The 48,764-nt window shown below is 37.3% G+C and carries 42 protein-coding genes; 39 read left to right on the forward strand and 3 right to left on the reverse strand.

The genetic code is table 11. The features are described 5' to 3' along the window. Positions 1-39 precede the first annotated feature (39 nt). Together MWJ95_RS13475 and MWJ95_RS13480 are read left to right on the forward strand one after the other, a co-directional pair. Positions 40-1,218 (forward strand): amidohydrolase, encoded by a 1,179-nt coding sequence (locus MWJ95_RS13475; protein ID WP_249072595.1) that lies wholly within the window; start codon positions 40-42, stop codon positions 1,216-1,218. 11 nt (positions 1,219-1,229) lie between these two features. After that, positions 1,230-2,399: a hypothetical protein gene (locus tag MWJ95_RS13480; protein WP_249072594.1), complete on the forward strand. Its 1,170-nt coding sequence runs from the start codon at positions 1,230-1,232 to the stop codon at positions 2,397-2,399. A 156-nt stretch (positions 2,400-2,555) separates the two neighbouring features. Here MWJ95_RS13480 and MWJ95_RS13485 read toward each other — a convergent pair whose 3' ends face one another. Next, positions 2,556-4,238: a sigma-54 interaction domain-containing protein gene (locus MWJ95_RS13485; protein ID WP_249106014.1), complete on the reverse strand. Its 1,683-nt coding sequence runs from the start codon at positions 4,236-4,238 to the stop codon at positions 2,556-2,558. A gap of 279 nt (positions 4,239-4,517) precedes the next feature. On the opposite strand from MWJ95_RS13485, the gene hutU reads away from it, so the two are divergent. From hutU to MWJ95_RS13620, 27 genes are all read left to right on the forward strand, one after another. Then, the gene (gene hutU / locus MWJ95_RS13490; RefSeq protein ID WP_249106017.1) at positions 4,518-6,233 is read left to right on the forward strand and encodes a urocanate hydratase; all 1,716 of its coding nucleotides are present in this window, start codon (positions 4,518-4,520) and stop codon (positions 6,231-6,233) included. Positions 6,234-6,312: 79 nt separating this feature from the next. Then, a complete protein-coding gene (locus tag MWJ95_RS13495; RefSeq protein WP_481817352.1) occupies positions 6,313-7,665 on the forward strand; it encodes a YjiH family protein in 1,353 nt (450 codons plus the stop codon). Between the two features lie 12 nt (positions 7,666-7,677). After that, positions 7,678-8,943, forward strand: coding sequence for an imidazolonepropionase (gene hutI, locus MWJ95_RS13500; RefSeq protein WP_249106021.1), 1,266 nt, complete (start codon positions 7,678-7,680; stop codon positions 8,941-8,943). A 15-nt stretch (positions 8,944-8,958) separates the two neighbouring features. Continuing rightward, the gene (locus MWJ95_RS13505; RefSeq protein WP_249072590.1) at positions 8,959-10,122 is read left to right on the forward strand and encodes a M20/M25/M40 family metallo-hydrolase; all 1,164 of its coding nucleotides are present in this window, start codon (positions 8,959-8,961) and stop codon (positions 10,120-10,122) included. A gap of 101 nt (positions 10,123-10,223) precedes the next feature. Further along, positions 10,224-11,543 (forward strand): Na+/H+ antiporter family protein, encoded by a 1,320-nt coding sequence (locus MWJ95_RS13510; protein ID WP_249106071.1) that lies wholly within the window; start codon positions 10,224-10,226, stop codon positions 11,541-11,543. A 565-nt stretch (positions 11,544-12,108) separates the two neighbouring features. Continuing rightward, complete coding sequence (gene hemW / locus MWJ95_RS13515) at positions 12,109-13,254, forward strand: radical SAM family heme chaperone HemW (protein WP_249106024.1); 1,146 nt, start codon at positions 12,109-12,111, stop codon at positions 13,252-13,254. 89 nt (positions 13,255-13,343) lie between these two features. Further along, positions 13,344-14,372, forward strand: a complete 1,029-nt coding sequence (gene hrcA / locus MWJ95_RS13520) for a heat-inducible transcriptional repressor HrcA (protein WP_249072588.1) — start codon at positions 13,344-13,346, stop codon at positions 14,370-14,372. Positions 14,373-14,389: 17 nt separating this feature from the next. Next, positions 14,390-14,959 carry a nucleotide exchange factor GrpE gene (gene grpE, locus MWJ95_RS13525; protein WP_249072587.1) on the forward strand — a complete coding sequence of 190 codons (570 nt, stop codon included), beginning with the start codon at positions 14,390-14,392 and terminating at the stop codon, positions 14,957-14,959. A gap of 72 nt (positions 14,960-15,031) precedes the next feature. Next, a complete protein-coding gene (dnaK, locus tag MWJ95_RS13530) occupies positions 15,032-16,870 on the forward strand; it encodes a molecular chaperone DnaK (protein WP_249072586.1) in 1,839 nt (612 codons plus the stop codon). Positions 16,871-17,231: 361 nt separating this feature from the next. Continuing rightward, positions 17,232-18,350 carry a molecular chaperone DnaJ gene (dnaJ, locus tag MWJ95_RS13535; protein ID WP_249072585.1) on the forward strand — a complete coding sequence of 373 codons (1,119 nt, stop codon included), beginning with the start codon at positions 17,232-17,234 and terminating at the stop codon, positions 18,348-18,350. Between the two features lie 21 nt (positions 18,351-18,371). After that, positions 18,372-19,313, forward strand: coding sequence for a 50S ribosomal protein L11 methyltransferase (gene prmA, locus MWJ95_RS13540; RefSeq protein WP_249072584.1), 942 nt, complete (start codon positions 18,372-18,374; stop codon positions 19,311-19,313). Positions 19,314-19,395: 82 nt separating this feature from the next. After that, entirely contained in the window at positions 19,396-20,133 is a 738-nt protein-coding gene (locus MWJ95_RS13545) for a 16S rRNA (uracil(1498)-N(3))-methyltransferase (protein WP_249072583.1), read from the forward strand. Between the two features lie 680 nt (positions 20,134-20,813). Then, entirely contained in the window at positions 20,814-21,578 is a 765-nt protein-coding gene (locus tag MWJ95_RS13550) for a CsxC family protein (protein ID WP_249072582.1), read from the forward strand. A 273-nt stretch (positions 21,579-21,851) separates the two neighbouring features. Beyond that, positions 21,852-22,655, forward strand: coding sequence for a CsxC family protein (locus MWJ95_RS13555; RefSeq protein WP_249072581.1), 804 nt, complete (start codon positions 21,852-21,854; stop codon positions 22,653-22,655). A gap of 953 nt (positions 22,656-23,608) precedes the next feature. Beyond that, on the forward strand, positions 23,609-24,979 hold the full coding sequence (locus tag MWJ95_RS13560; protein WP_249072580.1) for a BC_2427 family protein: 1,371 nt from the start codon (positions 23,609-23,611) through the stop codon (positions 24,977-24,979). 419 nt (positions 24,980-25,398) lie between these two features. After that, on the forward strand, positions 25,399-26,187 hold the full coding sequence (locus MWJ95_RS13565; protein ID WP_249072579.1) for a CsxC family protein: 789 nt from the start codon (positions 25,399-25,401) through the stop codon (positions 26,185-26,187). A 636-nt stretch (positions 26,188-26,823) separates the two neighbouring features. After that, positions 26,824-28,173 carry a tRNA (N(6)-L-threonylcarbamoyladenosine(37)-C(2))-methylthiotransferase MtaB gene (gene mtaB / locus MWJ95_RS13570; protein ID WP_249072578.1) on the forward strand — a complete coding sequence of 450 codons (1,350 nt, stop codon included), beginning with the start codon at positions 26,824-26,826 and terminating at the stop codon, positions 28,171-28,173. A 175-nt stretch (positions 28,174-28,348) separates the two neighbouring features. After that, positions 28,349-29,020, forward strand: coding sequence for a deoxyribose-phosphate aldolase (gene deoC / locus MWJ95_RS13575; protein ID WP_249072577.1), 672 nt, complete (start codon positions 28,349-28,351; stop codon positions 29,018-29,020). A gap of 1,176 nt (positions 29,021-30,196) precedes the next feature. Next, positions 30,197-30,916 (forward strand): ABC transporter ATP-binding protein, encoded by a 720-nt coding sequence (locus MWJ95_RS13580; protein ID WP_249073023.1) that lies wholly within the window; start codon positions 30,197-30,199, stop codon positions 30,914-30,916. Next, entirely contained in the window at positions 30,909-31,700 is a 792-nt protein-coding gene (locus MWJ95_RS13585) for an ABC transporter permease (protein ID WP_249106027.1), read from the forward strand. The genes MWJ95_RS13580 and MWJ95_RS13585 overlap by 8 nt, the downstream gene beginning before the upstream one ends. After that, the gene (locus MWJ95_RS13590) at positions 31,700-32,431 is read left to right on the forward strand and encodes an ABC transporter permease (protein WP_249106029.1); all 732 of its coding nucleotides are present in this window, start codon (positions 31,700-31,702) and stop codon (positions 32,429-32,431) included. The genes MWJ95_RS13585 and MWJ95_RS13590 overlap by 1 nt, the downstream gene beginning before the upstream one ends. A gap of 160 nt (positions 32,432-32,591) precedes the next feature. Continuing rightward, on the forward strand, positions 32,592-33,281 hold the full coding sequence (locus MWJ95_RS13595) for a response regulator transcription factor (RefSeq protein ID WP_249072574.1): 690 nt from the start codon (positions 32,592-32,594) through the stop codon (positions 33,279-33,281). After that, a complete protein-coding gene (locus tag MWJ95_RS13600; RefSeq protein WP_249106032.1) occupies positions 33,278-34,294 on the forward strand; it encodes a HAMP domain-containing sensor histidine kinase in 1,017 nt (338 codons plus the stop codon). The genes MWJ95_RS13595 and MWJ95_RS13600 overlap by 4 nt, the downstream gene beginning before the upstream one ends. Positions 34,295-35,137: 843 nt before the next feature. Next, positions 35,138-35,623, forward strand: coding sequence for a DedA family protein (locus MWJ95_RS13605; protein ID WP_249073022.1), 486 nt, complete (start codon positions 35,138-35,140; stop codon positions 35,621-35,623). Between the two features lie 198 nt (positions 35,624-35,821). Then, positions 35,822-36,049 (forward strand): spore coat associated protein CotJA, encoded by a 228-nt coding sequence (locus MWJ95_RS13610; protein ID WP_249106034.1) that lies wholly within the window; start codon positions 35,822-35,824, stop codon positions 36,047-36,049. Then, complete coding sequence (locus MWJ95_RS13615) at positions 36,042-36,305, forward strand: spore coat protein CotJB (protein WP_249072571.1); 264 nt, start codon at positions 36,042-36,044, stop codon at positions 36,303-36,305. The genes MWJ95_RS13610 and MWJ95_RS13615 overlap by 8 nt, the downstream gene beginning before the upstream one ends. Positions 36,306-36,432: 127 nt before the next feature. Further along, positions 36,433-37,002, forward strand: a complete 570-nt coding sequence (locus MWJ95_RS13620) for a manganese catalase family protein (RefSeq protein WP_249072570.1) — start codon at positions 36,433-36,435, stop codon at positions 37,000-37,002. Positions 37,003-37,070: 68 nt separating this feature from the next. Here MWJ95_RS13620 and MWJ95_RS13625 read toward each other — a convergent pair whose 3' ends face one another. Both MWJ95_RS13625 and MWJ95_RS13630 read right to left on the reverse strand, forming a co-directional pair. Further along, positions 37,071-37,727 carry a potassium channel family protein gene (locus tag MWJ95_RS13625; protein ID WP_249106037.1) on the reverse strand — a complete coding sequence of 219 codons (657 nt, stop codon included), beginning with the start codon at positions 37,725-37,727 and terminating at the stop codon, positions 37,071-37,073. Between the two features lie 22 nt (positions 37,728-37,749). Then, positions 37,750-39,087, reverse strand: coding sequence for a TrkH family potassium uptake protein (locus MWJ95_RS13630; RefSeq protein ID WP_249072568.1), 1,338 nt, complete (start codon positions 39,085-39,087; stop codon positions 37,750-37,752). Positions 39,088-39,443: 356 nt separating this feature from the next. Here MWJ95_RS13630 and rpsU point away from each other — a divergent pair, with 356 nt between their 5' ends. The 10 genes from rpsU to MWJ95_RS13680 all read left to right on the forward strand — a co-directional run bounded on the left by rpsU (position 39,444) and on the right by MWJ95_RS13680 (position 48,524). Further along, positions 39,444-39,617 carry a 30S ribosomal protein S21 gene (gene rpsU, locus MWJ95_RS13635; protein ID WP_004227078.1) on the forward strand — a complete coding sequence of 58 codons (174 nt, stop codon included), beginning with the start codon at positions 39,444-39,446 and terminating at the stop codon, positions 39,615-39,617. Between the two features lie 322 nt (positions 39,618-39,939). After that, entirely contained in the window at positions 39,940-41,271 is a 1,332-nt protein-coding gene (locus MWJ95_RS13640; RefSeq protein WP_249106040.1) for an NfeD family protein, read from the forward strand. A gap of 3 nt (positions 41,272-41,274) precedes the next feature. Next, positions 41,275-42,279, forward strand: coding sequence for a flotillin-like protein FloA (gene floA / locus MWJ95_RS13645; RefSeq protein WP_249072566.1), 1,005 nt, complete (start codon positions 41,275-41,277; stop codon positions 42,277-42,279). Between the two features lie 26 nt (positions 42,280-42,305). Then, positions 42,306-42,788 carry a hypothetical protein gene (locus MWJ95_RS13650; RefSeq protein WP_249072565.1) on the forward strand — a complete coding sequence of 161 codons (483 nt, stop codon included), beginning with the start codon at positions 42,306-42,308 and terminating at the stop codon, positions 42,786-42,788. 54 nt (positions 42,789-42,842) lie between these two features. After that, on the forward strand, positions 42,843-43,103 hold the full coding sequence (locus MWJ95_RS13655) for a hypothetical protein (protein ID WP_249072564.1): 261 nt from the start codon (positions 42,843-42,845) through the stop codon (positions 43,101-43,103). Beyond that, positions 43,093-44,217, forward strand: coding sequence for a sporulation protein YqfD (locus MWJ95_RS13660; protein WP_249072563.1), 1,125 nt, complete (start codon positions 43,093-43,095; stop codon positions 44,215-44,217). Before MWJ95_RS13655 ends, MWJ95_RS13660 begins: the two co-directional genes overlap by 11 nt. A 2-nt stretch (positions 44,218-44,219) precedes the next feature. Then, positions 44,220-45,176, forward strand: a complete 957-nt coding sequence (locus MWJ95_RS13665) for a PhoH family protein (protein ID WP_249072562.1) — start codon at positions 44,220-44,222, stop codon at positions 45,174-45,176. Between the two features lie 390 nt (positions 45,177-45,566). After that, complete coding sequence (locus MWJ95_RS13670) at positions 45,567-47,687, forward strand: HD family phosphohydrolase (protein ID WP_249072561.1); 2,121 nt, start codon at positions 45,567-45,569, stop codon at positions 47,685-47,687. Between the two features lie 12 nt (positions 47,688-47,699). After that, the gene (gene ybeY, locus MWJ95_RS13675; RefSeq protein ID WP_249072560.1) at positions 47,700-48,173 is read left to right on the forward strand and encodes an rRNA maturation RNase YbeY; all 474 of its coding nucleotides are present in this window, start codon (positions 47,700-47,702) and stop codon (positions 48,171-48,173) included. After that, positions 48,174-48,524 (forward strand): diacylglycerol kinase family protein, encoded by a 351-nt coding sequence (locus tag MWJ95_RS13680; protein WP_249072559.1) that lies wholly within the window; start codon positions 48,174-48,176, stop codon positions 48,522-48,524. Positions 48,525-48,764: the final 240 nt, after the last annotated feature.

A 48,764-nucleotide genomic window follows, 5' to 3' on the forward strand; every position in this document is an offset into this window, starting at 1 on the left:
GTGTGAACAACATTATCATAATAAAAGGGGAGAAATCATATGGCTAACATTTTAACCGTTACTGGAGAAATTGAGCAAATGGTATCGCAAGTTATTGAGTGGAGAAGATATTTACATGAAAATCCTGAATTGTCTTATCAGGAATATGCGACATCTGATTTCGTTTATAATCAATTGAACTCTTTTGAGAATTTAGAGGTTTCTAGACCAACGAAAACAAGTGTCTTAGCTATTTTAAAAGGTAATCTACCTGGAAATTGTTTGGCTTTAAGAGCAGATATGGATGCACTACCTATTCAAGAAGAAACGAATTTGCCATTCACTTCTAAAGTGCCGGATGTAATGCATGCTTGTGGACATGATGGACATACAGCAATGCTACTGGGCGCTGCAAAAATTTTGTCTACTTTGAAAAATAGTATAAAAGGAGAGATTCGCTTTATATTTCAGCATGCCGAGGAAGTATTTCCGGGCGGAGCAAAGGAAATGGTGTCGGTAGGTGTGTTAGAAGGTGTCGATCAAATTATAGGATTACATTTATTCTCAATGCTCCCTACAGGAAAAATAGGTATCTGTTCAGGTCCTTTTACCGCAAATTCTGATACGTTTGAGCTTGAGATTATTGGAAAGGGCGGGCATTCTTCTCAGCCACAGGATTCTGTAAATCCTATTTTAATTGGCGCACAAATAACCAATCTATTGCATCAAATTGTTCCTCAAAAGGTAGATGCGAAAGAACGTGCTGTCTTAGCAGTAACAGAGTTTAATGCGGGAAGCGCTAAAAATATCATTCCTGATCGCTTATTGCTAGGTGGTAGTGTACGAACATACTCGCAGGAAGTTAGAGAGTTAATTGCAGAACAAATAGAACTTCAAGTAAAACATTTAACCGCAGTACATAGTGCTGATTATAAATTCAAATATAATTATGGTTATTCTTCTGTCGTAAACGATGAGCAGTTGACTTTATTGGTGGAAGATATTATTGAAAAAAATATGGGGCCAGATTATATTTTACACATTGATCCGTTCATGGGAGGAGAAGATTTTTCGGCATTTTTAACGCAAGTTCCCGGTGTATTTATAGGAGTCGGTGCAGCTGTGGAGGACGAATCATTAATTTATCCGCATCATCATCCTAAATTTGCTATTAATGAAGAATCTTTAGCAGTTGGCTTGAAAGTGCTAATTAATACAGCTCTAACAATAAATGCTTAAGGGAGGATAAAATGTTTCAAGAACCTATAATTGCAGCAATGATTATTCTAGGGTTAGTCGCACTGGGAGAAATCCTTTCAATTATTAGCAAGGCGAGAGTACCGATGCTTTTTGTAGCAATGATGGGATATTTGGTCTTACTATGGTTGGGAATTTTTCCGAAGGATTTAATTGCTAACTCTACATTTTTAACTGTAGGATCTCTATTAGGTACAGCACTAATCTTAGTCCATATGGGAACTTTAATACCACTAAAAATGATTCGCTTGCAATGGAAGGCTGTTGCTATTGCAATAATGGGTATGCTTTTTGCCTCACTCTTTATCTTAACGATTGTTACCTTCTTTTTTGACTATCAAACAGCAGTTGCTGGAACAGGCCCTTTAAATGGCGGAATTATTGCTGTTTTGATTACTTCCGAAGGATTAAAAGAGTTAGGCTTAGTTAGTTTACTTACAATTCCTGCATTAATAATGGCTTTCCAATCATTTATAGGAATCCCACTAGCCAATCTTTTGTTACGGAAACATGCAATGAAAATCCGTAAGCAAATCCATAGTGGTTCATTTGTAGCATCTGATATTGTCTCGTTCCAAAATGATGAAGAAGAGAAATTAATCATTCCTAAAAAATATCAGACATCGTTAGTACTATTGTTCATGTTATTTATCGGAGGGTCGCTTGCAGTTGCCTTATCCAAAGTGACAGGAATCCCTTATAGTTTATGGGGGTTAGCAATTGGTATGATTGGTCGATTAGTGAAATTTTATCCTGAGCGAGTGATGGAAAAATCAAATAGTTTTACAGTTGGTATGGCTGGGATTATTTTTATTGTTTTAGGAATGATGAATGATATTACGTTCAATATGTTTGTCGAAAATTTGCCTGCGGTTATAACAATTCTTAGTATAGGAATACTAGGAATTATTTTAGGTGGTTTTATAGGATCAAAACTATTTAAGTGGGATTTTTATTTAGGAATACCGGTAGCGTTGACGGCAACATTTGGTTTTCCAGGAGATTACATTGTCTGTGAGGAAGTAAGTCGAAGTATTGGTGAAACAGAAGAAGAACAGAAAAAAATCTTCAATGAAATTTTGACGCCAATGCTTGTTGGAGGATTTACAACTGTAACCTTGGGAAGTGTTGTTATTGCAAGTATATTAATTAAAACAATATAAAGAGAGTAGTAGTCGATAATTTTTCAAATGAACTTTACACTGCATAGATTTTAATGAAGGAATGAGACATAAAATCATAACTAGGCTGCCCAATTTTATGATCAAGCATATAATTTGGACAGCCTTTTTGTTACGAATAGAGTTATCGGTCAATTATTAAATGAGATCTTCTTTACGAATAGCTAGCTTCTTCATATGATACTGCAGAGATTGACGGGAAATATTTAATTGCTTTGCTGCAGCTGAAATATTCCCTCCACACTGTTTTAAAACCTCTCGAATATATTGTTCTTCGTTAGTATGCATGAGTGTTTTGAAGGGCCTTTTATTTGAAGTAGTAGGCTTCATCGATAGTTTATTTTTTAGATAACGCGGTAGCATATCTTCTGTAATACTACTTTCTGAATTTGCATGTATTACAAGATTCTCAATTAAGTGTTCTAGCTCACGGACATTCCCTGGCCAATCGTAATCTACAAGTATTTTGTAGAGCTCGGGTTTTATCGTTAAGTCTGATTTCATATATTTAAGAACATTTTTATGTAAAAAGTGTTGGATAAAAAAAAGAACATCCTCTGGTCTTTCCCGTAATGGAGGGATGTAAACACTTGAATGAGCAATACGATAAAATAAGTCAAGACGCATTCGGTCATTCGCTGTTAGTAGTTCGGGATCCTCATTAGATGCACTAATGACTGTACAATTGATTGGAATTAGGGTATTACTACCGACGCGTCTAACGGCTCTTTCTTGTAAGACACGCATTAATTTAGATTGAAGTTCCATTGGGAGTGAATTAATCTCATCTAGGAAAAGTGTTCCATCTTTTGCATATTCAAAAAGACCTTCTTGAGTAGTAGCACCAGTGAAAGCACCTTTTACAGAGCCGAATAATGTACTCTCTAATAGTGTTGGTGGAATAGCTGCGCAGTTAATCGCTACAAAGGGCTTCGCTACTCGAGGACTTAAATTATGCATACTCTGTGCAAATAATTCTTTACCTGTACCTGTTTCGCCAACGATTAGTGTATCGGTATTGTAAATCGAGATATTTTTGGCCTCAATAATGGTTTGCTGGAGTTCCTGACTGTTGCCTTTAATATCTTGGAATGTATAAATAGTGCCATTGTTCCGTTTCACAACTTCTGGCACTTCCATTGTTTGGTGCCTCGAATCTAGAGTTTGGCGCAATTGATTTCGTAAGCTGGTTTCTGTGTGTGTGATCGAAAATACACCGATTGTTTGGTTATCTTTTTGAATAGGGAAGGAACTATAGCCTACAAATTTAGGTTCATTTTCAGAATAAGCATGAGCACGGTACTTAGTATAAATTGGTTTTGCTGTCTTTAAAATATGATTATGTTCTGATAGCCGGCGATCTTGATAATTATAAGCATCCCAAAGTTTCCTTCCAAGCATATCCTCTTTTTTATGCTCCTCCATTTTAGCAAGTGCCTCATTGTAATATATAATGTCACCCTCTTTATTACTTACGATAATACCTTCATCTAAATGTTCAATAATTTCTTCTAATACAAAGACTTTATTTTGTAATGAATGCTGAAAATCTACGAAGTTCTCAACTAATATGAAATAAAATTGTTCTGTTAAATAGAAGGGTTCTATTGTAAATGATAGATGTTGCTCTTGAATTTGTAACCGTTGCGGTTGGTGAAATAACATTAAATCAATGTCCATTATTGTATCTAAGGGCACATCAACTTTTAAATTTAATGAGATACCATCGTTGAAATGCCACCATATAACTTGGAAAGTACTATCTAATGCAATGATATTTGCGCCAAATATTTTTGAAAAACGTTTTAATTCTTCTCTCATACAAAAACCTTCTTTCTCGCGTTATTTTGCATGCAAAAATTATCTGCGTTTCCATACATCCTACCATATATATTTTCTGAATAGAAACAAAATACAGAAAAAAGAAATGATGCAAAATGTATCTGCGCTTATTTAAAGTAGTATGGGAGCGTTTAGATCTAGATGTTTTAAAAATCTACTCTATAAATAGCATTGTTCTCGCTTTTTAAAAGGGTAATTTTAAAGTTGGCACGTTATTTGCTTTATTTAAGTGTGTAAGGAAAAAAGGAGGAGTTTTAAATGACAAAACCAGAAATTTTATATTCAGTAAAGGCTCAGCGTGGAAACACATTACGATGCAAAGGCTGGCGCCAAGAAGTTATTTTAAGAATGTTAGAAAATAATATGGAAAATGCTGAAAAACCTGAAGAATTGGTGATTTACGGGGGTATTGGAAAGGCAGCTCGAAACTGGGAGTCTTATCATGCAATTGTGGATTCCCTGAAAAATTTAGAGGATGACGAAACACTAGTAGTGCAATCAGGTATGCCAGTGGCAGTCTTTAAAACGCATAAATACGCACCTACTGTTGTAATGGCTACTACAAATATTATGAAAGCAGATTGGCCAACATTTTACGATTTACAAGAGAAGAATTTAACTATGTATGCTAATTATACAGCTGCACCTTGGGAATATATTGGCACTCAAGGGGTTATTCAAGGAACATTTGAAACGTTATCCGCAATAGCTAGACTCCATTATAGTGATTCACTTGTAGGGAAAATCTTATTAACAGCTGGTGCAGGGGGGATGGGGGGCAACCAAACACGAGCAATGACAATGCATGGTGGTGTTGCAATTTTGTGTGATTCCAATATTGAAATCATTAATCGTCGTATCGAAAAGGGTTTTATCGATGTAGTTGTTAATTCATTAGAAGAGGCGATTGAACTTGCAAAGAAAAAAGCAGCAGCTGGAGAAGCATTAGGGATTGCTGTAGTAGGAAATGCAGCGGATATTTTTGAGCAAGCATTAAAAATTGATTTCTTACCAGATATAGCAACGTCTATGACCCCTGCACATGATCCAATCGCATACCTCCCGGCAGGTTACACTGTAGAAGAGGCTGAGGCATTGCGAGATCGGGATCGCCTCGAGTATTTAAAAGAAGCAAGAACAACAATGATTCGTGAGTTAAAAGCATTAATTGCTTTCTTAGATCGAGGCGTTCATTCGTTTGAATATGGGACAAGTATTCGTAAAGAATGTATCGATGCAGGATTTGATGAAAAAGAGGCTAAACGATTACCGGGGTTTGTAGCTGAGTATATACGTCCGTTATTCTGTGAAGGGCGAGGACCATTCCGTTGGATTTGTATGTCAGGGGATCCAGAAGATTTACGCAAAATAGATGATATGATTTTAGATAAATTTAATGACGATTTACTTGTCACACGTTGGATTAAGCTAGCGAAGCAGCATATTCCAATTGAAGCTCTACCAGCGCGTATTTGTTATATGGGCTTTGGACAACGTAAAAAATTTGCTTTAGAAGTAAATGATATGATTCGTCGAGGAGAGTTAAGTGGTCCTGTAGCGTTTTCTCGCGATAATTTGGATTCCGGTTCGATTGTGAATCCAACGTTTGAATCAGAAAATATGAAGGATGGAGGCGATTTAATTTCTGATTGGCCGGTGTTAAATGGCTTACTCAATGCAGTAGGCATGTGTGATTTAATTGCACTTCAAGCCAACTATTCAATGGGTGAAGCCGTTCATACAGGTGTAACGATGATTGCGGATGGTACGGATGAATCTGATATGCGTTTGGAAGTAGCGATGACAGTGGATTCAGGAATTGGTGTTGTACGTCATGCTCAGGCGGGTTATGAGACTGCAAAAGATGTAGCGAATGGTAAAGGAAAATTAACTGATGAAAGTATTAAAATCCCATTATGGTGGGAGCCAACTGCAACCTTTGGACCAAAAGATTTAGTCAAAGTACAAGTGTGAAGTGGTGAATCAACAGAGGCCGATGCAATATGTAAAAATGTATCTGGCCTCATTTTATATAAGAAAAGGGTGACAACACATGAAAAAAGCTGAATCAACGCCATTGGATTTTGACAATATGCTAGAAAAAATACCTCCTATTTATTCGAAATCAGCGGTCTATAAATTTTTTGGCTTTAGCTTATTTGGTATATTTATGTTCTTTATCTCCATAACGTTAAATGGAAAAAAGACAATTCCACTTGATCACTTAGTGACGTTTATCCGTACACAGTTTTCATCAGTGATTGTCTACTACATTTTGATTATCGTTATTGCTGGGGCAATTTATCCTATTTATCAAAAAACATGGAATAAATCGGTAGTAGATATGGTGATTTCGGCGTTAAAAATAATTGGTGCTATTGCTTCTGTCCTTGTTGTTTTTAATATTGGGCCTAGCTGGTTATTGGCTGAAGATATGGGACCCTATTGGTATAATTCACTTCTTACTCCAATTGGCGTTTTAGTCCCTATTGGCGCCATATTTTTAGCAATGCTTGTCGGTTATGGCTTACTAGAATTTGTAGGGATTTTAGTGCAGCCTATTATGCGCCCAATTTGGAAAACACCAGGTAGATCTGCCATTGATGCTGTGGCATCCTTTGTCGGTAGTTATTCAATTGGGTTATTAATTACAAACCGGATCTATAAGGAAGGGAAGTATACCACAAAAGAAGCGGTTATTATTGCTACAGGGTTTTCCACCGTTTCTGTGACTTTTATGATTGTTGTAGCAAAAACTTTAAACCTAATGGATATTTGGAATCTTTATTTTTGGATTACTTTCATAGTGACTTTTTTAGTTACAGCGATTAGTGTCCGTATTTGGCCAATTCGTCATATTAGTAATGAATACTACAACAAAGTGGATGGTGATAAGGAGAAAATCGTAAAAGAAAAACGTATACAGCACGCATGGGGAGAAGCGATGCAGACTGCTGAAAAAGCTCCGAACCTCTGGCAAAGCATTAAGGATAATGTGAAAGATGGCTTAGTGATGGCAATGGGTATTTTGCCGACGATTATGTCGGTAGGTCTTATTGGTTTATGGCTTGTCAATCATACACCCATTTTTGATTATGCAGCTTATTTGTTTGTGCCTTTAACATATTTACTGCAAATTGCTGAGCCATTAATCGTTGCAAAGGCAGCAGTTGTTAATTTAATGGATATGTTTTTACCATCACTCGTAGTCGTTGAGAGCGCTATCGAAACACGTTTTATTGTAGGTACTTTATCTATTTCTGCTATTCTCTTTTTCTCTGCGCTTATTCCATGCATTTTGTCAACGGAAATTCCGATTTCGTTAGGTAAAATGATAGGAATATGGTTTGTACGTAGCGTTTTAACCTTAATTATCGTTACACCAATCGCCTATTTATTACTGTAAAGGAGTGATCGAGTGCTAAAAAGACCGGACTATATTATTAAAAATGCAGCGCAAATATTACCTTGTACGGGAGATAAGATGCAAGATTTCCAAATATTGACTAATACGGCAATTGTTATTGAGGATGAACGAATTATTGATATTTGTTCTTATAAAGAATTAAAGCAACGTTATGAAATAGATGATAGAAATAGTATTGATGCAGCAGGTAAGGTTGTTGCCCCAGGCTATGTTGATGCGCATACACATTTAGTTTTTTATGGCAGTAGGGTTGAAGAATATGCTGCTAAATTGTCTGGAAACATTGAGGATAATCTGAAAAAGCTATCAATGACAATAGGGCCTAATCGTACAATTGAGCTTACAAGAGATACTGCTGAAGATGTGCTTTTTGAGCAATCCAAAAAACGTTTGATGACAATGCTTAAACATGGCACAACTACAGTTGAAAGTAAAAGTGGTTATGGGTTAACACCTGAAAGTGAATTGAAAATTTTACGCATAGGTCGTCAATTACACAAAAATACACCACTTGATGTTGTGAATACATTTTTAGGGGCACATGGTATTCCGGATCACTTAGCGAAGGAACAATATGTCAACGAAATTATTGACGTTATGATTCCACAGGTAGCACAAAATAACTTAGCTGAATTCTGTGATGTTTGGTGTGATGAAGGCTATTTCACTGAGCAAGAATCCGAGCGTATCTTACAAGCGGGAGTAGCGTACGGATTACTACCTAAAATTCATGCGGATGCCTATTCTTATATTGGTGGTTCAGATTTAGCAGCCCGAATGAAGATGGTTTCGATTGATCATTTGAACTATACACCAGAATCAGTAATGTCACAATTAGCGGAAGCGGGGGTTATTGGTGTATTGATGCCGGCTTTAGATTTTGCTGTTGCACATAAGCGGCCTTTTGCTGCTCGCAAAATGCTAGATAGCGGTATGCAAATAGCTTTAGCGACTGATATGTGCCCGGCATGTTATACAAGTTCTATGTCCTTTGTCATTAATTTAGCTTGTCGACTTTATCAATTTACGGTAGAGGAAGCGATTAAAGCTGCAACAAAAGTAGCGGCTAGGGCATTGAATTTAACAGATCGCGGAACATTAGAAATTGGCAAAGTTGCAGATATTCAAATATGGGATGTACCAAACTATAAGCATGTTGCCTATGAGCTTGGGACGAATATTGTGGATACGGTCATAAAACGTGGTCGAGTAGTAATAAGTGAAGGAACATGGGTAAGAGAAAACATAGTAATTTAGAAGGGAGAGATACAAATGAATGTTGAATTAACGTCAAAGGCCGCCACTCACATAAATGAGGAAAGATTAGTGAAATTATTTTTAGAAATGGCAAAAATTAATGGTCCTAGTAAGAAGGAAAAACTTGTAGCATCTTTTCTGAAGGAAGAGTTACCAAAGCTAGGTTTCAGTTTACAATTTGACGAGGCGCATAAAAGTTTTAATGGAGAAATAGGAAATTTGATTGCTTGGCATAAAGGAATAGATGATACGATTCCGCCTCTATTCTTTTCTACACATATGGATACAGTATTACCAACAGAGCATCTACAGCCAATTATTAAAGATGGTGTTATTTACTCAGATGGCACAACCATTTTAGGGGCTGATGATCGCGCAGCACTTGCAGCTTATATCGAAGCGATGCGTGCCATTATAGAAAGTGGCATACCACATGGCCCAATAGAACTCATATTAACGGTAAATGAGCAAGCAGGCTTAGTCGGTGCAAAACATATGGATTATAAAAAAATAAAAAGTCGAAACGGCTATATTTTTGATAGTAGTGGTGATGTAGGGCAAATCATTTTACAAGGTCCTTATAGTAGTAGAATTTGGTTTACTGTCAATGGGAATGCGGCACATATTGCGCTAAATGCAGATGCTGGAAAAAGTGCTTTTCTGATTGCTTCACAAGGATTGTTAAATATGAAGTTAGGAGAGATTGATAGTGAAACACTTGCGAATATAGGCGTTGTCTACGGTGGAGAGCTAACATCGATTATTCCAGGTTCTGTAACACTTGGCGGAGAAGTAAGAAGTTTCTCTAAAGAGAAATTAGATGCTCAGCTAAAACATATGAAAGAGGTCATGGAAGCGGTAGCGGAGAAAAATCAAGGAACTGTGGAAGTGAAAATTGACAAGAAATATCTAGGATTTAATATTTCAGAGGAGAATGTTCTTGTCAAAACCGTAAAGGAAGCAGCGGAAAACATTCGAGTGACGTCCTATTTAACGAAAACGCTAGGTGGAGCGGATACAAATGTATTAAATGAAAATGGACTGATGTGCATTACGCTTGGGAATGGTTTTCAGAATATTCACTCTTTTAGAGAGAGTATTAGTATCGACAACTTAGTTAACACGGGTAGGTTAACTGCTGCGCTAATAGAACAATGGTATGAACGGCATAGATGCTAATCATATAAAGTAGAGAACTTCGAAAAATATGTAGAATCTAACAGATAAAGGCTTCGAGTATAACACTAAGAAATGCCTATTAAATATAAAATGGGGGTTATATATTGTTAGATAATCCGGTATTTATCTCTGTGCTTGTTTTGTCTGTTTTAAGTTTATGTAGAATTCATGTCCTTTTCGCTTTAATAATTGCTGCAATGATAGCAGGGCTTGTAGCGGGTTTAACGCCCGCTGAAACGGTATCCATCTTTATTGGTGGCATGGGCGGGCAGTCAGAAACCGCTTTAAGTTATATATTGTTAGGGATATTTGCAGCTTTGATTGCACAGTCAGGTTTAGCTAATATTCTCATAAAAAAACTCCTATCATTTAAAAAGCCAAATAAATATATTTTAATTTTCGCCTTGGCAATAATCGCGTGTTTATCTGGCACACTTATTCCAGTGCATATTGCGTTCATTCCAATATTAGTACCGCCACTATTATTTTTCTTTAATAAATTGAAAATAGATCGTCGTGCCTTGGCATCTGCATTAACATTTGGCTTGAAAATGCCCTACTTATGGATTCCAATTGGGTACGGATTAATATTCCAAGGAATTATTGCGCAAGAGATGACAGCAAATGGTATGGCAATAGTACAGAGTCAAATACCAAAAGCTATGGCAATTCCAGCTATTGGTATGTTTGTAGGATTAGCCATTGCTGTATTCATTTCTTACAAAAAGCCAAGAGAGTATCAACAACTTGAAGAGGATATCTATAATTATGAGAAAACAATGACAAAGAATACAGAGATAAAATTGAATCGTAAAGGTGGGATAGCTCTTCTAGCAATATTTGCAGCACTAGTTATCCAATTATCTTTAAGTTCACTTGTCTTAGGCGCATTATCAGGAATTATTATTATGTTTGTTGGTCGAGTTGTCTTCCTTAAAGACAGTGAAGAAGTTGTAGAGAATGGTGTAAAGCTAATGGGGACTATCGCATTTATTATGTTAATCGCCTCGGGCTATGCAACAATTTTAAAAGAAACAAATGCGATTGCGGAGCTTGTAGAAGCTATGACGGGGATGACAGGACAAAGTAAGCTAATTACCGCTACTTTATTGTTGTTCATTGGCTTACTTGTCACAATGGGGATTGGTACATCATTTGGGACAATACCGATTCTAGCTGTTGTGTTTGTACCGTTATGTACAGCGGTTGGATTTAGTCCGCTCGCTACAGCAGCGCTTATTGGAACTGCTGGTGCTCTTGGCGATGCAGGTTCGCCTGCTTCAGATAGTACACTAGGCCCTACATCAGGTTTGAATGCTGATGGACAACACAGCCACATTTGGGATACGTGTGTACCAACATTTATTCATTATAATATTCCTTTATTTATATTTGGCATTATAGCAGCAATGGTTTTATAGAAACCAATCATTAGTAGGAAGCAAAGGGTGAGATTTGATATTTTATGTATTGAGTAAGATAAGAACAGGGTATCGTAAATAAGAAAAAGTATGCTTGAAGGTGCCTTCTAGCATACTTTTTTGCTGCCACTTTGTTTTCGCGTAAAAAACATCTGTTGGCTCCATGAACACCACCAGAAAGCTTTGCTCGAAGCATCTGTTGGAACAGAAATCAACCACATGCTAAAGTGATGAGCCATAATATAGGAAAATCGTTTTTTGTTTTCGTGTGAAAAATTTTTGGAGTGTTGGTGGTTAAAGGTTGATAACGGATTCGCTAACTATTGTTCATATAATAATTCAATAGATTGTTGGGCGTCATTGTCATTGCTTTAAAAACATGCCTATCATGATTCCATGTATTTTATTTTTCATTAACACACCACGAAAGAATGAATTTTCTGAAAGATTAACAGAACTGAATCGTTTTTATTTAGTTTTTTATTAGTTGGATTCATAGCGTTCCCTGCCTCGATTGTTTATAATGAGGAAATGGAAAAAGACTTATGAGAAAGAAGGGATAGTTATGGCACGAGGTGTTTACATTCATATTCCTTTTTGTCATCAAATTTGTAACTATTGTGATTTCAATAAATTTTATTTTAAAAATCAACCAGTAGATGAGTATATAGAAATGCTTGGCAAGGAGATGGAGCTTGCGACAAAAAAATATCCCGAGAGTTTTAAGCAAATCGAAACGATATTTCTTGGTGGCGGTACACCAACAGCATTATCACCTACACAAATAGAGAGACTTCTTGAGCTTATTCGTACGTATATTCCGATGGACTATGTGACAGAATTTACATCAGAGGCCAATCCGGACGAGCTATCAGAGGCAAAAATGCAAGCATTATTTGCTGGCGGTGTCAATCGCTTAAGTATGGGTGTGCAATCCTTTGATCAGGAGTTGTTAAAGAAAATTGGTCGTACACATAGCAATAATCACGTTTATGAAACAATCGCCTTGGCTAAAAAGGTAGGTTTCAGAAATATTAGTCTGGATTTAATGTACGGTTTGCCGGGTCAGACGATGGCCCAATGGACGGATACTTTAGAAAAAGCGTTCGCTCTTGATCTACCACATTACTCGGCATATTCACTTATCGTGGAGCCAAAAACGATTTTTTATAATCAATACACAAAAGGTAAGCTCCGTTTACCTACTGAAGACCTTGAAGCGGATATGTATGATGTGCTGATGAACCAGATGGAGGCGCATGGACTTCAACAATACGAAATTAGCAACTTTGCTCGATCTGGTTTCAGTTCAAAACATAATAAAATATACTGGGAAAACGATGAATATGCTGGCTTTGGTGCGGGTGCTCATGGGTATATAGCTGGTGTGCGTTATTCAAATCATGGACCATTGAAAAAGTATATGGATGCAGTAAATGCAGGGGAACTACCAATTGTAAATGAACATGTTGTGACAGTGAATGAAAAACGGGAAGAGCAAATGTTTTTAGGTTTGCGTAAAACAGAAGGAATTACACACACTATATATGAAGAAAAATTTAAAGAATCGATGCATAGTGATTACGCACAGGTAATTGAAAGGTTAGTCTCAGAAGGTCTTTTGGAACATGATACTTTAGGAATTCGACTTACGCGACAAGGTCGTTTTGTCGGTAATGAAGTATTTCAACAATTTTTACTAGAAGATTGAGCGATATCGTTGACATAAAATGTAGGATTTGATAACTTAATAATAGTATTAGCACTCCTCTTAGTTGAGTGCTAACAGAGGTGATAATCATGCTAACAAATCGGCAATTACAAATATTGCAAGCTATTGTAGATGACTTTATTATGTTTGCACAGCCGGTAGGTTCTCGCCAAATCTCCAAAAAGCAAGAGATTACATTTAGTCCAGCCACAATTCGAAATGAAATGGCGGATTTAGAGGAATTAGGTTTCTTAGAAAAAACACACACTTCCTCTGGTCGAGTGCCTTCGGAAAAGGGGTATAGATTTTATGTAGATCATTTGTTGAGCCCGCAAGGCATTAATTCGAGGGATATTCAGCAAATCCAATCAATTTTTAACGATCGCTTAGTTGAAGTAGAGCATATTATTCGAAAGTCAGCCAATATTTTATCAGAGCTGACATCGTATACATCGATTCTTTTAGGACCAGATGTTCAAACACATCGAGTAAAACGATTTTCCATTGTGCCTCTTTCTAGCGATTCTGCAGTAGCGATTATCGTAACGAATAACGGGCATGTTGAGAATCGCATGTTTAGTTTACCTCCTAATTTTGCGGCTTCTGATTTAGAGAAAATGGTTAATGTTTTAAATGAACGCCTAGTTGGTGTGTCATTAGAAGATATTCATAAAAAGCTCGAAGCTGAAGTGCTATCAGTATTACAACAGCATGTTCGATCAGCGGATGATTTTATTCACGCTCTCGTGACAGCGACGATGCATAATTCAGAAAGTAAAATTTTCTATGGTGGTAAAACAAATATGTTCAACCAACCGGAGTTCCATGATTTAAATAAAGTCCGTATGATTTTGGACTTAATGGAAACGACTAGCCAAGTGCAGTCGCTCTTCCATCCTAATGAATCGGGCATTCAAATTCGTATTGGCTCAGAAAATAAACAATTAGAAATGGAAAACTGTAGTGTCATTACGACCACTTATTCTATCGGTGAAGATCAGCAAGGGGCTATAGCAATCATTGGCCCAACACGTATGGATTATAAGCGTGTTGTTGCTTTACTAGACGTAATGCGCATGGATTTAACACAAGCCTTTACGAAGAATCGTAGTGATTGATAATGAGGAGGATTCAAGTGACGGAAACAACTGAAAACAAAGACCTTGTACAAGACGATGTACAAGCTGAAAATGTAGTAGAAGAAACAGAAGTAGTAGAAGAACAAAAAGCTGAATTAACAATCGAAGAACAGTACGAAGCAAAACTAGCTGCGTTACAAGCAAAGCTAGACGACGAAGAAAATCGTCATCTACGCTTGCGCGCTGACTTCGATAATATGCGTCGTCGCAATCAACTTGATCGTGAGGCTGCTGAGAAGTATCGCGCTCAGAGTTTGCTATCAGATTTACTACCAGTAATCGATAATTTCGAGCGTGCCTTACAAGTTGAAGTGACTTCTGAAGAAACCGCTTCTATCGTAAAAGGTATTGAAATGGTGTATCGTTCTCTGATAGAAGCTACGGAGAAGGAAGGCTTAGAGGTCATTAAAGCTGAAGGTGAGCAATTTGATCCGAATGTTCACCAAGCTGTCATGCAGGAGCAAGATAGTGAAAAAGAAACGGGTGTTGTCCTACGCGAGCTTCAAAAAGGCTATATGTTAAAGGACCGCGTATTGCGCCCAACAATGGTATCTGTGAACGAATAGACTTTGTCTATTTAGTTAATTACATTAGTTAGAAAACGCATTATTGCGTTTAAATAATAGGAGGAAATATTTATGAGCAAAATTATTGGTATTGACTTAGGAACAACAAACTCTTGTGTCTCTGTACTTGAAGGTGGAGAACCAAAAGTAATTCCAAATCCAGAAGGAAACCGTACAACACCATCTGTTGTTGCGTTTAAAAATGGCGAACGTCAAGTTGGTGAAGTAGCAAAACGACAATCAGTAACAAACCCTAACACAATTATTTCTATCAAATCTAAAATGGGTACATCTGAAAAAGTAAAAGTGGAAGATAAAGAATATACGCCACAAGAAGTATCTGCAATGATTCTTCAATACTTAAAAGGCTATGCTGAAGACTACTTAGGTGAAAAAGTAACAAAAGCAGTTATTACTGTACCTGCTTACTTCAACGACGCTCAACGTCAAGCTACTAAAGATGCTGGTAAAATCGCAGGTTTAGAAGTAGAGCGTATTATTAACGAACCAACAGCTGCTGCACTTGCTTATGGTTTAGACAAACAAGATACAGATCAAAAAGTATTAGTATTCGACCTTGGTGGCGGTACATTTGACGTTTCTATTCTTGAATTAGGTGACGGTGTATTTGAAGTATTAGCGACAGCTGGTGATAACAAACTAGGTGGGGACAATTTCGACGACGCAATCATCGAATATCTTGTAGCAGAATTCAAAAAAGAAAACGGCATTGACCTTTCTAAAGATAAAATGGCTATGCAACGTCTAAAAGATGCAGCTGAAAAAGCGAAAAAAGATTTATCAGGTGTAACATCTACTCAAATTTCTTTACCATTCATCACTGCTGGTGAAGCGGGTCCATTACACTTAGAAATTTCTTTAACTCGTGCAAAATTTGACGAAATTACATTACCATTAGTAAACCGTACAGTAGGTCCGGTACGTCAAGCATTATCTGATGCAGGTCTTTCAACATCTGAAATTGACCAAGTAATCTTAGTTGGTGGTTCAACTCGTATTCCAGCTGTACAAGAAGCTGTACGTAAAGAAACGAATAAAGAGCCACACCGCGGTGTAAACCCTGACGAAGTTGTAGCAATGGGTGCTGCTGTTCAAGGTGGCGTATTAACTGGTGATGTTAAAGACGTAGTTTTACTTGACGTAACTCCACTTTCTTTAGGTATCGAAACTATGGGTGGCGTATTCACAAAATTAATCGACCGTAACACTACAATTCCAACATCTAAATCACAAGTCTTCTCAACTGCAGCTGACAACCAACCAGCAGTAGATATTCACGTTCTACAAGGTGAACGCTCAATGGCAGCAGACAACAAAACATTAGGTCGCTTCCAATTATCAGATATTCCACCGGCACCACGTGGTGTACCACAAATCGAAGTAACATTCGATATTGATAAAAATGGTATCGTATCTGTTAAAGCAAAAGACCTTGGTACAAACAAAGAACAAACAATTGTGATCCAATCTGATTCTGGTTTATCTGAGGAAGAAATCGAACGTATGGTAAAAGATGCTGAGGCAAATGCTGAGGCGGATTCTAAACGTAAAGAAGAAGCAGATCTTCGCAACGAAGCAGACCAATTAGTGTTCCAAGTTGACAAAACAATTGCTGATTTAGGCGAACAAATTACAGAAGACGAGAAAAAATCTGTAGAAGATGCTCGTGATGAGCTGAAAAAAGCGCTTGAAGCAGGCGAATTAGAAGGCATTAAATCTGCTAAAGAAAAACTAGAAGGTGTATTACAACCGCTAGTAATGAAAGTATATGAACAAGCTGCAGCAGCTGCCCAAGCAGCACAAGGTGGCGAAGCAGGTGCAGATGCTGGCGCTGATAAAAAAGATGATATCGTAGATGCTGACTTTGAGGAAGTAAAAGACGATAAATAATAATCATTAACACAGTGAAGTGAAGAAGCCAAAGACCGCTTGCGGCTTTGGCTTTTCTCTTTATTTTTTGCTATATTCTACACATTTGGATGTTGGTCACGAAGGCATTGTCACAGGACGTGACGCACTTAGCCTTTGTTCCGTTATCGGAGGAAGCGGCTCGACGCTCGCTCGCAGGAAGCCTTGCTCTGCGCGAAAACGAGTAGCCCGTAGTGGAATCAGAGCCTTCTAGAGTGGATAAAAATGATTAATCAACACCTTTGGTACAACAATTGTAATGTATATTTAATAATAAAATAGAGGCAGTTTTTTTAACTGCATGATACAATAGATTTTATGCAAAAAGAGCGGAGTGTGAATCATGGAGAAACGCGATTACTACGAGGTGCTTGGTTTAACAAAATCGGCTTCAAAAGATGAAATTAAAAAAGCATACCGTAAATTATCAAAACAATACCATCCTGACCTTAATAAAGAGCCAGGTGCAGATGAAAAATTCAAAGAAATCGCTGAAGCTTATGAAGTATTAAGTGATGATCAGAAAAAAGCACGCTATGATCAATTTGGTCATGAGGATCCAAATGCAGGATTTGGCGGCGGCTTTGGAGGCGGCGGCTTTGGCGGCTTCGAGGATATTTTCAGCTCTTTCTTTGGAGGTGGCGGTCGCCGTCAGGACCCGAATGCACCACGCAAAGGTGATGACCTTCAATATCGTATGAATATTAAGTTTGAGGAAGCGATCTTCGGGAAAGAAACAGAAATCGAAATTCCTAAAGATGAAGTATGTGATACTTGCCACGGTTCAGGTGCAAAGCCAGGTACTAATCCTGAAACATGTTCAACATGTCAAGGTGCCGGTCAAGTAAATCAAGCAGTAGATACACCTTTCGGCCGTATGATGAATCGTCGTACGTGTTCTACATGTCACGGTGCAGGTAAAATCATTAAAGAAAAATGTTCAACTTGTCGTGGCGAAGGAAAAGTTCAACAACGTAAGAAGATCAAAGTAAACATTCCTGCAGGTGTGGATGATGGTCAGCAAATTCGTGTGTCTGGTCAAGGTGAGCCGGGTATAAATGGAGGACCAGCGGGGGATTTATATATTATGTTCCGCGTTCAAGGACATAAAGAGTTTGAACGTGATGGCGATGATATTTATTTCGAACTAAAACTGACATTCCCACAAGCAGCTCTTGGTGATGAAATTGAAGTTCCAACTGTTCATGGTAAAGTTAAACTACGTATTCCAGCGGGAACACAGTCAGGTGCGCAATTCCGTCTAAAAGACAAAGGTGTCAAAAATGTCCATGGCTATGGTACAGGGAATCAATATGTAACAGTAAAAGTGATGACACCAGAGAAATTAACAGAAAGACAAAAGCAATTACTACGTGAATTTGCGGAGATCAGTGGTGATATTCCTGAAGAGCAAGGAAGCTCACTATTCGATAAAATTAAGAAAAAATTCCAAGGTGAATAATTAGAGGAGCTGAAGAGCTACGTGAAGTGGTCAGAATTATCCATTCATACAAAAAATGAAGCGGTAGAAGCAATTTCGAATATTTTGCATGAAGCAGGGGCAAGTGGTGTGGTTATTGAGGATTCTGCAGAATTTGCGAAACCACGAGAAGATCAGTATGGTGAAATTTATGCGCTAAATGAAGCGGATTTTCCGAAAGATGGTGTTATTGTTAAGGCTTACTTATCGGAGTCTAGTTTTTTAAATGAAACAGTCGAAGAAATTAAGGCGGCTATAACAAATCTAACGAACTTCAACATCGATATTGGTGAAAATATTGTATCGATTGTGGAAGTGAACGAGGAAGACTGGGCAACAGCATGGAAGCAATACTATCATCCTGTAAAAATTTCTGAACGCTTTACAATTGTACCAACATGGGAAGAATATGTACCAGTGTCAACAGATGAGCTAATTATTGAATTAGATCCTGGTATGGCTTTTGGTACAGGAACACACCCTACAACTGTTATGTGTTTACAGGGGCTTGAGAAGGTTGTAAAAGAAGGCGATCAGGTTATCGATATTGGAACGGGTTCAGGCGTTCTTTCAATCGGTTCTGCCTTACTAGGAGCTAAAAGCGTTCATGCCCTTGATTTAGACGAAGTAGCTGTACGTTCTGCACAAGAAAATGTTGTGTTAAACAAAGTAGATGATACAGTATCTGTATTCCATGGGAACCTATTGGATACAGTAAAGGAACCAGCTGATGTCGTTGTTGCGAATATTTTAGCAGAAATTATTATGTCCTTTACGGACGATGCATTTTCAATTGTCAAACCGGGTGGATTATATGTCACTTCAGGCATCATTGCCGCTAAACGTGATGATGTAAAAGCAGCACTTGAAGCTTCAGGCTTTGTCATCGAAGAAGTATTACTAATGGAAGACTGGGTAGCGATCATTGCCCGTCGACCACAATAAGTGGACTGAGGGAGCGCCAAATCGTGAGCCGAGTGCTTGCGATTTGGCGTTTTCTCTTCTTGCTATAAAGGAGTATGGTAACATGCAGCGATATTTTATTGAGACGACGATAGAGGAAGCACGTATTAGCGGTGAGGATGCGCGACATATTGAACGAGTAATGCGTATGAAAGAGGGCGATAAAATCGTTGTAGTTGCACAAAATACCGCCCACATTTGTGAAATCGTAGCCTTTGAAGGAGACGAGGTACACGTTCAAACTACAGGTGAGATCATTCCTTCACCAGAGTTACCTGTTCATGTAACAGTGGCATGTGGTTTGCCGAAGGGAGATAAGTTAGAACTTATTACACAAAAGGCCACAGAGCTTGGAATGTTTGCTTTGTTACCGTTTGAAGCGGAGCGTTCCATCGTTAAATGGGATAAAAAGAAGGGTGTCAAAAAGCAAGAGCGGCTACAAAAAATTGCAAAAGAAGCAGCTGAGCAATCCCATCGTACACATATCCCAGCTATTTATGAACCAATTTCATTTAAACAGTTAGTTGAACAAGTAGACCATTTCGACGCCGTTTTTATAGCAGATGAAGAGGATGCAAAAGCAGAAAAACGCACAAAGTTTGCAGAGAAGCTAAAAAACGTGTATGACAAAAAATCAACATCTATTCTTATTATCTTTGGCCCAGAAGGCGGCATTGCACGAAAAGAAGCCGATGCTCTTCTTCAAGCAGGAGCTCAAACGATGTCTTTAGGACCTCGAATTTTACGAGCAGAAACAGCCCCACTCTATGCACTGTCGGCAATATCTTATGAATTTGAATGAAACAACATGTAAGCGTAAATTGCATGTAAATATATGAGGTTATGGATAGATTTGGAAGACTTTTAAATGACTGTTTTTATGAGTAATCCTAGAAGTAGAGCTGATTCAATTTTGAATCGGCTCTATTTTATTGCACTCAAAAAACATGTTGAAAAGATTGATCATTAGTAAAACTTCGAATTTGGATAGTGCAGAAAAATGATTCTTGGATATCAAAGCCAATTTGGGGTGTCGCGGAATATGGGATAATCAACGAAAAGGAAGTAAATAAATTAATAAGCTCATTAACTTTTTTGTAATTGCTACTATGATCTAATCTGCTTTTTTAATCGCTACAGGTTTATATACGATTTCATTTCCTAACGTTTATTTGAAGTAGGTAAAATACCAATCACCATTTCAATAGTAGCTTTTGGTACTTGGACTAGATTGAGCATGCTACATTTACGGGGAAATAAAAATGCAAAAGAAAATTTTCTTAAATGATAAATACTATTAGACCAGGCGCCCAAAATGATGGGTACCTGGCATTTTTTTGTTCATTATTATCCCGCAACCCAAAAATCCTTTTTTAAAAATGAGTAAAAAAACTAGTATACACGTCTATTCATAGATTTAACGGCTACATATTCTATATGGAGAGCTCTAAAAAAACTACAAAATGAAACGAGGGAAATTATTTGAGTAATCAATTAGATCCAATTCAATCTTGTCCAGTAACATCAACAGAACAAATACCGTTAAATACTGCTGCTACTCCACTAGTGGTTACACCGGTAACGACTCCAACTATTAAAGTTCCGGTTGTACTTGCAGAACCAACACTTCAAATAGTTGTGGAGGCAGATATTCCTCTTGCTCCTGCAGCAACTGAAATCAAAAGAGTGAAAAAAAATGTATTCCTAAATCAAGTGAAATTAGTACCGGTTAGATTTACACGTATTGCAGGCACTGACTTTTTTATGGTAACAAGGGCTAAATTATTTGTAGCAGGACATATTCGCAAAAATATAGAATATGCTTCAGCAGCATGTAACGGGGCGCTTCAAGATAGAATTGCCGATGTTCCGTTTTCTGGTTTTACAGACCTTACTTTCCCACAAATAACAGGAGGTGCTTTCCCAATCTTAGGAATTTCTGAGTTTGCCGAAGCGAACTTCCTTAATGAAACTACGCAAATGGATGCTCGATTGGATAAGGCTTTCTTCCAAAATCTCGTTAAATACAATGAACAACCATTTGGCGAATTAGTAGCAGCAAACTTCTTTGAACTTGATTTTTCACCAGTTATGACAGATCCAGAAGGCACTTTCGACACATTACGTGAAAAAATCGTACTAGAGCTTACTGTAAAAGTACTGCAAGTTCAACAAGTCCGCCTTGGAGCAGGCACTAGTGTAATAACTCCTAATCTTTTAGGGCTTACTCCTCCAGTTAGTCCATAATAGATCCTCCTACTAGATCTTGTTAACCTCTAATTTTTAGAGGAGGAAATTAGAGATAAAAGGACATTTTAGGGTTTAGCATTTGTTAGTACTACGAGCACACTGAAATAATCTAATATTTGATGTGGCAGTTGATAAATCGTATTTTCAACTGCCATTTTTCTATAATAATCAGTAAAAAAAACTAGTATACACGTCTATTCATAGATTTAATGGCTACATATTCTATATGGAGAGCTCTCAAAAACTACAAAATGAAACGAGGGAAATTATTTGAGTAATCAATTAGATCCAATTCAATCTTGTCCAGTAACATCAACAGAACAAATACCGTTAAATACTGCTGCTACTCCACTAGTGGTTACACCGGTAACGACTCCAACTATTAAAGTTCCGGTTGTACTTGCAGAACCAACACTTCAAATAGTTGTGGAGGCAGATATTCCTCTTGCTCCTGCAGCAACTGAAATCAAAAGAGTGAAAAAAAATGTATTCCTGAATCAAGTGAAACTAGTACCGGTTGCTTTTTTACGTATTGCCGGCACTGACTTTTTTAGGGTAACAAGGGCTAAATTATTTGTAGCAGGACATATTCGCAAAAATATAGAATATGCTTCAGCAGCATGTAACGGGGCGCTTCAAGATAGAATTGCCGATGTTCCGTTTTCTGGTTTTACAGACCTTACTTTCCCACAAATAGTAGGAGGTGCTTTCCCAATCTTAGGAATTTCTGAGTTTGCCGAAGCGAACTTCCTTAATGAAACTACGCAAATGGATGCTCGATTGGATAAGGCTTTCTTCCAAAATCTCGTTAAATACAATGAACAACCATTTGGTGAATTAGTAGCAGCAAACTTCTTTGAACTTGATTTTTCACCAGTTATGACAGATCCAGAAGGCACTTTCGACACATTACGTGAAAAAATCGTATTAGATCTTACTGTAAAAGTACTGCAAGTTCAACAAGTCCGCCTTGGAGCAGGCACTAGTGTAATAACTCCTAATCTTACAGGGCTTACTCCTCCAGTTGGTCCTACTGTAGATCCTCCTGTTATTCATCCTACTGAACCTTGTTAATTTCTAATTTTTAGAGGAGGAAATTAGAGATAAAAGGACATTTGAGGGTACTTAAAAAATCCAAAATTTAAGCTAGCAGTTGAAAAGTCGATTAAATCGAATTTTCAACTGCATTTTTTCTATAATAATATCGATCGTAAATGCACTAATAGATGTTATCAAAATAATTAAGGTGAAGAAAATAATGGAAAGATAAAATTTTAGTTTTTACTAAGCAATCGTCTCTCAAACGCATAAGTATCTCAATTGCTACTGAGATCTTTGAAAGTACTCGGTGACAAAAGTAAAAGTAATGCATAAAATGGATTGTAATTATAAGTGCAACACATAGATCAATAAAAGTAGCTCATAGTTTGAATTTTATTTGGATTTTCACCAAAACGTGTGGTTGATTTCCGTTCCGACTGGGTGCTTTGTAGCTGCCGCTTCGCTGCAGGATCTCGGGCCAACAGATGTTTTTTGCGCGAAAGCGTAGTGCTAACGTAGCGACAGCAGAGGGTTTTGTCTGTGCGAAAGCGCAGCGACAGCAACAGCACCGATGTTGGTCACGAATGCGTTATCATAGGCTGTGATGGTTTTAGCCTTAGTCCCCTGTCGCTGATCCCCAAGGAGTCGCCCAGTCTACACTCCAATCAACTTATTTACATAGTAGACGTGTTAACAAAAGTCATCCACAACTTTCGGCAGATATTGGAGAAGGGGAAGGAAATCGCTGTTTTTTTACCAATCTAATCATCAAGGTAAGTGGAAGAAATAAAAAATGAAAAACGGGTTACTTCGTGAGTTTTCCCTGAAGAAAACAGACTATGTATAAGTCTCTCTAGAAGAATTCATAAAATCTTATCACAAAAAATAAATCGATCAAAAAGACTTCTTGACTGGAAAAAAGCGTAAGAATTTTTACGGATTGACTGTTACACTTTTTTGTCAAAACATTATTTGGGAGTGAACGAATGAAAACTCCATGGATTAATTATAGAGAGATGAAAGAAATAAGTTCCAAGCAAAAAGTTTTTGCCTATTGTAATAACCTCCTGACTAAAGAAAAAGAAGATGAAACTACTGCAGCGCATCTAGATCCCAATCGTGAGATACTCTTTTCTTCTGAAGTTGATGCTGAGGATGAAATAAATGAACTCCTTGATATAGAAGAGGCGGATGAAACCAATTCTGTAGAGGAACAGGAACTTGTAGCGTATCTAGACTCCGATTGTGGGTTACTGATCCCTGCTGAAATGGATGTTGAAGATGAAAAGAATAATCTCTTTGATATAGAAGAGACGGATGAAACCGATCCTGCAGAGGAACAAGAACTTGTATCGCATCTAGGGTCCAATTGTGAGCTACTTATCCCTTCTGAAATTGATGTTGAAGATGAAATGAATGACCTGCTTGATATAAACGAGGTAGAAGGAACCAATCTTGTGGAAGAACAGGATTTTGCATCTCATCTAGACTCTAATCGTGAATTTTTAAGTTCTTCTAAATACAATAGGGATGATAAAATTATGAGTCCTATTGATACAGAAGAGTTTAAGGAAATCACCCCTACAGGTCCGGAAAGTGCATCTACTGGGTCAGTGCAAGGAACAGTATGTTCTAGAACAAATAAAATTCAAATTTCTACTCACGTGGAAATTGATGATTTTCTTCATGCTCCGATATGTGGTGAGATTGTTAAAAATACATTTGATTTTCTTGATCTAGACAATCATCTTACTCCTCAATTTGAAACCAAGCTATTTCATACTACAACAGATTATCCTGAATTGCCTGAATGTCGTTTGGTGAGCTCTAAATTTAATGAAATTATATTTTTAATGAGAACTAATACTTATGATAAGAATAATCGGAAGAGTTATCCATCTAAATTAGTTGGAACTCCCTTACATAACACACGATCAATTAAACAAGGAGAAACGAATAATCACTCTTACAGTTCCGATGACTTTATACACATTAGAGCTCCAGTTGTAGTAGGGGAATATAAAATAGAAATATGCCTTGAAGAGAATATCGAATTTGAAGAAGGAATTGCGGGAGTTAAAGATATCTCAAATGAGGTAGTATTAACCGATTGCAGATTCGTTCCTAATCAGTTTTCTCAATCATTAGGTAATGGGACATGTTCAGCATTGAAGGGGAATTTATCTATTGAAGGTTATATTCATCAGAGTATTGAATATACTGCATCTCACACTGGGGATGTAGTTCCTGCACAAAATGAGTCATTAAATCAAACAAATCAAATGTGCCAAAATATAGTAGTAGAATTAGTCATTCATATGCTACAAGCACAGAAAATTCGAGTGCCAAGGATCTAGAGGATACTTGAAACTTATCTCTCTGCTCAAAAATCTCTTTTTAACTTTTTGTATCGAAAGCGAAGCACGGGTACAGAAGTCTCTCACCTCTAAAGGTGGTGAGATGAATGCGGTGTTTTAGGTTACTTTTCAGTGGGTGTACAAACATCCGTTGAAAAGGAATTCAGTCTAAGAACGCCACGTCCTGTAGCAATTGTGCGAATGCGACAGCAATAAAAACACACGACTGAGTGTCCAACATCATGTTGCTGTCGCTGCGCTTTCGCACAAAAAACATCATGTTGCTGTCGCTACGTTAAAAACTGCGTTTTCGCACAAAAAACATAAAAACCAGTATATACGTCCATGAATAGGTTAAATGGCTACATATTCTAGCGATATGAGATTACTCATAAAAAAAATGAAAAGAGGGATTTTTTTTGAGTGAACAATTAGATAATCAATTAGATACTCATGTCAATCATAAGGAGCCTTGTCCAGTAGCATCAACTGAACAAATACCATTAAATAGTGAGGCTACACCAGTTGTCGTTACACCGGTAACGACTCCAACTATTAAAGTTCCAGTTGTCCTTGCAGAACCAACACTTCAAATAGTTGTAGAGTCAGATATAACTCTTACTCCTGCAGCAACTGAAATCAAAAGAGTGAAAAAAAATGTCTTCCTAAATCAAGTGAAACTGGTACCGGTTGCTTTTGCACGTATTGATGGCACTGACTTTTTTAGAGTAACAAGAGCAAAATTATTTGTAGCGGGACATATTCGCAAAAATATAGAATATGCTTCATCAGCATGTAATGGGGCACTCCGTGATAGAATTGCCGATGTTCCATTTTCTGGTTTTACAGACCTTACTTTCCCACAAACAATTGGAGGTTCTACTCCGATCTTAGGAATTTCCGAGTTTGCCGAAGCGAACTTCCTTAATGAAAAAACGCAAATGGATGCTAGATTGGATAAAGCTTTCTTCCAAAATCTCGTTAAATACAATGAACAACCATTTGGCGAGTTAGTAGCTGCAAATTTCTTTGAACTTGATTTCTCACCAAAAATGGCAGCACCAGAAGGTACTTTCAGCACATTGCGTGAAAAAATCGTGCTAGAGCTTACTGTAAAAGTACTGCAAGTTCAACAAGTCCGCCTTGGAGCTGGCACTAATGTAATAACTCCTAATCTTTTAGGGCTTACTCCTCCTATGAGTACGTAATAACTATAGTTTTAAGAGAAGCAAGACAAATAAAAAGGCATTTTTCTGCAAAAACGAAAATACACATGTAGTATTTAATGGGCACTGATAAAAATCCTATATTTGACTAGGCAGTTGAATCTAATTTTTAACTGCCTTTTTGCAATTTAATAACTAACAGAATAGATTTTTTACAAGGGGTATTGGGAGGAACTAGGGGGAATTAAAAAACGATTCATTCATTAAGATATTCATAGCAATTGACTCTACATATTTTAATATCTCAAATGATTTAACCTTTTTCAGCAATTATTTTGGTAGCGACAGTAACACAGTTTTATATGAGCGAAAGCGAGGCGACAGCAACACGATTTTATCTGTGCGAAAGCGAAGCGACAGCAACAAGGTTTTATCTGTGCGAAAGCGAAGCGACAGCAACAATAATAACAACACGCATGACTGAATGATAAAATGGCCGTTTTTGGTTTTAGTGGAACAGCCTATTAACAAGAAGGTACTCAATATTACGGTACCTATTTTTATACAAAAAAATAAGACTAACCAAAAAGCTAGGCTCATTATCTTTATTTGTGCTATTATTAGACACGTTGATAATTTAATTTATGGTAGTGTACTCTTGAAAGGATGATATATATTATGAGTAACGAGCGACCGAAAATCGTGAGTTTCCATACTCTAGGTTGTAAAGTAAATCATTATGAAACAGAAGCAATTTGGCAACTATTTAAAGAAGAAGGCTATGAACGTACGGAGTTTGATCGTCAAGCAGACGTTTATGTCATTAATACATGTACTGTAACAAATACAGGGGATAAAAAATCACGTCAAGTGATCCGTCGAGCTATTCGTCAAAACCCAGACGCGGTCATTTGTGTTACAGGATGTTACGCTCAAACATCTCCTGCAGAAATTATGGCGATTCCTGGCGTTGACATTGTGGTAGGTACACAGGATCGTACAAAATTACTTGGCTACATAGACCAATATCTTACTGAACGCCAACCAATTAATGCTGTACGCAACATTATGAAAAATCGTGTGTATGAGGAATTGGACGTGCCTGCATTTACAGACCGTACACGCGCATCTTTAAAAATACAAGAAGGCTGTAATAACTTCTGTACGTTTTGTATTATTCCATGGGCACGTGGGTTAATGCGCTCTCGAGATCCCCAAGAAGTATTGAACCAAGCCCAACAACTTGTAGATGCGGGGTATCTTGAAATTGTTCTAACGGGTATTCATACAGGTGGCTATGGACAAGACTTAAAAGATTACAATTTAGCTCAGCTACTACGTGATCTAGAGGCGAATGTAAAAGGCTTAAAACGTCTTCGTATTTCTTCAATTGAGGCAAGTCAATTAACAGATGAAGTGATTGAAGTTTTACGCGAATCCAATATCGTTGTAAACCATTTACACATTCCAATCCAATCTGGCTCTGATACAGTTTTAAAACGTATGCGTCGTAAATATACAATGGAGTTCTTCGGTGAACGCTTAACTAAACTACATGAAGCTTTACCAGACCTGGCTGTCACTTCTGACGTAATCGTCGGTTTCCCAGGAGAAACTGAGGAAGAGTTCATGGAAACATATAACTTTATTCGTGATCACAAGTTTTCTGAATTACACGTATTCCCGTTCTCTCCACGTACAGGAACACCAGCTGCACGCATGGAAGACCAAATTGACGAGGACATTAAAAACGAACGTGTTCACCGATTAATCGCTTTAAATGACCAATTAGCAAAGGAATATGCTTCTCGCTTTGAAGATCAAGTGCTAGAGGTAATTCCTGAAGAATTCGTGCATGATGGAAGCGATGAGGAAGGACTATTAACAGGTTATACAGATAATTACTTAAAAGTAGTCTTTGAAGGTCCTGAAAGTCTTATCGGACAACTTGTGAAGGTGAAAATTACGCAAGCCGGATATCCTCACTCTAAAGGACAATTCGTTCGAGTATTGGAAACTGTAAAATAAAGATAAAGTACCTATGAATAGAAACACCGTTCAAATTTGAGCGGTGTTTTGCTCTATTTTTTTAAAATAATTTGAATTCATCTACTTTCATTCAAAATTAGACGGAAACGTTAAAAAATGTTATGATGCCAAAAGAGGTACGTACAACTTGTTGATAGAAGGAGCGTCTAATAAAATGGAACAAAATTTCGCGCGTATGATTGATCACACATTATTAAAAGCTGAAGCTACAAAAGAGCAAATCGAAAAACTGTGTGCTGAGGCAAAACAATTTAACTTTGCTTCTGTTTGTGTAAATCCAACTTGGGTAAATTATAGTAGTGAGCTTTTACAAGGCACAGAAGTTTTAGTGTGTACTGTAATTGGCTTTCCATTAGGTGCTAACACGCCGGCTGTGAAAGCATTCGAGGCGAAAGATGCGATTGCTAATGGTGCTAAAGAGGTAGACATGGTTATAAATATCGGTGCATTAAAAGATAAAAACTATGACCTTGTGCAAGCAGATATTGCTGCAGTTGTAGAAGCGGCAAAAGGCAGTGCTCTTGTAAAAGTAATTATAGAAACTTGCCTTCTAACTGAAGAAGAAAAAGTAAAAGCATGTGAGCTAGCTGTGGCAGCTGGTGCTGACTATGTGAAAACATCAACTGGCTTTTCTACTGGTGGCGCAACAGCAGAAGATATTGCCTTAATGCGTAAAACAGTAGGCCCAGATCTAGGTGTAAAAGCTTCTGGCGGTGTACGAAGCTTAGAGGATATGAAAATGATGATTGAAGCTGGCGCAACTCGTATTGGCGCAAGCTCTGGTGTAGCTATTATGAATGGATTAATCGCAGATTCTAATTATTAATAGTAATGAAAATCCTTATATAGTAAGTATTACGGGGCTGTTCTTTATGAACAGCCTCATTTTTAGGCCCAAATTCGTTTAAACTTTGACTAAATGCCTCCTCCAATTCCTTCAGAGCATGACCATATATTTCGTAAATCCTTTTATGCGTGTTTCCTAAACGTTCTGCTATGACCTTCACATTCAGTCCACGATACAATAAAATAGTACATTACGTATGTCTTAAATCATGTAAAATTATTTTAGGAAGCCTGGTCCTTTGAATAATCTTATACTTGATTTTAGCTGTATTGTTCGGTGCTTTAGGCTTCCCTGACAAATGTGAGATAAAAACAAATGTATCATCATTTTCGTATTCATCTTCATCCATCAGTTTTAGGCCATACAACAACAATTTTTGCTTACACCATTTTTTATAGGTTTCTAATTGCTTCATAACAGGAGAATTTAGAGTGCTATTAACAGTGGGAAGGTGCAAACGAACTCGAAAGAATCTGATACGGAGAGTTACTATGTATAAAATAATTTTTATGAACAAAACATATAGTTTAGACAAAAGAATCTAATTAGCCTAAATTAGATAAAATAGTCTAATTAGATTATTTCAGAGTGAAATCGGAAATTATTATAAAGACCATACACATGATAGGTGGTCTAAAATGCTATTATTAAATTAATGTCTCAATGCAATGTCCTACCGTTGAAATGCTGAAATTCATTGGGGGAGTAAGCATGAATCTTTTAAATTTGAAACTTAATCAATTATTTTTTGCTCTTAATAATTAATATATAAATAATCAAGCAGCTGCAAAAATGTGGTTGCTTTTTATTATGGTCAAAAGAAAACAGGTCTCTAGTGAGTAGCTGGTTTTTTACTTCGACCTTATACTTTCTCCTTTAACCCCAATCTTCACTTTTGGAAAATCTTTATCATGAAAAAAGTTATGTTAAATGCTATTCCAATCCATACATGTTCGGCGTTTAAGTTCGTTAGAATCCCAAAATAGCATTTCATTCGAACCCTCATTTATTTTTGCTTCTATGGCTTCTTTAAGGGCTTTATTCACTTTATCAAAAATTTATTTTAGCTATATTGAGCGTTTATTTTAGTTTGATACCTTTATCATATGGAATCCACAATAAACATTATGATCAGGAGGAATTCAATTGAAAGATATGTCAAAAAGTATAATCATAAATAATCTGTGTAAAAAACATCAAGGTAAAGATATATTAAAAGGTATTTCATTTGAAGCAAAGCAAGGAAGAATAACAGCTTTTCTTGGTCCGAATGGTGCAGGGAAAAGTTCTACTATGCGGATTCTTCTTGGACTGGACTATCCCTCATCGGGTATCGCAACCTTTGCAAGCAAAGAATATAAAAGTTTTGATAAACCATTACAAACCGTAGGAGCTGTATTTGATGGGGTTGGAGGAGTGCCATCCAGAAAAGTAAAAACTCATCTTCGTATAGTAGCGCAGAGTAATCAAATCGCGCAAAATCGTGTGGAAGAAGTTTTACACGAAACAGGATTATTTGAAAAAAGAGGTTCAAAATTAGGAACACTATCATTGGGCGAAGGACAACGGCTTGGACTAGCAAGTGCACTTTTGGGCGACCCCCAATATCTTGTACTTGATGAACCAACCAATGGACTGGACCCCAGGGGTATGCGCTGGTTTCGTAAGTTTATCCGTAACCAAGCCAATCTAGGGAAAACGATTTTGCTATCTTCTCATTTTCTTGCCGAAATTGAAGAAATTGCAGACGATGTGATTGTCATTCAACATGGACAAATTGTAGCCAGCGGTGACCTGCCCGCTGTCATGAAAAATCTTGCATCATTAGAAGATGTATTTTTATCCCTTACAAGTGACGGTGATGATCATGAATAATTTTGTTTGTATAGTCAAGGTCGAATTTTTTAAAATAGTTGCACGTAAATCATGGTGGATGGTTCTTGGTTTAGTTGTTATTGTACAACCACTTTTGGCGATGATGAGTGCTAGCGAGCTAGTTAAAATAGGATTAGATGCGTCTCCTGCAACACACCCTGACTTAGTACAAGCAATACCACCTTTAGAGTATCTTGGATTTGATGACATTGTGCCCTTTGGATTACTTCCAATGGTTGTTTTAGGAGGTCTTATTGGAGCAAGCGAATATCGCAATCATAATTTACGTGTAACATTATTATGCTGTAGCCACCGTATAAGCGTTTTTATGGCAAAATTAATCGCTATATTAACGAGCATTACGATTATTTCATTTTTATCTATCTATCTCACTATTATGGTTACTCATGCTAAGCTAGGAGCGCTAGGATTAAATCCATTCACTTTAAGTCCGATCACATGGGCGTTTATTGCTTACTCAATTTTAACTTGGATGTTATTAACACTGCTTGCGTTTTCGATTGGAATGCTAAGTCGCAATGCCATTGTTCCTTTCATTTTCCTCATTCCTCAAATATACGGTTTAGCTCATTATGTAGCTTCAAAATGGAGCCTAGGAGAATATCTTCCAGTTACTGCGGGTGAATTACTTATGGCATCCCCTACGAACACTTTATCACATGACCCCATTAAAGGTGGCTTCATATTAGGTGCATGGACAATTCTTTTGTTACTTGGTGCTATGTATTCATTTGTTCGCCGAGATGTTGGAGGTGCTTACTAATGTGGAAATCCGCACTTCGTAGTGAATGGGCAAGATTCTTTTCCTATCACTGGTGTATCTGGGGTATGATTGGAGCTATTTTATTACCTCCTGTCGCTTTATTATTTAGTGAAAACAATTTTGGTGGGATAAAACTTCAAGAGGAAGATGTCGTGGCTCTCTGTTTGCGATTTCTATATTTAGGGCAAGCAGGGATTGTGGTAGCAATGGCTGGTTTTTTAGGCCAGGAATATACGCATTCTTCTCTTAGAACGACGCTGCTTACCGTTCCCTCACGAATGAGATTGTTTCTGACAAAGAAATTAGTTGTTGTATCCAGTACTATAATCGCCGGCATACTTTCTAGTATATTATGCTTCATCGTGATCATAGCTAAATACCAATATGTATTTGCCAATGATGTAGTAACGAAATTTATAACGGCTGTTTCTCTAGCAATCATCAGCTGGATCGTATTAGGGTGTATCTCTGCTAGTTTATCGATTATTACCAAGTCCTTAATTGTACCGATTGCTGTTTTATTCCCTATGATTATCGGAGGAAGTCAAATGTTGTTGGCTGTTACAGAGGTGGCGAAATATCTTCCCGATCTTGCTGGAATGAATCTGTTCTTGATACCGGAGCAAAAAACTTTTTTAGCATTAGGGCTAGGTGTGACAATTCAACTTATATGGGTAATTTCATTGGAATGTACTTCTGCTTATGTATTTCTTAGACGGGATATTCGCTGATGATACATTGATAATAGTCATCTTTTCTGATCATCTTGTGGGTATTTATCAAAAGAAATTGTTAGAGCAATGTATCGTGTAACATGGATTTACTATTATAATGTCATTAATAGCCATTGTTATATTTTACAAGTGAAGGTCAAGCGAAAGGAGATTAGGTATGGGCAAGAAAAAAATATTAATCATTGAAGATGAATATGATTTAGCAAGCATGATTAAAAAATATCTTTTGCTAGAACAGTACGATGTAGAACTTTCATTGAACGGTGGGAAAGCATTAACCGCATTTGATATGTTTAAGCCAGATATGATTTTATTGGATATTATGTTGCCAGAAAAAGATGGATTAGAAATTCTACGTCAAGTGCGGATGAAATCAACATTACCAGTCATTATTATAAGTGCCAAAGAAACAGAGTTAGATCGTATTCTTGGACTTAAAATAGGTGCAGATGATTACATGATAAAACCCTTTTCGATGAAAGAATTAGTTGCACGAATAGAAGCTATATTCAGAAGAATAGACAATTATTCAAGAAGTACTATCGACAAGCAGATTTTAAAATACAACCAATTTCGCATTGATGTAAACTCCAGAGAAATCAGTCATAATAATAGCCAATTGAACTTTACAGCAAAAGAATTTGATTTATTTGTGTTTCTTCTTCAACACCCAAAACAAGTTTTTAGTAAAACCCAGATATATGACAATGTTTGGGGTATTAACGAATACGGGGATATGAACACAGTGACGATTCACGTTCAGAAAATTAGAGAAAAATTAGGACAAGGACATGAGATTACTACGATACGAGGTATTGGGTATCGTTTCGATGGAGTCTTGCTATGAAAAAAACGATTGTTCGTGACTTAATACATATTTGTTGCGTTTTCTTCCTATTCTTGTTGCTTATTTTTTCACTCATCATGGAAGCAAAGGTTTTGTGGATTTATCTTTTAATCATTGCACCCCCTTTTGTGCTACTCTCGATTTATACGATACTGTATGTAAAAAAGAAAATCATCAAACCCATCAAATATTTAAGCAGTGAAGCAAGGTTTATTTCTGCTGGTGATTTATCACGAAAAATAGAACATAGGTCAAATGATGAAATGGGAGATTTTATTTCAGTTTTTGATTCTATGAGAAGTACATTATACGAACAGCAGAAACAGCAAGAGCAATTTGAAATGACTCGCAAAAACTTTATCGATAGTATTTCACATGATTTAAAAACACCGCTTGCTTCTATCTCGGCTTATATAGAAGCATTGCAAGATGGAATTGTTTCTACTCCAGAAGAAGAACAACAATATTTAAAAGTAATCGAAAACAAAGTGGCCGTATTAACCAAACTATCAAATCATTTAAGTATGAGCTATGAAACACCAGATACCTTATCTTTGTCATCGCAAAAAGTGAACTGTTATAGTTGGTCTGTTGATTTTCTAAGCGACATGGAAGTGGAATGTGCGATGAAAGGTGTAACTTCAGAGTTTGTTAATGCTGTTCCCGATAGTGATAAACATAATATATGGATTGATATTTATCAATTTGATAGAGCCTTACAAAATCTTACGAGCAATGCTTTTCGTTATTATGAAAAATATTTTTCCATTTCTGTAGAAATTAGAAATGATCAATTTGTAATAGTGATTAAAAATGATGGTGCAAAACTAGATAATCACAATTTAAACAATATATTTGAAAGGTTTTATACAGAAGAAGAAGTAAACGAAAAGGGACATCTAGGATTAGGACTGTATATATCAAAAACGATTATTAATGCAATGAATGGTGAGATAAAAGTGAAAAAAGAAGCAGAAATGATTCAGTTTCAAATTGTTTTGCCTATTTTATAAAGATAGATGCATAATCGATTGGAGAAATTTGAAAAATCCAGCGTAAAGACTGTTGTCAATCGGTAATAAAAAACTATCGTTTGAGAGCTCGTTTTTCATATGTGTAAAAGCGGTAGTTAAAAATAAAGCTATCGCTTTTTAGTATGATTTAATTCATAGAAAAGGGAGCACCCATAGTGATCCATCCCTTTTAAATATGTATAGCAAATGTTACGGGGCTGTTCCTTATGGACTAGCCCCATTTTATTTTCACTTTTGTATTTTTTGGAAGTCTATTGATAGAAAATATACATTTCGTGAAATTCATCTTAATTTCACGTTAAAATGAATCCGTATCTTAAATAATCATATTTTAAAGCTGCTTTAATTCCCAAATTTAATATTTGAGCAAGTTGATAAATTTCCTATTGATTTAAATCAATTATGTAACCTAATAATTTATTGTATTTGTTATCGCTCTTTTTAACTCATAGTAGATGATGTATGATGAAGAGTAATTGCAAAAAAGTATTGGGTGGAATATCATAATTTTTATGGTGATAAGTAAAAATCTATACTTTCTAAAAAAGTTCTTATGTGATTATTGGACCGATTATTGTTGTCTGTATAAGATTAGTGTATAGATGTGCATCAAATTATTACATAAATTAGTAACATCGATAACATAGATTATTTTAGGATTGAATGGGTAGATGTAACGAATTGATTATTCGTAAACTACTATTTTTTAATCTTAATTTCCTCTTCGTTTATAATAATCATTCCAGTGTTTTTAAGCGAAAAATGGGGGAATATATGATATTTGATGATAAAGGTAACGAATTAACAAAGGAGAAACTTTTCGTGGAATTCATAAGCAGTTTTATTGGTCAGTATGGATATCTTGCTATATTTTTACTCTTGTCTTTAGGGATTATAGGCTTACCCATTCCCGATGAGATCTTGATGACGTTTGTGGGATTTATGTGTCATGAGGGGCATTTGAACTATGTATTGAGTATTTTCTTTAGCTTTCTTGGCTCAACTATTGGAATGATAATTAGCTATGCTATGGGAAATAAATTAGGGAAACCCATAATATTAAAGTATGGAAAATGGATTGGTCTCAATAATAAACGATTTACTAAGGTTGAGCGATGGTTTCATCGTTTTGGGCCATGGACAATAATTATAGGGTATTATGTCCCGGGTATTAGACATGTAACAAGTTACATGTCTGGCATAACTCAGATGAAGTTTAGGACGTATCTTGCTTTCGCTTGTTTTGGATCGTTGACATGGGTCATTATTTTTATTTCTATAGGATATTTTCTTGGGGTAACTTTTTAAAGATAATACGGTTCAAATGAATAGCTACAACACACAGCTCGCGTTTTTAAAAATGCGAGCTACTTTTTTGTGTTCTATAGATTTGCAGCGGAGCCTCTGGTTATGTGACTTCCTCCAGATCGTAACACTGTTCTGAATAAAAAATTTATCTACCTCATATACTCCACTGATGTAATTGATTACAGAAGGGAGGATACAATGTTTACGCAATATAAATATTGGAAGCCTTTTGTTAGCCCATTCGATCCTTGTCCACCAATAAGGGTTAAAAGTTTTGCTACACCGCCCCAATTATATATGAGTTTTCAACCGCCTGGGCTACCGCAATTTCAAACCCCTCAAGAAGCTCTCAGATCTGGCACATTATGGCCGCAATTATTTAGTCCTTATCCAAATCCCAAAGAAGGAGGGGTGAAGAATGAGTAAAGAAATGCCACCAGAATTTTATAAGCTGCTTGAAGAAATACAAGCCATTGATTTTGTAATAGTGGAATTAAATCTTTATTTAGACACTCATCCTCACGATTATGATGCCATTCAACAATTTAATCAAAACACTGAAATAAGTATGCGACTAAAGGTTGAATTTGAGCAGAAATTTGGACCACTTATGAATTTTGGGAGAAGTTATTCAAATTATCCTTTTAATTGGGTGGATACACCTTGGCCATGGCAAGTCTAACTTAAGTTGCTTTTCAACGGGCGTCAAAATAGCCGCAGAAAGAGGTTTTTTGCCCCGGAACGAAGCCGATTCTGGACGCAATTATGCCTAGGCATAATTGATTATGAGTAACTAGGAGGAATTATTTTTGTGGTATTATGAAAAAAAGCTCCAGTATCCAGTAAGGGTGAGTACATGTAACCCTATGCTTGCTAAGTATTTAATTGAGCAGTATGGTGGTGCAGATGGAGAATTAGCAGCAGCACTTCGGTATATGAATCAGCGCTATACGATTCCCGATAAAGTGGTTGGTTTGTTAACAGATATCGCAACGGAGGAATTTTCTCACTTAGAAATGATTGCTACGATGGTTTATAAACTTACGAAGGATGCCACTCCAGAGATGATCAAAGAGGCAGGCCTTGGAGAACACTATGTCAATCATGACAGGGCATTATTTTATCAGAATGCGGCTGGTGCACCGTTTACAGCAACTTATATTCAGGCTAAAGGGGATCCGATAGCTGATTTGTATGAGGATATTGCAGCTGAAGAAAAAGCACGAGCGACCTATCAGTGGATTATTGATTTATCTGATGACACTGATTTGAATGATAGCCTAAAATTTTTACGTGAACGAGAAATTGTCCATTCTCTACGTTTCAGAGAGGCTGTAGAGATTTTAAAAGACGATAGGGATAGCAAGAAAATCTTTTAAAAAGAACATCTTAGGTGCAGGCTGTTTCAAGGGGAAAATACCTTTTTGATACAGCCTATTTTCATTTTCTACTCAATATTTGAAAATACAGTAAGATCTTTTCTATGACCAATCATAACTAAAATATCCTTTTCCTTAATAATCTCATCTGGTGAGGGTAAAATGGTAATATTGCCATCTCGAACTATGGCAATAACACTTACATTATAATGAGCTCGAATGTCTAAATCCCTTAGGTTTTGACCAGCCATTTTAGAAGGAATCATAATTTCCTCTATACTGTACTCTTTTGACAATTCAATGTAATTTAGCATATTTGGTGAAAGTAGCTGATTGGCTACACGTTCCCCCATATCTCGTTCAGGGTAAATAACCCACTCTGCGCCGACTTTATCTAAAACTTGTCCATGTCTTTTACCAAGAGCCTTCGCAATTATTTTTTTGATACCTAGCTCCTTTAATAAGGAGACAGTTAAAATACTGGATTGCATGTCTATACCTATAGCGACAATGACACAATCGAAATTTCTTATCCCTATGGAGTTAAGTGCTTTTTCTTCTGTTGTATCAGCGATAACGGCATGTGTAACATAAGGTTCGGCATCTTCGACTCTTTCCTCGTTAATATCGATTCCTAATACCTCGTGTCCAGCTTCATACAATCTGCGGGCTACACTTACTCCAAACCTACCAAGACCTATGACAGCGTATTGCTTGATCGTCATTGTATTCCCCCTCCTTATCGTATTATCCAATCATAATCTTTCCTTTTGGATGTCGGTAAGCCCCTGTTTTCCGACGATTTGTAATGGCAAAAGCAATTGTTAAAGGGCCTAATCTCCCTACAAACATTGTTAAAATGATAAGAATACGGCCGCCAGTTGATAGCTCGGGGGTTAGCCCCATGGAAAGTCCAGCGGTTCCAAATGCGGAAGTAGCCTCGAATAAATACATCATAAAACTATGTCGTTGTTCAATAAAACTTAAGACAATGGTAACTACTACGACAATTATCATCCCGCACATTGTAACTGTTAAAGCTTTTAATATTGTTTCGTGTACAATTCTACGTCTAAAAAGCACAACGTCTTCTTTCCCTTTTAATTGGGACCACATCGTAGCAACTAAAACAGCGAAAGTCGTTATTTTTATACCTCCAGCTGTTGATCCAGAACCTCCTCCGATGAACATTAGCCATATTATTAAAAACAATGTTGAATGTGTTAAATCACTAATGGGGAGGGTATTGGAGCCAGCAGTTCTTGGTGTTACTGCTTGGTATAATGAACCAAGAATTTTGCCCCATTCAGATAGTGGTCCAAGGGTTTTACTATTACCATATTCAAATAAGAATATTAAAAGCGTCGAGCCGACTGTTAAAATAAGCGTTGTAGTTATAACAATTTTTGAGTGCACAGAAAGTCGTTTCGTTCTGCGGTATTCAAATAGTTCATTTATAACAATAAACCCTAAGCCTCCAATCGTAATTAATGCACAAATAGTTAATACGACGAAAGGATCATCTACATATTCTGTTAAGCTCTTAAAACCACCCATTACATCAAAACCCGCATTATTAAAATTTGATATCGCATGGAAAAATCCGAAATAAAAGGCTTTACCTACAGGCATATCGAACGAAAAACGAATAGATAAAATGATGCCACCTATACATTCAATTAGTACCGTAAATAATAATATCCTTTTAACCAATTTAATGAGACCAGCAATTGTAACATTATTAAATGCTTCTTTTAACAAAAGTCTTTCTTTTAAAGAAATCTTTTTACCTAATAGTAAAAATAAAAACGTTGCAAACGTCATAAAGCCTAATCCGCCAATTTGGATAAGAAAAAGAATAACTAACTCTCCAAATATCGAAAATGTATCACCGGTGTCTACAACAACCAGTCCTGTTACACAGGTGGCGGAGGTAGCAGTAAATAAAGCATTTAAAAATGAAAGACCTTTACCATCGACTGTTGCAACGGGGAGCGTTAAGAAAAATGTTCCGATTAATATGATCACGGCAAAGCCCAGAACAAGTATTTTGGGAGGGTTTAATTTATTTTTAAATGTTTTCATTTTATTCTCCTATTGAGCCTTTTCTTTTTAACTTATTTCGGCAGGAGTCCAACAACCCGCTGCAAAGAACGTCCCGTCCTGTGGCCATTCAGCTGTGCGAAAGCAAAGCGGCAGTAACGTTGGTGCAAAGCCTCTAGAGGGTGTTTCAAAGCCATTTTGGACGAAATGATGTTTATTTATTGTTGTCCAAAAGCAAGCTGAAAATTCTTAAGTCATGAAAGTTAAAAATTCATCAGATTAAATCGCATACTTTCTATTGACCATTTTTAGACAATACGTTATAATTCTTTAGTACACAACAGTTGGTTATTTGCCTACTTGTGTATTGACGTGTGTTCGGAGGGAGGGAAAGAGAGATGTCAAAAACTGTCGTTCGCAAAAACGAATCGCTTGAAGATGCTCTTCGCCGCTTCAAACGTACTGTATCAAAAAGTGGTACAATTCAAGAAGTTAGAAAGCGCGAGTTCTACGAAAAACCTAGCGTAAAACGTAAAAAGAAATCAGAAGCTGCACGTAAACGTAAGTGGTAATTTAATTTCCCATTAAAAATCCCTACGTTCATAACACGCAATTGTATGATTCACTGAGCAGACAAAGATATACCTGGAATTAATCATGTCGATTAATTTCAGGTATTTTACTTTAAGCTCATATTTACGTACATATTGGAGAAGCCGAATGTGATCCCTGAGATGCATTCGGCTTTTATGTTATATAATAATTGTACAAACTATATTTTAAAGCCACACACATTAATAATTCACTAATAATAAAATTATTAGGATTTATGAAACTTTTTGCATAGTCAGTCGTATATACAGGAGAGAAGCATGTTAGAAGGGAGGGAAAAAGATGCGAAGATGGAGAATCCTCAGCTATTTATTAGTTATTTGGATGACATTTTTGTTAGCGTTTCCATTAACGTCAGCTTATGCGAGTAGTAAGGTTTACCACATTCCTATTCATAATGAAGTAGAACGAGGACTTCACGCATTTTTAGAACGAGCTTTTAAAGAGGCGGAAGAAAACTATGCAGAGGCGATTATTTTAGACATTCATACGCCTGGCGGTTTCGTGAATGCAGCTGGTGATATTGCTATGCTGATGGATGCAACGGATATACGTACGATTGCGTATATTAACAAAGATGCGCATTCTGCAGGTGCTTTTTTAGCCTTACATGCGGATGAAATCTATATGGTGCCAAGTGGAACGATTGGGGCGGCTGCAGTTATTGATTCAGCAGGAAATGCAGCAGACTTAAAGGCTCATAGTGCGTGGGTTGCGCAAATGGAAGCAGCTGCAGAATCGAAGGAAAAACGCGACCCGAAATATGCACGAGCCATGGCTGATGCATCTGAAGATTTACCAGAATTTCGAGCAGGAAAAGGGAAATTATTAACTTTATCTGCTTCGGAGGCAGAAGAGGTAGGTTATTCTAATGGGACTGTTTCGAATTTCCAAGAACTTTTACAAGCAACGCAATTAAATGGCAGTGATATCGTTCCAGTTGAACCTACTTTTGCTGAAAAACTTGCTCGTTTTATTACGAATCCGATTATCGTTCCGATTTTATTGTCGATTGCAAGTTTGGGCCTTATAGTTGAGCTTTATTCGCCAGGTTTTGGTGTTCCAGGTATAATGGGGTTGACAGCACTTGGATTATTTTTCTTCGGTCATATGGTAGCAGGCTTAGCAGGTTATGAAACATTACTTTTATTTATTGTAGGCTTAGCGCTTGTGATTGCGGAATTTTTTGTCCCCGGAGGTATTGTTGGTATTTTGGGTGGTGTGCTAATATTACTAAGTCTGATACTGGCAGGTGCGAACATGATGCAAATGATAATAGCGATTTTCATTGCGCTTGTTGTAGCGATAATAGGAATGGTGATCCTGATGAAATTTTTCGGTAAAAAATTGCATGTTTTAAACAAGCTAGTCTTGATGGATGCGACAACGACGGACGAGGGCTATGTCTCCAACGTGAATCGTACAGAGCTGCTTGGGAAAGTGGGTACAACGATTACACCACTTCGTCCAGCCGGTACAATGCTATTAGGTAATGAACGCATTGATGTAGTATCGGAAGGTGGTTATGTTGACGCTGAGAAACATGTAGAGATTATTAAAGTAGAGGGCTCACGTATTGTTGTGAGACAAACAGAAAAAGAGATGGAGGAATAGTCAATGGGATTTGATTTAGCTTTAATAGGTCCAATTGCAGGGCTTGTCTTATTATTCATTGTAGTCGCTGTATTCTTTACCTTTGTACCAGTGGCGCTGTGGATTTCTGCACTTGCTGCAGGTGTCCGCGTTAGTATTTTCACATTAATCGGTATGCGTTTACGTCGTGTAGTGCCATCACGAATTGTTAACCCATTAATCAAGGCACATAAAGCAGGTTTACCTGTTACGATCAATCAACTAGAAAGTCACTATTTAGCAGGTGGTAATGTGGACCGTGTTGTCAATGCGTTAATCGCAGCCCACCGTGCAAACATTGAGTTAACATTTGAACGTTGTGCAGCAATTGACTTAGCTGGTCGTGATGTATTAGAAGCAGTACAAATGTCTGTTAACCCGAAAGTTATTGAAACACCATTTATTGCTGGTGTTGCTATGAACGGGATTGAAGTTAAAGCGAAGGCACGTATTACTGTGCGTGCAAACATTGAGCGTCTAGTCGGCGGTGCTGGTGAAGAAACAGTTATTGCCCGTGTAGGTGAGGGGATTGTCTCTACAATTGGTAGCGCTTCTAGTCATACAGAAGTTCTTGAAAATCCTGATATGATTTCTCAAACTGTCCTAGCAAAAGGCTTAGATTCTGGTACAGCATTTGAAATCTTATCGATCGATATTGCAGACGTTGATATCGGCAAAAACATCGGTGCTGAATTACAAATTGAACAAGCGCAGGCTGATAAAAACATTGCCCAAGCGAAGGCTGAAGAACGTCGTGCAATGGCTGTAGCGAACGAACAAGAAATGATTGCACGCGTACAAGAGATGAAGGCAAAAGTAGTGGAAGCAGAGGCTGAAGTTCCACAGGCGATGGCAGAAGCTCTACGTTCTGGAAATCTTGGTATTATGGATTACATGAACTACCGCAACATTCAAGCAGATACAGCGATGCGAGACTCCATTTCTAAAGTAGGCTCAGATAAATCAGAAACTAATGAATCTAACCAATAAAAAACTGAAAGGAGCGGTACTAATAAATGGAACAATTAATTATATTTGTGATAATTGCCATAGTCAGCTCTATTTTCGGTAAATCAAAAAAGAAAGAACAAAAACCGATGCCTCCTTTTAACAAGGATTCACAAGTGGAGCCTCCTGTTATAAAAAAAGCGGAGGTGACGCAACAGCAACAATCTAAACCACAGAGTTTTGAGGATTTTGCACGTGGATTTTTAGGTGAATGGGAAAATGAACAGCCCCAATTCGAAGAGCCGAAAAAAAATGTCGAAAAAACAGTAATTGAAAAAACACCGAGCTATGTAGCTCCCTCTTTAGTACCGACTGAGAAGATGGGTCGTACTTCGAATAGAGAAAGTATTGGCCGTTTGGCAGCTGGGAAAAAAGTTGCGGAAGTGGCTGAATCGCAATCGGCTTTTCAATTACCAAAATCAAAAAAATCAATCATGCAAGCTGTTGTAATGGCAGAAGTTTTGGGTCCTCCAAAAGCAAAAAGAAAATAACTAGCATGTCCTCCTTTTTCGATGCATATATTGCCGAAGAAGGAGGCATTTTTTATGAGAAAACTATTTCAATTAACGCCACTACTTGAATTATTACAATATGAAACATTAAAAATCATTGGCCCATATCGTTTTCTACATGCTGATGCTTCATCATGCTCTTTTATATATGCGGATTATCATATTACTGTGCGTGGAAAATCAGTGGAAATTAATGCGCTAAAAGATGAAATGCTTCATCTTTCTGTGGAAGATTTACAGGAGATTCATATGAAAATCACAAAGGATATGGGTGTGAGCGATAATGTGGAATAATCGGCCAATTATCATACGTATAAAGCGTCATGAAAATGTTCATCCTTTTATTCAAGCATTGCATGCACAACATGTGCCATTAAAGCGGATTGTTTTTCGTGAGCAAGAGGTTGCTTTTGAAACAACGATGCATTATCTACCAAAGATTCGCCGTGTACGTAGTCGTTACCGACTTAAAATGGCTGTCTATTATGCAGATGAGCTTCAAGTTTTTCGAGCGCAGCTTTGGACTGTGCTTGGTTTAGCGTTGATGATATTAATACCAATGCTTTGTGCACAGATTATTTGGCGTATTGATATTGAAGCGGCAACGCCAGAATTAGAGGAACGTGTTGGCAAGACATTTGAAGATACATTTCAATTAGAAACACCCATTTCTAAAAAGGACCTACCCTCAGATGCTGTCATTCGTCAGAAATTATTAGAAGGACATCGAGATCTTTCGTGGGTGCATATTGAAAAGTATGGTGGACGTGTAACTTTACGGCCTCAGGAGTCTCCGAAACAAACTAAACAAACGAGTGAAAAACTAGCGACGCATTTAGTAGCAACCAAAAGTGGTGTAATTACTCACTTTAATATTCAAAATGGAGAACGGAAAATTTCAGTCAACGATACGGCTTACGAGGGTGATGTTCTGGTAAGTGGCGTAATTGAAAGTGGTGAAGATCAAGTCTTTGTTGGGGCAAAGGGAGAGGTCTACGCTGATTATTGGCTCGAATGCTCGTTTAAAATTCCAACAAAACTAACGATGGAAACGCTACAACAGAAGCAATGGCGTGTATTAGTGAAAGGCATTCATCAAGACAAAGACAAAGAAAAAGTTGACTATGTGCAAAAGAAAGATTTACCTAGCTGGCTCGACCCATATGTTTCAATTGTTGAGGAGCAGTACACTAAAAAAATGCAAGTAGAGCTAGATGAATCTAAAATAGATTCATTGCTCATACCATTACTTCATGAAAAGGTATTACGTTCATTACCTGCGAAAACGGTTATTAAAAAAGAAAACCTTTTACAGGTAAAGTGGGGGAATGGTACAGTTGAAGGGAAAGTTCTATTTTTAGTCAATGAAAACATTGCCAGTCCAATACAAGGCCTACAAGGAGAATGATTATGTCAGAACATTTAACTGTATTACAAGTGGATAATCCCAACGAAGCGGTTATGCTACTCGGAATTTCCGATGCAAATATGAAATTAATCGAAGAAGCTCTAAAAGTCCATATTATTACACGTGGTGAACAGATTCAGCTTGCTGGTGAAGAGGATGCAAAGGAACAAGCAACATTCCTTTTACAAGCTCTTTTAAAGGTCATTCGTAAAGGAATTAATATTGATCAGCGTGATGTAGCAACTGCTATTGAAATGACACAAAAAGGAACAATTGAATATTTTGCAGAACTTTATGATGAAGAAATAGCACGCACGACAAAAGGGAAGCCTATTCGTGCAAAAACAATTGGTCAACGAGAATACATACAAGCAATCCGTCATAAAGACGTTGTTTTTGGTATCGGTCCAGCTGGTACTGGGAAAACGTATTTAGCGGTAGTCATGGCAACACAGGCGCTAAAAAATGGGCACGTTAAGCGTATTATTTTAACACGCCCTGCAGTAGAAGCAGGGGAGTCTCTAGGCTTTCTTCCGGGGGATTTGAAGGAAAAGGTAGACCCTTATTTACGCCCTCTTTATGACGCTTTAAACGATATTTACGGGACAGAACAAACGCAAAGACTAATTGAACGAGGAACAATCGAAATTGCACCATTGGCATATATGCGCGGTCGTACATTAGACGACGCCTTTGTTATTTTAGATGAGGCTCAAAATACGACGCATCAGCAAATGAAGATGTTTTTAACGCGACTAGGTTTTGGCTCAAAGATGGTCATTACAGGCGACAAAACACAAATCGACCTACCTAAAAATACGGAATCTGGGTTAATCGTAGCAGAACGTACACTAAAGTATGTAAAATCAATACACTTCCAAATTTTAGAGCAAGGCGATGTAGTACGTCACCCAATCGTAGCAAAAATCATCAAAGCCTACGAAGAACAGCAACTTTAGAATTGCGCAGAGCGCAATTCTAAAGTCTGCACCGAAAGCGCAGTGAAACGTAGCGACAGGTGCAACGGGTTTTAAAGTTTGCACCGAAAGCGTAGTGAAACGTAGCGGCAGGTGCAACGGGTTTCGAAGTCTGCACCGAAAGTGAAGCGGCAGGTGCAACGGTTTTTCAAATTCTGCACCGAAAGTGAAGCGGCAGGTGCAACTGGCTTTGAAGTTTGCACCAACAGATGCAAGCAATATAAAATTTAACAAACGTGAAAATGCTTGGAAAATGGAAAAATTTGTGACAGCTGTACGATTTGTATAGCTGTTTTTTTGCTTTCTTATACATTTATCGAGAAAAATGTATGTTGAATTGGTATGATAGTAGGTAGATAGAGGAGGTGCCAGATGGAGAAACAATTAAAAAAATTTACAGAACTTATTGGCTTCCGCTACTTTTTAATTGTCGTTCTCATCTTAACAGGAGCTCTACAATTTGCTTTTATGTATGGCAATGTTAAAGGTGTTACATATGATTTTAAACCATTACAACTAGCTCCTGAAACAGTACGATCTACGAAAACTGTAGAAGATACTTATAAAACGCAACAGGAACGAGAAAAAGCAGTAAGTGCGGTCGCGCCAGTTTATCAATTTTCTGCGGATGTTGCTAAACAGCGAGCTGCGATTGTCACTTCTTTATTTGACTATGTTCTTGAAGTAAAGGCAGATGTTGAGGGCAGTAAAGAACCTATTCCGATTGCCGACCAAGTAGGGCAGCTCCGCAAAAAGTTTGAATCCATAGATTCAGAGCAAATGCCAATTATTTTTACTGATTCGCAGCTAGAAGGTTTATTACTACAAAGTGAAGCAGATTTAAAAAGAACAAGTACGCAACTATCAAAATCTGTTCAGGATTATTTACAAAAATCCATTCGGTCAGAAAATGTATTTGCGGATCAAAATGAATTTGAGACAAAAATTCGTGGACAACGAGGCTATCCAGATAAAATATTTAATACGATAGTTTTAATAGGACGGACGAGTATTATTGAAAATGAGACCGTAAACGAAGAACAAACGAAAATTCGAAAAGCACAAGCGAAGGAATCGGTCGAACCAACTCGAATTCTTCAAGGGCAAGTCATCGTACAGGAAGGTCAAATTATTGATAATGAGGCGTTTCGTCAATTAGAGCTTCTTGGTATGGTGAGTAATAAGGCATCGATGAAACCGATTGCAGGGCTGATTATTTTAATCCTTCTGGAAATGACGTTCATGTTTGTTTTATTTGAACGTTGGGATATAGATGAGCATAAAAAACGAAATGCCTTATTGGTAACAGTAATTGTTTATTGTTTATCCATCCTGTTGATGAAATTTATAAGCTTAGTTTCAGGTGGTTTCGATGTTACGGTTGCCTTCCTTTTCCCAACAGCTTTGGCTACACTGCTTACACGGCTATTAGCGGATGATCGTGTTGCAGTACTAATTACGGTTATGACAGCGGCATCTGCAGGTGTTATTTTTCAAGAGGGTTACTCCTCTGTCATGCAGATGGAAATTACACTGTATATAATTTTTGGCGGCTTTGCGAGCTTATTCTTCTTGCGTAGTATGGAAAAACGTTCGCATATTTTACAGGCTGTAGGGGTTATAGGATTAGTAAATATGGCGTTTATCGCATTTTATTTACTCATGACACAATCTTTCTATGGCATGCAAGAGCTAGTGTTTTACTTTATAGCGGCAATGATATCGGCTTTATTATCAGGGGCTCTTACTATGGGGCTATTACCATTCTTTGAATCAGCATTTAGTATATTGTCTTCGGTGCGTTTAATTGAATTATCGAATCCAAACCATCCATTACTAAAAAAATTACTAGTGGAGGCTCCTGGAACATATCATCATAGTGTAATGGTGGCAAATTTAGCGGAGGCAGCGTGTGAGGAAATTGGAGCGGATGGATTACTGGCGCGTGTAGGATGCTATTATCATGATATTGGCAAAACGAAGCGGCCTGCCTTTTTCATCGAGAATCAAATGTCTGGTATTAACCCACATGATTCATTGCCTCCAGAAAAAAGTGCGGAAATTATAATCGCGCATACAACTGATGGGGCTGAAATGCTAAAACGCTATAAGATGCCACAGGAAATTATCGATATTGCCTTGCAGCATCACGGATCTAGTCTATTAAAATACTTCTACTTTAAAGCGAAGGAAGAAGGAAAATGTTTAGATGATACAACGTATAGATATCCAGGTCCGAAACCACAGACGAAGGAAGCAGCAGTTATTAGTGTTGCAGATAGCGTTGAGGCAGCGGTTCGATCGATGAAGGAACCGAATGCAGAAAAAATTCAAAAGTTGGTACGAGCAATTATTGATGATCGAGTACAAGACAATCAGTTTGATGAATGCGATATTTCAATAAAAGAGTTAAAATGTATAGAGCGAGTACTTTGTGAAACGTTGAATGGAATTTTCCACTCACGAATTGAATATCCAAAGGCAGATAAGTAGGAGGATCGATCTATGATTTTAACAATTGATTTTACAGATGAAACAAATGAAGTGGCTGCTGAGCATATGGAGCTTGTTGAAAAGCTTTTACAGCATGCTGCGCAACAGGAGAAGATTGAGCCGGAAACAGAAGTGTCAGTGACGTTTGTTACAAATGAAACGATTCAAGAAATAAACCGAGAATATCGTGACAAGGATCAACCAACAGATGTTATCTCGTTTGCTCTCGAGGAATTAGGTGAGGGAGAAATGGAAGTAACATTTGAGGGGATGCCTCGTGTGTTAGGAGATATTATTATTTCAACAGATCGTACAAAAGAACAGGCACAGGAATATGGACATACGTTTGAGCGAGAATTAGGCTTTTTAGCGGTCCATGGTTTCTTACACCTACTTGGCTATGATCATATGGTGCCAGAAGATGAAAAGGTCATGTTCGGTAAGCAGGATGAGATTTTACAATCTTTCGGCTTAGGACGAGAATAAATGAATGGTCGCAAATTTGTACGCTCTTTTGGGTATGCCTTTAAAGGAATTTTTACAGCCTGTACTGAGCAAAATTTTATATCCCACTTGCTAAGTGCGGGAATAGTTTTGATTGCTGGCTATTTTTCGGATTTATCACGTTTAGAGTGGTATATTGTGTTGTTATTAATAGCACTAATGTTTGTATTTGAAATGATAAATACAGCAATTGAACGAGTAGTAGATTTAGCTTCACCAACTATCCATCCTCTGGCAAAGCAGGCTAAAGATCTTGCAGCAGGCGCAGTACTTGTATTTGCGATATTCAGTGCTATAATCGGATTACTCATATTTATACCGAAATGGTTTTAATTTTACTAAAATGATTAATTCGGTTATGAAGTAAGTAGCAATTGTACTGGAGAATTTATGAATTTATTAGACTCATCACCAAAAGTTTGGGATGCCATTTGATAAATTGTATTATAAAGTTGATTGGAGCGCAGCGGATGTTTTCTGTGCGAAAGCGAAGCGACAGCAACAAATGTTTTATCTGTGCGAAAGCGAAGCGACAGCAACAAATGTTTTATCTGTGCGAAAGCGAAGCGACAG

The sequence above is a fragment of the Lysinibacillus sp. Bpr_S20 genome (assembly GCF_023337835.1).
Classification (GTDB): domain Bacteria; phylum Bacillota; class Bacilli; order Bacillales_A; family Planococcaceae; genus Lysinibacillus.

Coding starts and splice junctions, on each gene's coding strand:
- MWJ95_RS13585 (WP_249106027.1), top strand. CDS start 30,909: ATGAATAATTTTGTTTGTATAGTCAAGGTCGAATTTTTTAAAATAGTT.
- deoC (WP_249072577.1), top strand. CDS start 28,349: ATGGAACAAAATTTCGCGCGTATGATTGATCACACATTATTAAAAGCT.
- MWJ95_RS13630 (WP_249072568.1), bottom strand. CDS start 39,087: ATGAAAACATTTAAAAATAAATTAAACCCTCCCAAAATACTTGTTCTG.
- hrcA (WP_249072588.1), top strand. CDS start 13,344: ATGCTAACAAATCGGCAATTACAAATATTGCAAGCTATTGTAGATGAC.
- MWJ95_RS13600 (WP_249106032.1), top strand. CDS start 33,278: ATGAAAAAAACGATTGTTCGTGACTTAATACATATTTGTTGCGTTTTC.
- MWJ95_RS13505 (WP_249072590.1), top strand. CDS start 8,959: ATGAATGTTGAATTAACGTCAAAGGCCGCCACTCACATAAATGAGGAA.
- MWJ95_RS13560 (WP_249072580.1), top strand. CDS start 23,609: ATGAAAACTCCATGGATTAATTATAGAGAGATGAAAGAAATAAGTTCC.
- MWJ95_RS13660 (WP_249072563.1), top strand. CDS start 43,093: ATGTGGAATAATCGGCCAATTATCATACGTATAAAGCGTCATGAAAAT.
- MWJ95_RS13475 (WP_249072595.1), top strand. CDS start 40: ATGGCTAACATTTTAACCGTTACTGGAGAAATTGAGCAAATGGTATCG.
- ybeY (WP_249072560.1), top strand. CDS start 47,700: ATGATTTTAACAATTGATTTTACAGATGAAACAAATGAAGTGGCTGCT.
- mtaB (WP_249072578.1), top strand. CDS start 26,824: ATGAGTAACGAGCGACCGAAAATCGTGAGTTTCCATACTCTAGGTTGT.
- dnaJ (WP_249072585.1), top strand. CDS start 17,232: ATGGAGAAACGCGATTACTACGAGGTGCTTGGTTTAACAAAATCGGCT.
- MWJ95_RS13495 (WP_481817352.1), top strand. CDS start 6,313: ATGAAAAAAGCTGAATCAACGCCATTGGATTTTGACAATATGCTAGAA.
- MWJ95_RS13610 (WP_249106034.1), top strand. CDS start 35,822: ATGTTTACGCAATATAAATATTGGAAGCCTTTTGTTAGCCCATTCGAT.
- rpsU (WP_004227078.1), top strand. CDS start 39,444: ATGTCAAAAACTGTCGTTCGCAAAAACGAATCGCTTGAAGATGCTCTT.
- MWJ95_RS13615 (WP_249072571.1), top strand. CDS start 36,042: ATGAGTAAAGAAATGCCACCAGAATTTTATAAGCTGCTTGAAGAAATA.
- hutU (WP_249106017.1), top strand. CDS start 4,518: ATGACAAAACCAGAAATTTTATATTCAGTAAAGGCTCAGCGTGGAAAC.
- MWJ95_RS13595 (WP_249072574.1), top strand. CDS start 32,592: ATGGGCAAGAAAAAAATATTAATCATTGAAGATGAATATGATTTAGCA.
- MWJ95_RS13665 (WP_249072562.1), top strand. CDS start 44,220: ATGTCAGAACATTTAACTGTATTACAAGTGGATAATCCCAACGAAGCG.
- MWJ95_RS13485 (WP_249106014.1), bottom strand. CDS start 4,238: ATGAGAGAAGAATTAAAACGTTTTTCAAAAATATTTGGCGCAAATATC.
- hemW (WP_249106024.1), top strand. CDS start 12,109: ATGGCACGAGGTGTTTACATTCATATTCCTTTTTGTCATCAAATTTGT.
- MWJ95_RS13640 (WP_249106040.1), top strand. CDS start 39,940: ATGCGAAGATGGAGAATCCTCAGCTATTTATTAGTTATTTGGATGACA.
- MWJ95_RS13670 (WP_249072561.1), top strand. CDS start 45,567: ATGGAGAAACAATTAAAAAAATTTACAGAACTTATTGGCTTCCGCTAC.
- dnaK (WP_249072586.1), top strand. CDS start 15,032: ATGAGCAAAATTATTGGTATTGACTTAGGAACAACAAACTCTTGTGTC.
- floA (WP_249072566.1), top strand. CDS start 41,275: ATGGGATTTGATTTAGCTTTAATAGGTCCAATTGCAGGGCTTGTCTTA.
- MWJ95_RS13545 (WP_249072583.1), top strand. CDS start 19,396: ATGCAGCGATATTTTATTGAGACGACGATAGAGGAAGCACGTATTAGC.
- MWJ95_RS13650 (WP_249072565.1), top strand. CDS start 42,306: ATGGAACAATTAATTATATTTGTGATAATTGCCATAGTCAGCTCTATT.
- MWJ95_RS13655 (WP_249072564.1), top strand. CDS start 42,843: ATGAGAAAACTATTTCAATTAACGCCACTACTTGAATTATTACAATAT.
- MWJ95_RS13590 (WP_249106029.1), top strand. CDS start 31,700: ATGTGGAAATCCGCACTTCGTAGTGAATGGGCAAGATTCTTTTCCTAT.
- MWJ95_RS13625 (WP_249106037.1), bottom strand. CDS start 37,727: ATGACGATCAAGCAATACGCTGTCATAGGTCTTGGTAGGTTTGGAGTA.
- MWJ95_RS13680 (WP_249072559.1), top strand. CDS start 48,174: ATGAATGGTCGCAAATTTGTACGCTCTTTTGGGTATGCCTTTAAAGGA.
- MWJ95_RS13480 (WP_249072594.1), top strand. CDS start 1,230: ATGTTTCAAGAACCTATAATTGCAGCAATGATTATTCTAGGGTTAGTC.
- MWJ95_RS13580 (WP_249073023.1), top strand. CDS start 30,197: ATGTCAAAAAGTATAATCATAAATAATCTGTGTAAAAAACATCAAGGT.